Raw genomic sequence first — 52,597 nt, forward strand, 5'->3', positions numbered from 1 at the left:
CGCGCGCCAAGCCAGACGCCGCGCCCGACGGCGTTCTCACCTTCGCCGAGATCACTGCGCTCGACCCGACGCGTCCCGAACGCGACCGCGCCTCCAACGACCCACGCTCGCCGCTTACCTGCTGCAAATCGCCATGCTTGGCGGCTATCTCGCGCGCAACCATGATCCGCCACCCGGCAATATGGTCGTCTGGCGCGGCATGACCCTGCATGACATCGTCTTCGGCATCTCCATTGGATCAAGCCGATGATGTGGGTAATCGGAAGCATCACCGGATGGGTACTGTATACACGGAGATTCGTACCCATCTTCGGCGGACCATCCATTGGCGAGAACAGCATCATTTACTTCTACCGGCCCACCTACGGGTGAGCAAGTCTAGTTGTTCAGCTGAAAAAAAGCGATTCGCAATTTGGATTCTCTGGCGTCAACTCACTCATCGAAACTAGCGTAACAACTCGCTGAACAAACGCAGCGGTGAATCGAGATGGGTGTCGGCCGTGTGAACAAATCGAAATGCCATTCAGTCTCCAGCCAAGGGACAGGGTTCGTCCCAGGTTCGCTCTGATTTAGCGAGGGCGATTAAGCCCACCCTCACATTTCGCTGATTTCTTACTGAGCGTTTGCGCCGTCTATCAGCAGCCCGTCTTGGTACCGCAACGATCCCTTGGCGACAGCAGCGGCGACCGCCGTTGAAATCAATTGCCTCAATTGAGCGCTTGTGGCTTTGAAGCCCAGCATCCTCGCGATGCTCGGTCCAATTTCGTCCTCCGTCGCGCCGAGATTGGATCTCACCACCTCAATGGCTCCTTGGGCAACTTCTTCCGATGAGATCATTTCGGGCTTACGCAATCCAGGGGACATGACACCGCTGCGGTCCCGTAGCTTAACGGGGGCGCCGGGCTTAAAGCAGAAGTCGCCCCGCCGTGCCACCGCTCCCCGTGCTTCGGCGACAATAAGGCCGCGCTCAATCGCGTCCTGAATCCTACCGCCGGCCCGCTGCAGACCCCACGCAAGCCGAATACGCGATACCACCTCATCGAGATGGATTGGCGTCTCCGCAGCCACGACCTGCTCGACCAGCCCAGCCAGAAGACCGGTGGGCGTCTCGTGAAGTTCAAACTGGCCGGGCGGTCTCTGTATATGGGCTTCCGAGTAGGTCCGATCTGGTGCCGCGGTTCCGTTGGCGGTTTCCAAGCCGATTTCGGTAACATTACCTCGGTCGACGGTTACGACTCGTACGGCTGCGGCACGGCTTCTCTGGTTTCCCAACTCTGCTCGTTCAGCGAGTTCTCTTGTCGCAGCATCAATCGCCGCCACTGTCCGCTCGAGCTGTTCGCGCGGCCGTTGGAACCAATCAGCGCTCCAAATGCGATGTATGATCCAGCCATGGTCTTCCAGGACAGCCAGACGCAGCCGATCCCGATCTCTGGCAGAGCGCGACGAATGATACTCAGCGCCGTCGCATTCGATGCCTAGTAGGTAGCGCCCTGGCCGCTCCGGATCAGCAACCGCCAGATCGATGAAGAAGCCCGCGATACCGACTTGCGCATGGACCTGGTAGCCTCGTTCAATCAATGCGTTGGCTACCTGTTCTTCAAAGATTGAATCCATCTCCCGGGTCGTCGTCTGGGCGAGCGAGATACGCCCGGTCCTCGCGTAGTGCAAAAAGAGCTTGAAGGCGAACACCCCCTTGCCCTTTCCGCGCTCAAGGTCGATGTCCTCATCTGTTATCGACGCGTACACCTCACAGGCACGCTTGGCCCGGCTTATGAGAACGTTGAGGCGACGCTCACCGCCTTCCGAACCGAGTGGGCCGAAGCGCATGGCCATATGGCCCTGGGCATTCTTCGCGTACCCTACCGAGATAATGATTACATCCCGCTCGTCGCCTTGAACGTTCTCCAGGTTCTTGACGAAAAACGGCTCACTCGGATGGGCGTGGAAGAAGTCTTCCGTGTCGGTATTCAATCGCCGCAGCGCTTCAAGCTCATCTTGAATTGCACGACGCTGGCTAACAGAGAAAGTCGCAACGCCCAGAGACTCCTGCGGATTCGACTTCGCATGACGGATGATCGCTTCTGCTACAGCTCGCGCCTCGATCGGGTTCGTTCCGGTCCCTCCTGAATCGAACACCCCGTCCGGCACGTGATGGAATCGCAGCCCCATGCCTGCCTCCTGGGTGTAGGGGCTCGGCACAATGAATAGCCGGTTCTCGTAGAACTGGCTATTCGACACGGCGATCAGCGATTGATGGCGACTGCGGTAGTGCCAGCGAAGCATCCGCTGCGGCAAACCACGAGCCGTGAAAAGCCCGAGGATGCTCTCGATATCAGCGACCTGTGCACCCTCTCCGTCGTCATCTTCAGACTGCGAACCCGTCATCTTCGCGAAAAATGTGGTCGGCGGCAGTTGCCGTTCATCGCCAACGACAACCACCTGGTTCGCCCTGGCAATTGCGCCGAGCGCATCCACCGGCTGGATCTGAGACGCTTCGTCCATAACCAGGAGGTCGAACGACATCCGACCGGGCGACAAAAACTGTGCCACCGAAAGCGGGCTCATCATGAATACCGGCTTCAACGCTTGGACAGCAGGCCCTGCCTTGAGCATCAACTGCCGGACAGGCATATGGCCCCTCTTGCGAGCCATCTCAGATCGAAGCAATCCGACAGGCCCAGCTCCGCCATCTCTTGGAGGTATCTTCCGATGATGTGCGGTCACGACCTCGATGGCGCTAGCCTTGATCCTTTGTCGGTCCAAATCAGCAAAATCGCGGACAGCTCTGGAATGAAGCTCGCCGTCGAACCTCCCTAGCTCCGGCTCTCTATAAGCCATCGCCGTCAGCATTTTCTCGTAATAGGCCATATCGAAAACCGACCGCGCAAATGCGGTTGGAATCTGGCCGTTGGCCAGGCCGTCTATCAACTGCCCTAATCCGGCCTTTCGGGCAGTGTCGGATCGTTCTTCGTACCCAACCCATTTCGAGAGCTGTTCGTGATGCTCGACCCAGCCCTGCAATCGAGCAATCAACTCGGATATCACGACCTCGGAGAAATCGCCTACTCCAAACAACGACGAAGCGTCTGCTTTCAAATCCGTTGCAACCGCCCTGAATTGCAGCGCCGCGGCTTGGGTCGCTTCTCGCGTTGCACGAGCTGATTTCGCTATCTCGGCCCTGTCAGGCAAACGGGCGACAAGGTGTCGAAGTGTGCTATTATTTTTCAGCCAGAGCTCGGCCTGCGTAAGCGCGGCCCAGTTGGATCCTCGCCCGAGCCAAGACGAACCGAATGCTGACGTGCCAAGGGCGTGAGCCGCATCGATCTCTTGAGCAAGCGTCTGTAGGGCGCCCAGGCGTCTTACGAGCTCCAGCCGATGCGACAACTGATCGGGCACGATGGCCAGAAGCTCTCTAGACGCTTCGTCCGCTCGTGCCACGGAGCGCGCCTTCACTTCCATCAGCTGCAGTGAAGCTCTTTCTGCGGAAGCCACGTCACCCAGCATGGACGGCGCGAGGTGACCGAGATCATTCCAGAAGCCCTCGATCATCGGCCGGCCGATATCGATCACCTTGCGAACCCGGAGCGCCCGCGCGCCCGCTTCGGAGCGTTCGGCCATCCGCCCAGCGATAAGACGCGGTTCCGAGCCAAGACCCCTCAGCGTGCGCATCCATTCCACTAGCGCCAGGAGCGGTGCCGACGACGATTTCTCCCGGCGCCAATCTGCTCCGAAGGCGGAACGACCAAAGGTGTCGCCATCACGGACCCTCGAGGCCGCCGCTTGTCCCTTCATCAATACGTCTAGAAGACGCACGATCTCGGTCGACGGCGCGTTGGAATCAACCAGAAGGGATTGCACAAGTGCTTTGGCGCGGCGGTAGTCGCCGCTCAATGCCTTCAGCAGTCCGGTTTGGGTTGCGAGGGCCTGCCTTGTCGGTGCTACGTCCGTGTTCCAGGCAGCGTCGACAACCTTGCCCTTCAGTTCTGCTTGAACCGCCTCAAGCGTTGCGACGCTCTCGGCAAGATCTGCTGCTTGCTCAAGTCCAGAGTCCCACACGGTCGCAGCAAACGCTTCTGGACTTGCGTCAGGGGCGGCCGCAACTCTCTCCCCCGTCACGATTAGTCTAACGAGCCCTGCCAGCGTGTCCGGTACAACCGTTGACCCCAGCTCCTGATTCAACCGCTCCGCTTCATCCCGCAATCGCGGGAGCAGAACGGCCAGATGGTGCGCGCGGACAAAGCCTTCTTTCGGAAATTCAGATGGCAGTTTCGCAAGCTCTGTCTCGAGATCGTCAATTGGGGTGTCGATCGCTGTCGCCGCCAAATGCCGAGAAACGTCTTCGAATTTGCGGGCGAAATCCGATCCTGTCCAAAGGACCGACGCGATTTCCTTCGGCTGGTCGTCCCACGCCGGCGAGACCAACGCGTCGGCGGGCAGCTCTGGTGCGGAAGCAAGAAGTTCCCCGCGATCTTCTATCTCGCCGCTGTCGCTCAGAATTCGCGGAGGCTCGGCCTCGATCCGCGCGGCAATGTTAATCAGTTTGGCCTGTACGGCCTTCGCTTGATCCAGCAAGGATGATATCCGTGGGATAAACCGTTCGACGGTGGTCGGCAGTACGACATCCAGGCCAACCCCTCTCCAGGGATGGTGGATGGGTAGCCCGATTTCGTTGATCCGCTGAGAGACCTCGTCGAGCAGCTTCCGGCGTGACGAGACGCCCTCACTCGTCCAATCGGTGGCACCCGCGAGTTCGATATCAACGGGTTTTTGCCCGCTCTGCCTGAGCCGGGTTAACTGGCCGAACACCTGGTACGGCGTCAGGGCGGATGCGCCAAACGGTACATGCATCCGGTCGGCATGCGCATTGAGTCTATCTCGCGCCTGCAACAACTGGTCGGTGAGCGCGGACGGAAATTGGCCTCGGGGCGATCCGAGCTGCCAGGTGCGGCGCAGCTCCTCCAGCATCATGCGCTTGTTCGCCTTGTTGCTGTGGAGTTCCAGGCAAGCGTCACCTACCCCGGCATTGTCGAGGCGACGCTTAACGACCTCCAGCGCAGCCATTTTTTCGGCTACGAAAAGGACGGTTTTTCCGTCGGCCACGGCCGACGCGATAACGTTTGCAATCGTTTGCGATTTGCCTGTGCCGGGAGGACCTTGGATCACAAGGTCGCGCCCCTTCCTGACATCATGGATCGCGAGCGTCTGGGAACTGTCGCTGTCGACAATATGCAACATCTCCGCAGGCGCAATGTGCGGATCGATCGCGATATCATCAGACATCAGCGGCTCGCGTGCTTCAAAGCCGTCTGAAAGGAGCGAGCGGATCTTCGGCTGTTCGATAATCTTGGTGCCATCGGGCCAGATTTCGGGATCAAGGTCCCGGTACATCAAAAACTTCGCGAACGAGAAGAACCCCAGCACCATGTCGTCCCGGAGCACCTCCCAACCTTCTTTGGTTGAGATCGCTGCGGCCACGGCATCGAGGTACTTTGAGGCGTCGAAGTCGTCTCCAGCATCGAAGCTCGGCATGGCGAGCTTGTGCATCCGATCGAGATAGAGTTCGAGAGAGAGATTCGCGCTCTGATCCTCAGGCCTCGCGCGTAACCGGAACTTCTCTCCGGCCGTTCCTCGCTCGAGACGAACCGGTACCAAAATGAGCGGTGCTTGACGGATGTTTTCCTTGTTGTTCGGGTCAACCCACTTCAGCATTCCGAGCGCCAGAAAGAGGACGTTAACGCCCTGCTCCTCTTCTAGCGTCCTGGCATCGTGGTAGAGATCAAGAAGCCGGCGTTGCAAGCCGGTGGGAGTCATCCGCGTTTGCAGCTTGGTGTCTGAATGTCGCGTCGAGATCCCCCGATCGTCGACCCCATCGTCCTCTGGCTGAGCCAGGGAAATGGGCGAGTAGTCAATCTCGTCATCCGCGGCGGCTTCTTGGCCTGCCTTCGGTCTATCGGGCTTGCCGGCGAGGAAGGTAAAGGCCTTGCCTTCGTTCACCAGCAACCGATAAATCTCGGACGACTTCTCATCGACGATGTCGATCGTCTTCGCGCTCTTGGAAAACCGCGGCACATTCAAAAGCCGATTGCGCGCGGAAAGGTCGAGCAGCTCCATCCTGGCACGCTCGAGTTTCTCCCTCAGAGGCAGATCGCTCTGGAAGACCGATTTTTCGACGTCAGACAACTACACCCCCATGCAGAACGAAACACATAGAACCTACGCAATGGCAGTCGCAATAAAAAAACCAGTCGCTTTTGAAATTTGTGAATAAAAGGTTTCATGCCGGCTAGGCCTCAATATTTGTGAAAGCCGACTGCGCCAAACAGCACACTGGGTTGGATGCGCCGGAAGGTGGCATATGGCGTCACCGATCGCTTGGGGTTAACGCTAGAGAGCGACGCAAGAGGATCTCGTAGACGGCTCGGTGTCGCATACCAGCTCTGATGGCCCTGGGGTCACCTCGGTCTATTTCTCCAGAGCTAAAAAATCCCTGATGTTAGCAAATGTATCTGGATCGTGGATTGCAGCCCTTAGATGCTCCCGTAGCGACTCATCATCTTGGAACAACTTCAACATGTCGTGAATGAGGAATTCGGCCAGCTTTCCAGTCCTACCGCTGAATTGGCTATCAAGGTAGGTGGCGCAAGCTACTTCCAGATCGTTTAGGAGGTCGCGAAAGGCACCGGCCCATTCAGGGTTTTCGCTATCGCCGAGAGTCGGATCTAAGCGGGACAACATGTCGATCCGTACGCGAATATTCTCGTGTAGTGTAGCCACGGCTCCTGCAGAGGCTGACAATTTGTCGGTTCGCATTTGGTATAAAACTAGCAGGCTGTTGAAAAAGGGGCTCGCGGTTGGGGTAGCTCCGTGATTCACTCATTTCGCGAGAATGCGGAGGGTGAATCGTGCGCGGCGGCGACAATCGAACTGGCGAGTTGTTCAGCTACGTTGATCTCGAGGCGCGGGTTCGGCGCGATCATCCACTGCGCGCGATCCGTCGGATAGTGAATGAGGCGCTGGCAGCGTTAGAGCGGGACTTCGCGGCGCTGTATTCGCCGATCGGGCGACCTTCGATCCCGCCGGAGAAGCTGCTCAGGGCAATGCTGTTGCAGGCGTTCTATTCGATCCGCTCTGAACGGCTTTTGATGGAGCGGCTGGAATACGATCTTCTGTTCCGCTGGTTCGTCGGCATCGGCGTTGACGACGCGGCCTGGGATCACTCGGTCTTCTCGAAGAACCGCGACCGGCTGCTGGAGGGCGACATCGCGGCGAAGTTCTTGAACGCTGTCCTGGCGCAGCCAAAGGTGAAGAAGCTTCTCTCCACGGATCACTTCTCAGTCGACGGCACCTTGATCGAGGCCTGGGCGTCGATGAAGAGCTTCAAGCGGAAGGACGGCTTGGATGAGCCACCGTCGGGTGGCGGGCGCAATGAGGAGGCGGACTTCCATGGCCAGAAGCGCTCGAACGAGACGCATGCCTCGACCACTGATCGTGATGCTCGGCTGTTCCGCAAGGGGAAAGGCAAGGAGGCCAAGCTCAGCTTCATGGGGCACGGGCTGATGGAGAACCGGCATGGTCTTCTGGTTGATGCCTGCCTGACGCTGGCCGACGGGCATGCCGAACGAGTGGCGGCTCTGCACATGATCGAACCCCGCGCCGAGCGACCGCAAGCCATCACCCTCGGCGCCGACAAGGCCTATGACGCGGAGGACTTCATTAACGAGTTGCGCTCGATGAAGGTGACGCCACACGTGGCGCAGAACACGAACGGGCGCCGTTCCGCTATAGATCGTCGCACGACCCGGCAAGTCGGCTATGTCGTCAGCCAGCGCATCCGCAAACGCATCGAGGAGGCGTTCGGCTGGATCAAGGTCATCGCAGGTCAAGAGAAGACGAAGTTCCGCGGTCGCGACCGCGTCGGATGGGCCTTCACCATCGCGGCTGCCGCCTACAATCTGGTGCGGCTGCCCAAGTTGATCGCGGTGCCGACATGAGCGCGCCGGCGGACTGCAAGCTGATTGACCGCTGGCATATCGTCGAGGCCGATCTGTGGGATTGCGGCTATCTCAGCCTCTGCGGTCCCGCCATGGTCACCATCGGGGCCGACAACACCGGTGAGATCGCCTTTGGCGCTCTGCAAGCCAGCCTCGATCTCAACTACGGTCCCTCGATGGTATTCTTCACATGGGCCGGCTTCGACGAAATGGACGAAGCCACTGGTGATGGCTCCGCCGAACTACTCGACGACGGCTCCATCGAGATCACATTCGCCTATCACAATGGCGATGAGGCCATCCTCAAAGCCAAACGGGACACTTCTTCAACAGCCTGCTAGTCCGACGCCAACCAAGCCAAGAGGAAAGCCGATCACTGTGAAGAGATCGGCCAAATTGCTGAGGCTCAAGACTTCTTCCCGCCGCTTTTCACGCCCAGCCGCGCTTTGTAGTGATCGGTACTCAGAGATTTTGTTTCGTTGGTTGCGCCAGTGCGAGTCTTCCCGTCACCTGCAGGCCTTTTAACAACTTCAATCTTCTTAACCATTTCGTCCCTCCGCTAATCGTGAAACCGGCGGGCCGAAGCCCGCCGTCATTTTATTTTCCGTGCTTGGTCGGATCCACAAGCTTGTAAGTGGATCCCTTTGACGGAGTCGGCGGTAGTGGCTCATTGCGAGTCACTGTTCTTTCCGGTCCCTTGCCGCCACGTGGGCCAGTAATTTCGTACTGACCTGACCGTGGAGCGGGTTGACCAGGCCGAAGGGGAGGATTCTTCGCCATTAGTCTTTACTCCTGTGGCTTGCCAATGAAGCCTCAGGACGCTAGCTACCGACCTGCTAGGGAGCGGACTCGCGGTCTTTGTTCGTCCACTCGGCGCCACATTGACCGCGAGTACGCGTAAAGACAGAGGCAGGCTACCGAATCGGCGCCTGCCTCTTTTTTATGCAGAACTTGTTTGGCAAGTAAACAGAGATTCCCGTCCTGTGAGCAGGGAAGCACAAGCAAATAAGTCAGTATTGCTGTCCTTCTAGTGCGTCCTTTGACCTGGAAGAGCTAGAGGTACGGCACAACATCGTAGAAACTCGGGCGTGGGGAGGTGGCTCGCCAGTTCGCATCCCGAAAGCACTCCCGAACGGAGTCATGCGGAGAGGCGGCCATTCGGGCCTGCAAATTGCCCGTGTGCACTCGGTTTGTGGGCGCTGCAAGCGGCGAGAGTCGACGTGGACATTTTGCTGCCTAGTCTAGTTTCCGTCCACAAACGTCAAACTGTTGATTTTATTGCCTAAATCGTGACTTTGCGCAGGCAAGGCCCGGCGGTTTCAGGTACACTTTGGTCTCATGCCACTGATTCCAAAGCACAATCTGCAACCGCCGGAGCCGACAATGCGCCAAGAACGCACCGTCCAAGCCAGTATATTCGATCTCTTCGCGACACACGAGATCGGCCACGAACTGAAGGCGATGTCGCAGTGGCTGGACGAGCACCACGATCTGCTTGGATTGGTGGCGCGAGACTTGGTTCGGCGCAGCGTCAGGGCCACCGGACGGCAAGGCCTACCTGCCGAAGCGGTCTTACGTTGCGCGCTTCTCAAGCAATACCGGCAGTTGACCTATCAGGAGCTGGCATTCCATCTTGAGGATTCAGCATCATTTCGAGCCTTTGCGCGGCTGCCGTGGTCCTGGAGCCCGCAGAAGTCGGTGCTGCAAAAGACGATCAGTGCGATCCGGCCCGAGGTCTGGGAAGAGATCAATCGGGCACTGCTGTCGAGTGCCCGGCAGGCAAAACTGGAAGATGGCGGTGTCGTGCGGCTGGACAGCACTGTGACCTCAGCGCTCATGCACGAACCGAGCGACAGCAGTCTGTTGTGGGACGCCGTCCGGATCATGGTGCGCCTGTTGAAGCAGGCTGGTGCCTTGGCCGGCGGCGCAGGTTTGGCATGGCGCGATCATTGCCGCGCGGCCAAGAAGCGTGCCCGCAAGATCCAGTTCACACGTGGTCGACCCAACCGTGTCCAACTCTACCGTGAACTGATTGCGATCACCCGCGCGACCTTGGCCTATCTGCGGCAGGCAGCCGCGCAATTGGCCGTGGCGCGCAGTCCGCTCGTCGAACTGTGGCAAGCCCAACTCTGTCACTATCGGCCGCTGATCGAACGCATCATCACACAGAGTGAGCGGCGGGTGTTGGCCGGCGAGTTGGTGCCGGCCAGCGATAAGCTGGTCAGCCTGTTCGAACCCCATGCCGATATCATCGTCAAAGGCAGCCGCGATACCGAATACGGCCACAAGCTCAACCTGACCACAGGAAGGAGCGGCATGATCCTCGATCTGGTGATCGAGGCGGGTAATCCACGCGACAGCGATCGATTGCTGCCGATGCTGGAACGCCACATCGCCTTCTATGGTCACGCGCCGCGGCAAGCGGCGGCCGACGGCGGCTTTGCCAGTCGCGGCAATCTGGTTACAGCCAAGGCCTTGGGCGTTCGCGACATGGCATTCCACAAGAAAGCCGGCCTCAGGATCGAGGACATGGTCAGAAGCAATTGGGTCTATCGCAAGCTACGCAACTTCCGTGCCGGCATCGAGGCCGACATCTCATGCCTCAAGCGCGCTTACGGATTGGCGCGCTGCACCTGGCGCGGTCTTGATCACTTCAAGAGCTACGTCTGGTCCTCGGTCGTGGCTTACAATCTCGTCGTCTTCACGCGCCTCAAGCCGACCTGATGCCAGCCGCTATTGGAATTGCGTCGCACCGGCCAAGGCCGGCCTCGTGGCGTGCGCGTGATCGCGCCCACAACGCCTTTCTGCTCAATTAGCCAACCCCTCGATCCTGTCCATGACGCTCAAAGCCGTTCCAGTTAAGGACAAGTGATTGTAAACAAAACAGAATACGTGCGTTTGTGGACGGAAACTAGTCTAGTGCTACCCCGGCTCAGGGGGCTTGTTGGCGTCCGTATGGTGCGGAGGACGAGCTGGCGACATGGCGATGAAGATTCCAGACCTCGCTATCATGATGCCTCCAAAGCTCGCCTGCTGGTCAAAGGAGACGGTGGGATCGTAGTTGAGAGCTATACCTGGATTGGAGCAGACGCACGATCTTTGATCCGACGGAGCCCTTCGGTAAGCACATGGTCAAACGGCAGAAGCCAACTCAATGCGAAAGCTGCCAAGGCATAGGGGGCGCGCCAGCGGATAGCTCGCTTCCGGTTCTACCGCACATTGAGACGCGACAGGTCGTGCGAACCGTTCGCCGATCGCAATTGCGAGAAATCGTCCCGTTATCGGACACGACCATTTATGAAATGGAACAACGAGGCGAGTTCCCCCGACGGTTCAATCTGACCCCCCGCTGCGTCGTTTGGGACCTGGGAGAAGTCGAAGCCTGGATTCAGGAACGCCGGAACGCGTCCTTTGCTGGTTCGATCGAACTGGCCCCGGGACCAGACGTGCGGTCGCGGAAGACGAAGCCCGTCAAATCGGATCGAGGATGACGGCTGCCCCGGAAATCGGCTGCAGTGTGGGTGCGTGTTTGTTGCCAGCCGCCCACGCTTCAATCATGTCGGCCCATTCCTGCAGCATGTGGCGCCGCTGCGGTTCGTATTCAGCCTTGTTATAGACGCCGCGGGAGGAGCGACTGTCTTCGTGTGCAAGGCATTTTTCGATCCAGTCGCGATTGAATCCGATCTCGTTTAGCAGCGTGGAGCCGGTCCGCCGTAGATCGTGCACCGTAAAGGGAGCAAGCGGCAGATTTTGTTGTTTTGCGCGGTCCACAATCGTCATCGTAATCCGATTGAAGGTCGCGCGCGACATGGGTTCGTCGGCGTCATAGCGAGATGGAAGCACGTATCGAGAGTTCGCAGCGCAAGTCTTGAGCGCAATCATGATGTCGAGGGACTGGCGGGATAGGTAGACGTTATGTGGCTTCTTCCGCTTCATTCGCTCTTTGGGAATGCTCCATACCGCGTTCTCGAAGTCGACCTCATCCCACGTCGCGTCCAGAAGCTCACTCTTCCGAACCATCGTGAGCAGGATCAGCTTTAGGCCCAGCCGAATGGTCGGCAAAGTAGGCACATTCTCCAACTCTTTCAGCATGATTCGAATTTCTACGGGTGACAACGCCCGGTCTTTCGCCTCGAAGGTGGCTATCGAAGATGGCCCTACCTTGTCCGCCGGATTAGCGATCTTCTCGCCGTGCAGAATGGCATAACCATAGACCTGCTTAACAATATCCCGGACATGAATGGCGGTTGCTGGTGCGCCACGGTCCCGGACCTTTGCGCACAGCGCCCGCAAATCGTCCGATGTTATTTCTGTGAGGAGCCTTTTGTCCCAAATCGGCAAGATGTCTCGATCGAAGACGGCTTTGCGCATGGAGCGCGTGCTGTCCGCCATCTTCGCCTCTTTAAACCATCTTCTGCCGGCATCGCCGAACGTCCCCGTCTCAGACAAGCGCCTCTTGTCACGCTGCTTTTCCTGGGCTGGTGATTTTCCGGCTGCCACCATTTTTCGTGCTGCAAGACAGCGGTCACGCGCCTCTGCTAGCGAGATGCCTCCCTCACCATAGCGGCCCAGCGTCACTGTCTCTCTCCGACCATTCACGCGGTAGTCGTATCGGAACGATATCTGCCCTGTAGGAGCAACGGTCGCGTACATACCGTCACGATCAGTGACTTTGTATATTTTATCTTTTGATTTCAGCTTCTTAAGTGCGATGTCTGTGAGCATAGGAGGAGACAAATGGGCGCATCTAGGATTGTGAAATGCCTAATTTTACCGTCATTCGTTTTACCGTCAAGGCTCTGGGAGAGCCCATTGGATTCAATGCCTTACGTCGAAAGATGCCAACAGGCTTGAGTCCGGCGCAGTGACGGCATCACTCTGCAGCGAAGATGACGCGAAAAGGAATGCCGTCAGATCTACCGTCAAATGGTTCCGCTTGGGGGCGATAGTCAGCGATAGACGTAGAGACGAAAGCAGATAAAATTCAGACGTTTAATGAAGTTTCCTCGATAGTCCCCGAATGCTGGCGAACGACCGACGTTTATTCCCACTCGATTGTACCCGGGGGCTTGCTCGTCACATCATAGACCACGCGGTTGATGCCGCGCACTTCGTTGATGATGCGCGTGGCGGCGGCGCCGAGGAAGGCCATGTCGTAGTGGTAGAAATCCGCGGTCATGCCGTCGACCGAGGTGACGGCGCGCAGCGCGCAGACGAATTCATAGGTGCGGCCGTCGCCCATCACGCCAACGGTCTGCACCGGCAACAGCACGGCGAAGGCCTGCCAGATGGCGTCGTAGAGGCCGGCCTTGCGGATCTCGTCGAGATAGATGGCGTCGGCCTCGCGCAGGATCTCCAGCTTCTCGCGGGTGATGCCGCCCGGGCAGCGTATGGCAAGGCCGGGGCCTGGAAACGGATGCCGGCCAATGAAGCTGTCGGGCAGGCCGAGTTCCTTGCCGAGCGCCCTGACCTCGTCCTTGAACAGTTCGCGCAGCGGCTCGACCAGCTGCATGTTCATGCGCTCGGGCAGGCCGCCGACATTGTGGTGCGACTTGATGGTCACCGACGGGCCGCCGGTGAAGGAGACGCTTTCGATGACGTCGGGATAGAGCGTGCCCTGCGCCAGGAAATCGGCGCCGCCGAGTTTTTTGGCCTCCTCCTCGAACACCTCGATGAACAGCCGGCCGATGGTCTTGCGCTTCTTCTCGGGGTCGGCCTCGCCCTCCAGCGCCGAGATGAAGCGGTCCGAGGCGTCGACCAGGATCAGCGGCAGATTGTAGTGCTGGCGGAACATCGCCACCACGCCCGCGGCCTCGTCCTTGCGCATCAGGCCATGGTCGACGAGGATGCAGGTGAGCTGCTCGCCGACCGCCTCGTGGATCAGCAGTGCCGCCACCGAGGAATCGACGCCGCCCGACAGCGCGCAGATCACCTTGCCCTTGCCAACCTGCTTGCGGATCGTCTCGACGGCGTGCTCGCGGTAGGCGCGCATCGTCCAGTCGCCCTCGATACCGGCGATGTCGTGGACGAAATTCCTGAGCAGCCTGGCTCCATCCGGCGTGTGCACCACCTCGGGGTGGAACATGATGCCGTACATCTTGCGCTCGACATTGCCGAAGATGGCGAAGGGCGAGCCCTCCGATTTGCCAAGCACCTCGAATCCCTTGGGCAAGGAGATGACGCGGTCGCCATGGCTCATCCAGACCTGATGGCGCTGGCCGGGCGCCCACAGGCCCTCGAACAGCGGGCTGTCCTTCTCGATCTCGACGAAGGCGCGGCCGAATTCGCGATGGTCGGAGCTTTCGGCGACACCGCCCATCTGCACGCACATGGCCATCTGGCCATAGCAGATGCCAAGCACCGGCACGCCGGCGTCGAAGACGATCTGCGGCGCGCGCGGGCTGCCAATGTCCGACGTCGAGGCCGGGCCGCCCGACAGGATTACCGCTTTCGGCTTGATGCGCTTGAAGGCCGCTTCGGCCGACTGGAAGGGCACGATCTCGGAAAAGACGCCGGCTTCGCGGATGCGGCGGGCGATGAGCTGCGTAAACTGGCTGCCGAAATCGACAATCAGGACGGTGTCGGGGTGATTGGCTGTCTTCATGGCGAGCGTTTAGAGAAAGAAATGAGTCGGCGCAATGGGTTGCGAGGCGTCTCTCTCAATCCGATTCAGCGTCTTCGCGCGATGAATCAAATTGCAGCGCGCCGGATGCGATCGCCTGGTCGAGCCGCATGACGGCGTCGGCCAGCTTCTCGTCGATGACGTGGAGGTATTCCTTCCAGTCGCCGACATGCCTCAGGTCGGCGGCGCCGTCGGAAATGCCGCGCAGCCCGATCAGCGGCACGCCGAACAATTGGCAGGCGCGCAGGCAGGCAAAGGTCTCCATGTCGACCATGTCCGCGGCAATCGCATCATAAGCACTGCCGGAGATGATCGCGCCACCGGTCGAAAGCGTCGCCTCCCTGATGCCTGGAATCCTGAACGGCAGCGGCACCGTCACCGGCAGGTCGAGAAACGGCGTCGCGCCCTTCTCGAAGCCCAAGGGCGAGGCATCGATATCGCGGTAGGCGACCGATGCGGCCTGGTAGATCTCCGTCTGTTCGAGCGTGCGGCTGCCAGCCGAGCCGAGCGAGACGACGAGGTCCGGCAGCGCCTTCTCGGACTTCAGCCAGGACAGTTCGGCGCCAAGCCTGACAGCCGCCTCGACCGGTCCCACCCCTGTCATAACAGGCGTGAACAGCCGCTTGAGATGCGGACCGTATTCGGCTTCGGCGGCCATGACGAAGAGGACGTCCCTACCCGCGATCCGAACGGCGTTGCCCACCGGATCACCCTGCAATGCCATCACGCCCGACCACAGTCATCATCGTTCCGGTCATGGTGGCGATCAGCTTGGCCTCGCCGTCGGCGGCAAAGGCATAGGCCTGACCATCGGCGACTATGATGGTGCGGCCGGGCTTTGTCACCGAGCCGCGGAACAGGAATCGTTCGCCCCGGCCCGGCGCCAGCAGGTTGACCTTGAACTCGATGGTCAGCACGCTGGAATTCTCCGGCATCAGCGAGAACGCCGCGTAGCCGCAGGCCGAATCCAGCGCCGTCGAAATGACGCCGGCATGGAGGAAGCCGTGCTGCTGGGTCAGCGCCGCCGAATATGGCATCTCGATCTCGATGATGCCAGGCGTTACCAGCGTCAGCTCGGCGCCGATGGTCGTCATGGCCTTCTGGCGCGCGAAGGACGTCCTGACGCGGTCCTCATAGTCGGGGGCGGGTACGATCTTTGCTGCCATGGCCATTGCTTTCACACCTCAGGCACATCTCAGGGAAAGCTTATTGCAGAGGCGCGTACGACAGGCAATCGCTTTTGCTGCACTGCAACAAAGGCATATCAATTCGACCAAAGGATAGACGCGTTGAGCAAGGTCGCGAAAGCGACCCATGCCGCATATGGCACGAATAACCAGCCGGCAAGTGGCTCACGATCCCAGACCCGGATGATGAAGGCAATGATGCTGACCAGAAGCAGGACAATGACGACAAGAGCCGGCCCCATCAATTTGGCGCCGAAGAAGGTCGGGGACCAGAGAAAATTCAAGGCCAGTTGGGCACCCCAGATCTTCATCGCCGGGCTGGCCGGATTCCACCGCCATGCTCGCCAGCCGGCTATGGCGATCATTACATAGAGCAGCGACCAGACCGGCGCGAAAATCCAGTTGGGTGGATTGAAGGGCGGCTTCACCAGGGACGCGTACCATTCGCCCGGTAAGGTCGCGTAGCCGATCAGCAAGCCCCCGCCCAGCGCCAGAACAAGGAAAAGAAAAAGCGACAGGTATTTTTGCAAGCAAGGCCCCTTAGCGGCTCCAGCGCCGCCACCTCCGAACTGGAGCACTGGCGTGGAATGTCAACCGCGGCGTCAGCCAGCCTTACGCAGCGCGCAGAGATAGAACCCGTCGGTGCCGCTGAGCAGCGGCGACAGCGAGATACCGCCTGCGGCGCCAATGCGCGCGGCAGCCGCGTGGCCGGGAAAGCGGCTGTCCCAGAACTTCCGGTGGTCGACCGGGACAAAGCCGTCATGACGCTCCAGGAAGGCCGCGACCTGGTCGCCATTCTCCTCGTCGAAGACCGAGCAGGTGATGTAGACAAGCAGGCCGCCGGGTTTGACGAAGGCCCTGGCATCGTCGAGGATCGCCGATTGCTCGGCCTTGCGGGCATCGAGTTGTCTCTGCGTCAACCGCCATTTGGCGTCGGGTCGGCGCCGCCAGGTGCCGCTGCCGGTGCAGGGCGCATCGACCAGGACGATGTCCATATGGTTCTCGAGAGGAGCGAGTTCCGCCGGCCTGCTGACGATCTGGACGTTGCGGTTTTCCGAGCGGCGAATGCGGTCGAAGATCGGCGCCAGCCGCGCCTTCTCGGCGTCATGCGCAAAGACCTGGCCCTTATTGTCCATCGCCGCCGACAGCGCCAGCGTCTTGCCGCCGGCTCCGGCGCAAAAATCGAGAACCTGCATGCCGGCCTCGGCGCCGGCAAGTGCCGCCACGATCTGCGAGCCCTCGTCCTGGACTTCGAACCAGCCTTTCTGGAAGGCCGGTTCGGCCTGCACGTTCGGGTGCCTGCCATCGCCGTCGATGGGCGGGATACGGATGCCATGCGGCGCGATGTCGGCGGCTTTCGCGCCGGTCTGCGTCAACTCCGCCAGCACCTTGGCGCGATCGGCCTGCAAGGTGTTGACCCTGATGTCCAGCGGCGGACGGGTGGCAAGTGCGGCGCCCTCACCGACCCAATTCGCGCCGAAAGCGCGTTCGAAAAGCGGTTCGCACCAATCGGGAATATCGGCCCGCACCGCGGCCGGCGCATCGGCAAGCCGGCGGTCGGCTACTGTTTTCAGTTCGCCGTCGCTCAGCAAGGGCGGCGCGAACTTGTCGCCGTCGAGCGCCCCGTTCAGCGACTGCGCCGTCTGGTCCCATTCGAGCAGCAGCGCGCCGAAGCCGATGGCGCGTGGCGTGTCCTCGCCGAGCAGCCAGCCGGCGGAGCGCTTGCGGCGCAGCGCATCATAGACGATGTTGCCGATCGCCGCGCGGTCACCACCGCCGGCGAAGCGGTGCGACAGGCCCCAGTCCTTCAGCGCGTCGGCCACCGGACGGTGGCGCCGGCTAATGTCCTCCAGCACTTCGATGGCCGCCGCCAGCCGTCCTCCCAATCGCATTTTCTTGTTCCGTCGTTTGGCCTTGTCGGCAAATTGCGTTCGGCCCTGCTCTATCGCATCGGCCCGGAAATCGGAACGATTTTTCGGAAAGGCACGGCGCGAGGCGTGGAGTGTTCCTTGCGCGCTCTACAGCGTGCGACTGGAGCGCACAAGCGCGTCGGCTGGCGCAATGCTCGCGCTTTCAAACTTTTCAGGTTGCGATACTCTTCCGCTGCGTGATTCGCCAAGAACAGCAAGCGGATTGACGGGAAATTACGAGGAGAGGGCAATGAAGACTTATCTGGCGGAAGTTTTGGGTACATTTCTACTGGTTTTCATCGGTACCGCTTCGGTGGTGACGGGTGGCTTCGGCGGCGCGCTGCCGCTTGGCCAGGAAGGCATCGGTCTGGCGTTCGGCATCGGCCTTATTGCGGCGGCCTATGCGATCGGCCCGATCTCGGGCGCGCATCTCAACCCGGCGGTGACGCTCGGCGTGTTCCTTGCCGGCCGGATGCCGGCCAAGGACGTCATCCCTTACTGGATCGCGCAGATCATCGGCGCCATCATAGCGTCGCTGGCGCTGTGGATCATCGTTTCCGGCCAGGTCGGCGGACACACCGGCGGTTTTGGCGCCAATGGCTGGGATACGACGAAATGGGGCGTCAGCTCGGCGTTCCTGTGGGAGCTGATCGGGACCTTCACCTTCGTGACGGTGATCCTCGGCGTCACGGCGGGAAGCCACAGCACGGCTTTCGCCGGTCTGGTCATCGGCCTGACGCTGGCCGGGCTGCATTTTGCCATCATCCCGGTCACCGGCACGTCGCTCAACCCGGCCCGCTCGATCGGCCCGGCACTGTTTTCGGGAAGTGCCGCGATCAGCCAGCTCTGGCTGTTCATCGTCGCACCGCTGATCGGCGGCGCCATTGCCGGCGTCGTCGCCAAGACGCGCATCTTCGAGAAGGACTGATTTTCGAAGCCTGAATACCAAAGAGGCGCGGACCACGGTCCGCGCCTCTTTTGTTACATCAAGTGCCTAAATCAGGCCGCCAGGTCGAAGCGGTCGGCGTTCATCACCTTGGTCCACGCCGCCACGAAATCCCTGGTGAATTTCTCCTTCGCGTCCGCCGTCGCATAGACTTCGGCGAGGGCGCGCAGTTGCGAATGCGAGCCGAAGATGAGATCGGCGCGGGTGCCGGTCCATTTGACTTCGCCGGTCTTGCGGTCGCGGCCCTCGAACACGTCCTTGGCGTCCGACGTCGCCTTCCACTCCGTGCCCATGTCGAGCAGATTGACGAAGAAGTCGTTGCTGAGCGTTGCGGGCCGCCTGGTGAAGACGCCGTGCTTGGACTGCCCAACATTGGCGCCGAGCACGCGCAGGCCGCCGACCAGAACCGTCATTTCCGGCGCCGTCAGCGTCAGCAATTGCGCCCGGTCGACCAGCGCTTCCTCGACAGTCAGCCGCAGCTTGCCGCTGACATAGTTGCGGAAGCCGTCGACGGTCGGCTCCAGCGGCGCAAAGGAGTGGATGTCGGTCTGCTCCTGCGAAGCGTCCATGCGCCCCGGCGTGAAGGGAACCTTGACGTCGTTTCCGCCGTCCTTCGCGGCCTTCTCGACGGCGGCACTGCCACCGAGAACAATCAGGTCGGCAAGCGAAACCTTCTTGTCGCCGGACTGCGAGGCATTGAAAGCGTTCCGGATCGCTTCGAGCTTGTCGAGGACCTTGGCCAGATCGGCTGGCTGGTTGACGGCCCAATCCTTCTGCGGCGCCAGGCGAACACGCGCGCCGTTGGCCCCGCCGCGCTTGTCGGAACCACGGAAGGTCGAGGCCGAAGCCCAGGCTGCCGCGACCAGTTGCGGCACCGTGAGGCCGGATGCCAGGATCTCGGCCTTGAGCGCTGCAGCGTCCTGCTCGTCGATCAGGACATGGTCGACCGCCGGGATGACGTCCTGCCAGGGCAGTTCTTCCTTGGGAACGAGCGGGCCGAGATAGCGCACACGCGGGCCCATGTCGCGGTGGGTCAGCTTGTACCAGGCGCGCGCGAACGCGTCGGCGAACTGATCCGGGTTCTCGTGGAAGCGCTTCGAGATCGTCGCGTAGGAAGGATCGAACCGCAGGGCGAGGTCGGTGGTCAGCATGGATGGTGCGTGACGCTTGGCCTGGCTGTGGGCATCCGGAACGGTACCGGCTCCGGCGCCGCCCTTCGGCGTCCACTGATGGGCGCCGGCCGGGCTCTTGGTCAGCTCCCATTCGAAGCCGAACAGATTGTCGAAGAAATTGTTGCTCCACTTCGTCGGCGTCGTCGTCCAGGTCACTTCCAGGCCGCTGCCGATCGCATCGCCACCCTTGCCGGTGCCGAATGTGCTTGCCCAGCCGAGACCCTGCTGCTCGATGTCGGCGCCTTCCGGCTCGACGCCGACCAGCGACGCGTCGCCGGCACCGTGGGTCTTGCCGAAAGTGTGTCCACCGGCGATGAGCGCGACTGTCTCCTCATCGTTCATGGCCATGCGCGCGAAGGTGTCCCTGATATCGCGCGCCGCGGCGAGCGGATCCGGATTGCCGTTCGGGCCTTCCGGATTGACGTAGATCAGACCCATCTGCACGGCGGCAAGCGGGTTCTGCAGGTCGCGATCGCCGCTGTAGCGCTCGTCGGCCAGCCACTTGCCTTCCGGACCCCAGTAGATGTCCTGTTCGGGCTCCCACACATCGGCGCGGCCGCCGGCAAAACCGAAAGTCTTGAAGCCCATCGATTCCAGCGCCACGTTACCGGTGAGGATCATCAGATCGGCCCAGGAGATCCTGCGGCCGTATTTCTGCTTGATCGGCCAAAGCAACCGGCGGGCCTTGTCGAGATTGACATTGTCCGGCCAGCTGTTCAGCGGCGCAAAACGCTGCTGGCCGGCTCCGGCGCCGCCACGGCCGTCGCCGATGCGGTAGGTGCCGGCGCTGTGCCAGGCCATGCGGATGAACAGCGGCCCGTAATGGCCGAAGTCGGCCGGCCACCACTCCTGCGAGTCCGTCATCAGCGCATGCAAATCCTTGATCACCGCGTTCAGGTCGAGGCTTTTGAACTCCTCGGCATAGTCGAACGCCTCGCCCATCGGATCGGACAGCGAGGACTGCTGGTGCAAAACCTGGACATTGAGTTGGTTCGGCCACCAGTCGCGGTTGGCCCTGGCGATGGTTGTGTGCACGACCGGGCATTTGCCCGTGCTGGGATCGTCGGTTTGAGCGTCCATTTTCGTCTCCGATTTCATGAGTTTTCCGAGCGGGCCCAGCGGCCGCACCATTCTGGAATGATTCCAGACTAGGCCGCATCGGCGATAAAAACAAATTGCCTTTCCTGTTTTTTCCGATAGGTTTTTCTTATGATAGGCCTCACTGTCCGGCAGATGCGGTATTTCGAGGCGCTGGCGCAGACGCTGCATTTCGGCCGCGCCGCCAAGCTTGCCGGCGTCAGCCAGCCGGCGCTGTCCGCGCAGATCGCCGAGATGGAGCAGCGGCTGAACTGCCAGCTGTTCGAGCGCGGCGGCAAGCTGGTGCGGATGACCGACGAAGCGCTGGCCTTGCAGCCCCGCATCGAGCGCATTCTCGCCGATATCCGTGACGTCGAGACGACGGCCCGGCGCGGTCGCCCGGCCATGGAAGGGCGCTTCCGGCTTGGCATCATCCCGACGGTCGCGCCCTATTTGTTGCCGCATGCGCTGCCGGAACTGAGACGGCATTTCCCTGCCCTGCAACTCGAACTGCGCGAAGCCGTGACCGCCTCGCTGATCGAGGACAGTGCGACGGGCAGGCTCGACGCCTTCATCGCCGCCCTGCCCCTCGATCAACCCGGACTGGTCAGCGAAGAACTGTTCCGCGACCGGTTTTTCCTCGCCGTGCCGGCCGGCGATCCCGCCTTCGCCTCGCCGCCGGTGCCGCCGGAAAGCCCGGCGCTGGAAAGGCTGATGCTCTTGGAGGAAGGCCACTGCCTGCGCGAACAGGCGCTCGCCGTCTGCGGCAGCGTGCGTCCGGTGGCGATGGCAAGCTACGGCGCCACCAGCCTGACGACGCTCTTGCAGATGGTGGCGCACGGACTCGGCGTCACGCTGATCCCGGAAATGGCAACAAGGCCGGCCAGCACCATGCCGGATCTCAAGATCGTGCCGTTCCAGGAGCCGATGCCGCAACGCACGATTTGTCTCGCATGGCGACGCAACAAGGCGCGGCACGACGAGTGCGTGGAACTGGCGAAGATCATTCGCGGGCTGGATGCGGCGGTGCTGGCGGCTTGAGGGCATCGCACTATCCGACGGATGTCAGGTCCCGGTGACCTCCACTGATGCACGCCACCCTCCCTGCTGATGGATGTCCTGCGTCACCGAGGCGGTTGATCACGCCGCGCCAGCGTAGCCGTCCAGGATCCTGAGGCTCCAGAGTGGCCTGCGGCACTGAGCAGGGCAGCCTTTTGGAAGTTTCAGACAGCTCCCGGAGTAAATGACGGAAATTTCGTTCGTTCGAATGACGAAAAATAGGAACCAGGCGATAACTTCCAGGTGCGTGGCGTCCAACGCCGCGGCGTACAGTAATGGAGAATACAATAGCGGCGAAGGCTGCGGTCAGTGAGCTTCAATGATGGGTCATATGCAGGGTACCAAGCCAAAATGTCTCCGCTGTGACTTAACCTTTGTTGAACGGCGGCCTATGATTTTATTTCACAAGGTACATGGCAGGGCGTGTAACGCCGTGCTGTCCCTCGTTCCGCTAATCCTCATTCTGGTGTTGGCATCTCCGGCAAATAGCCAGTTGGCGCCGGAAGCGTCATCGGTTGCCACAGCGAACGACAGCGCGTCGGTCGTGGCTTCGAACCGCACCGATATCGAGAAAGAGCCGGACAAAGCGCAACCGGGCGCGCTCGAATCCGAGGAAGCCTTGCGCCGCGAATTGGCTGCGGCACGAGCGGAGCTGGCCAAGCAGGCAGAGGCCCTGGAAGCACAGCAGCGAAGAGACGAAGCGCTCGCGCATAGTCTGGAGACGGCGCATCGTGTTATCGAAAATCTGAAGACGACAGCCAGTCTCTGGGACAGCACGAAAGGCGCCGTGCCTGAAGCGCAAACCCCAATGGAGGCCTCTCAAGCTTCCGCCAAGCAAACGCTTGATGACGAGCGCCGGAAGGTCGAAGTCCTCCAACAGGAACTCACCACGGCGCGTCAAGCCATCGACGCCCTCAAGACAGGCGCAAATCAGGATGCCGCGCAGGCTTCCGCCAAGCAAACGCTTGATGACGAGCGCCGGAAGGTCGAGGTCCTGCAACAGGAACTCACCACGGCGCGTCAAACCATCGATGCCCTCAAGACAGGCGCAAATCAGGAAGCCGCGCAGGCTCCCGCCAAGCAAGCGCTTGACCACCAGAAAGTTGAGTCCCTCGAACAGGAACTCACCACGGCGCGGCAAACCATCGATGCCCTCAAGACAGGCGCAAATCAGGAAGCCGCGCAGGCTCCCGCCAAGCAAGCGCTTGATGACGAGCGCCGGAAGATCGAAGTCCTGCAACAGGAACTCACCACGGCGCGTCAGACCATCGATGCTCTCAAGACAAGCGCAAATCAGGAAGCCGCTCAGGCTTCCGCCAAGCAAGCGCTTGAGCGCCGGAAGGTTGAGTCCCTCGAACAGGAGCTCACCACGGCGCGTCAGACCATCGATGCTCTCAAGACAAGCGTAAATATGGCCGCGGGCGAGCGGGCCAACGCCGTAAAGGACCGCCAGGCGGCCGAGACCGCTGCAAGGCTAGCGGGAGAAACACTCGCACTGGAGCGCGAACGGGCAGATTCAGCCGAACGTGACCTCGACACTGTTCGCCGGGACCGCGATGCCTTGAAGCAGAACTCAATGGAATTGAGCGCGGCGCTGGACCAGGAGCGTGAAAGGGCTAAAGATTTGGCCCGCAGCCTCAGCGCCGCGCGTAAGTCGATCGTCAAGGAAAAGCGTCGAGCCGCTGCGGAGCGCTCGCTGAAAGCACCGACCGCCGCGGGCGCTATTGCAAGTGCATTATCGGATTCGGGCGTGCAGCCAGTCCGTAAACCGCGCTCGCAGAAAAAACAGAAAGTGAAGTACCGGAAGTCGCCGCAACTTGAGGTGCTGGCCATCGAACTTCCCGCACCATTGCTCCCAACGCGCCCACTGAACTAGCTCGAGCTGCGCCGGTGCCGACGAAGGAGCTGAATGCATGCCGCACGGGAGTATCAAAATGAAAAGATATGTGGCTGCCGCGTTGACGATCGGGATTGCGATCGGCCCTGCCTCGGCTCTTGGCGCAGGTCTCGGGATCAGTGCCGGAGTGAGCGGTGGTGGGATCGGTGCCGGAGTGAGCGTTGGCGGTATAGGCGTCAGCGCTGGCGTGAGCGCCGGCCCGCAAGGCACATCCGTGGGAGCGGGTGCGAGCGTCGGCAGTGTAGGCGGAGCAAACGTTGGCGCTTCGGTCGGCGCAGGATCAGTCGACGCAGACGTTAGTGGCAACGTCGGCAGCACAAGCGGAAGCGTTTCGACAGGCAGCGGCGTGGGCTCCAATGCCAGCAACAATCCAAGCAACACCAGCGGAAGCGTTTCAGCGGGAATTGGTGTGGGCGCCGATCCGTCCGCCAACGCCAAATCGGTTGCCGCTAGTCCGCCCGCCGTCACGAAATCCATTGTCCCCGCCAAGACCACCAGGCAATCGATTTCCCTGCCATCCGTTCTCACGCCTTCCAGAACAGGCCGGGGTAACTCGACCCTGGGCTATCCGTTTGGATCCGTGGGGCCACTGAAAATAATACCCGGTACGCCGGCCGCGGTCGTGCAAGCCTGCCGCGCGGCAATCATTTCCGCCGCGAAGCCGCTTGGCGCCGTCCGTGTCCGTGCGGTAAGCGCGGGTGCGTTGCGCCAGGGTCGGAGTGCACTCACGGCGCCGATCCACGTGCGAATAGACTACGCAAGAAAAGGCGGCATCGAAATCCGGCAGGCGAAGGTCGGTTGTCGCCTCACGGCGGGCAGGGTCACCGCAATCATATAGCTCCAGGCTGGCAAGAGGAACACACGGCGCTCGGCCGAGGCTCGAGCCGCCAGACGGCGTATGGGAATCGGACATACACCGATTATTGGTCGACGACGGAGCCGTCCTTGTGAAGGCGGGTATGGATCTTCCTGGCCCGATACGGGAATTTCTCGGCTGCGTCCGGGCGGAGCGAGACGCCGATACCCGGCTCGTCGCTGATCGTCAAAAAGCCCTCGCCGTCGTGCCGTGCGGCGCCGACGAGGAAACTGTCGGAGTCCGGACGCTTATCGGTGACGTCCCAGGTGTCGTTCGGAAATTCCTGAAGGACGAAATTCGGGGCCGTCGCCGCGATCTGCAGGCATGCCGCCGTCGACACGGCGCTGAGCGGGTTGTGCGGCACGACCCCGGCATGCGAGGCCTCGGCGAGTGCTGCGATCTTGCGGGCTCCCGAGATGCCGCCGACGATGCAGACATCGGGCCGCACGAGCTGGACCGCGTTGCGGGCGAGCAGCATCTGGAATTCCCAGAGCGAGGTCATCCGCTCGCCGGTGGCGATCGGAATGGCGATCTTGTCGGCGACATAGGCCATTTCGTCGAGATTGTCCGGCAGGATCGGATCCTCGATGAACAGGGGATAGAAAGGCTCGATCGCACGCCCGAGCTGGACCGCCTCGTAGGGTGTCATCTGGCGGTGGATCTCGATGCAAAGATCCATGCCGCGCCCGGCGATCTGTCGATACTGCTGGACGGTGTCGACCGCGTCGGCGATCTTCTCGGCATGCGTCTGGAAGTACGGCACGTCCCGGCGGCTGTCCACGAACGGCGTCAGGTGGCCGACGGCCGTGAAGCCCATCTTCTTGGCGTCTTCGATGCCGGAAAACAGCTCCTCCTTGGTCTGCCCGAACACGTGGTAGTAGGCGCGCGCCTTTTCCCTCACCTTGCCGCCGAGAAGAGCGTGCACCGGCGCGTCGAAATGCTTGCCGGTGATGTCCCAAAGGGCGATGTCGATGGCGCTGATCGCCGCCATCACGGCCGAGCCGCGGAAATGCGCCCAGCGGTACATGTACTGCCAGTGATGCTCGATGCGCAGCGGGTCCTGGCCGAGCAGGTAATCCTTGAAGCGCAGGACCGCGCCGGCGGTCGCCTCGTGGAAGCCCCAGGCGCCGCCTTCGCCGAGCCCGACGAGACCGTTGTCCGTGCGGATCTCGACGAACAGGTACCTGTCCACGAAAATGCTCTCAATGCTGTCGATGCGCATATGTCTGTCCTTCAGGAGGGGTTGATCTGGCGGGCCGGCCCGGAGTTCGCAATGAGGGGGCTCGCAATGAGAATGACGGCGTCCGGCTCGATCCGGATACGGATCGTCTCGCCGGCGGATGGCGCGTTTCTGGCCGGCAGCTCGGCACGAAGCGCGAGGCCTCCGATGCTCAGCAGGCAGGTGACGACCGGCCCGAGGAAGCTGACGGATGTCACCTCGGCGTCGAAACCATTGGCGCCGTCCTGCGCATCGCGCACCCGCGCGATGCTCTCGGAGCGGATGCAGACCAGAATAGGCCCCGACGGCCGGGCGGCCTCCGGCGAGGAGAAGCGCCCCTCGATAGTCAGCCCGTCGCCGAGGGAGACGAGTGCGCCGCCATCGCCCGCCGAGCGGACGATGTCGCCCTCCAGTATATTGGCGTTGCCGATGAATTCGGCGGCGAAGCGGGTCGCCGGCCGGTCGTAGAGGTCGCGCGGGCTGCCGGATTGAACCATCTCGCCATCCTTCATCAGGATGATCCGGTCGCTCATCAGCATCGCTTCCGACTGGTCGTGCGTGACGTAGAGCGAGGTCTGCCCGAGCCGCCGCTGCAGTTCGACCAGTTCGAAGCGCATGCGGTCGCGCAGGCCGGCGTCGAGATTGCTGAGCGGCTCGTCGAAAAGCAGCAGGCGCGGCGAGGTGACGATGGCGCGCGCCAACGCCACACGCTGCTGCTGGCCGCCGCTGAGCTCGGTGCCGTAGCGAGCCGCAAACCCGTCGAGGCCGACGATCTTCAAGGTCTCGCCGACCTTCGATTCGATGGTCGCGGCAGGCTCTCGGCGCGTGCGCAGGCCATAGGCGACATTCTCGAAGACGGTCATGTGGGGCCAGACGGCATAGGATTGAAACACCATGTTGATGCCGCGCTTCTCGGCCGGCACGTCCCGGCCGTCCGCCGACACGATTTCGCCACCGATGCGGATCGTTCCGGCGCGGGCGTCTTCAAGGCCGGCAATACAGCGCAGCGTCGTCGTCTTGCCGCAGCCGCTCGGCCCCAGAAGAGAGACAAATTCGCCGTCCTCGACCACGAAGGAAAGGTTTTTAACCACCGTGAGGCTGCCATAGGCGACGACGAGATCTTCCACGCTGAGCTTAGCCATGATCACCCTTTTAGAATCCCGGTCGCCGTTCAGACCGCCTGGGACAGCTTCACCCGCAGGACGTATCGGCCGACGACGATGCCCGCGACCAGGATTGCCGTCTGCAGGAGGCCGATGATGGCGGCGTTCTGCACGTTTCCAAATTCGAGATAATCCCACGACATCACCGACAGGACCTTGTTGCTCGGCGATGCCAGCAGGATCGCCGCGCTGATCTCGCGGACCGAGAAGATGAAGACGAGGGTCCATGCCGCCAGAACGCCGGGGCGGATCAGCTTGAAGGTCACCTGCCGGGCGGTTCGCCAGTGCGAGGCGCCGCAAACCGCCGACGCTTCCTCGAGCGACTTGTCGATCTGGATGATGGAGGTGTCGATCATGCGATAGGCGAAGGGAATGTAGGACGCCACGAAGGCGATCACCAGAATCCAGATCGTCCCGTAGGCCGGCGTCATCAGATAGGTCCAGAAGATGCCGGTGCCGAAGACGATGCCGGGAACGGCGATCGGGAACATGGCGATGTAGTCAAGCACGCCGCCGCCCCGCACATGCAGGCGTCGCACGGCATAGGCGATGACGGTGCCGAGCAGCACGCAGAGCGTCGGCGAAAGGATCCCGACCAGCAGCGTGTTGCCGATCGACTGCCGCACGGCCACCGAATCGACCACCGACCAGAAATTCGCGAGCGTGAAGGTCGCGTCGAGAATGGAAGACGAGGTGAAGCTTGTGAAGGCGACGTAGAGGAGCGCGAGATAGGGTAGGACGATCGCCAGCGTGACGTAAACGAGGATCATCAGGATCGACGGCAGTCGCCAGCCGCGAAGCTTGACCAGGCGCGTGCGGTAGCCGCGGGCGGTCACCGTGACGAAGCGGGTCGCGACCTTGGACGCGAAGCGATAGAAGAAGACGCCGATCAGGGAGATCCAGAACAGCAGTGTACCGATCGCGGCCGCCCGGGCGTAATCGAGCGGGAACGTCGCGACGGCCCGGTAGATGTCGACGGCCAGGAACGGCATCGTCTGCGTGCCGCCGAGGGCGGCAGGGATCGAGAACGTGCCGCAGGTGAGCACGAACACGAAGAAGAAGGCCGAGACGATCGACGGGCGGATGACCGGGAAGGTCACCTTCATGGCCGTCGTCAGCGTGCCCGCCCCGTTGAGGTAGGACGCCTCCTCCATCGACGGGTCCATGCCCTTCAGCGCAGCCGAAACGGTCATGTAGGCGTAAGGCACGTTGTAGAGCGCCATGACCAGGATCACCCCGCTGGCGGTCATGACGTTAATCACCGGACCGGTGGCGCCGAAGAGATCGCGGGCGAGCACATTCAGGAGGCCGGCATTCGGCGATGCGAGGATGAGCCACGCCAGCGCGCCGACGAAGGGCGACAGATAGAGCGGCGCGATGACCGCGTTCTCCATTGTTCCCTTGGCAGGCAGGTCGGTCCTGGCGAGCAGCCAGGCCAGGGCGATGCCGACGATGCAGGCGACCAGGGACACCAGAAGCGATGCCCCGACGGTGACCGCGAGGCTCTTGAGGTACGGCAGCGTGGTATAGACTGCCGCCAGGCTGCGCAGCGAGAACTCGGCCCTCGGGTCCACAAAGGTTCCGGTCCGCACCGCGCCGACAAACATCAGCGCGATCGGAACCACGACCAGCGCGGTGAGCAGGAGGCCGAGGGCAACCGGAAGCGCCACGCCGCGTCGACGCCGGCGCATCAAGGCATAGCCGGCCGCGCGATCGTCGGTGTTCGGCGTGCGCGCGGCCATGACGACGGTCATCGCGCGCGCCTCAGCGGCCGAAGATCCCGTTCCACTCGGCGATGATCGGCTTTGCCGGGTCGACGTAGCCGGGGTCCTTCAGATAGTTGATATAGAGTTCCTCGGGGTCCGCGTACCAGTCTTCCTTGTACCAGTCGGCCTTTGCCGCCTTGCGTGGGTCGACCGTGTCTTCACGCGCAGAGGCCACGCCCGCGACCTTGAACCAGGCGGCCTGACCTTCGGCGCTCGTGGCCCATTCCTGGAACAGCCGGGCAGCATTCGGGTGCGGCGCCTTTGCCGAGATCGTCTGCACGGTGAGATTGGCGGGGGTCGGCTTGGGGAACACCCACCGGATCGGCGCGCCCTTGAGGTAGAAGCCGCCCATGTCGCTTTGCGAGGCCTGGTCGACGATCGCATGCTCACCCGCGGCGAGGCGGTCGTACATCGGCGACTTGCTGTCGTAGACCTGTGGTTTCAGGGCCGCCATCTTGGCAAGAAATTCCGGGCCGAACTGGTCGCGCTTGCCACCCAGGAACATGTAGACGTAGGAATAGCTGCTGCCACCGGATGCTGGAGTGCCGGTCGCGATGCGCCCCGCCCAGCGCGGGTCGGTCAGGGTCGCCCAGCCACCTTCCCGGATCAGCTTGTCTTCCTCCGGCGAGACCTTCGTGGAATTCCAGGCGATCCCCATGGCGTTCACGAAAACCGTGTACCAGACCCCGTCCTTCTTCATTTCCGGGCGAATACCCGCCCCCGAAGCAGGGGCGTAGTCCGCGATCATCCCCTCGGCATGGGCAGATTCGATCAGGACTGTATCGGTGATCTGCACGAGATCGGCGATGTGCTGCCCGACACGCTCTTCCGTCAGCCAGCGCTCGAACAGGGGATAGCTTGGACCACGGACGTTCTGCGTCGTTATCCCGTATTTGTCGGTGAATACCTTTGTCCAGACCGCGGTCGGGTCTATCGCGGTCGTGTGATAGTAAGTGAGGGTGCCTTCGGCCTTGGCCGCCGCGACCAGTTCGGCATCCGCCTGAGCGGCCTGAACGAAACCCGGCCTGCCCAACGCAGTCAGGCCGATGGCGCTCAGCCCGGCCAGCGCGCCACCGCGCAGAACCCGGCGGCGCGACCATGCGCCATGCAAACCGGGGCGCCGGTTGTCGTCGAAATTGGCCATATCGCTCCTCCCAGAATGTTCGCTTGAGGTGACGGGCACCTCACTTCGCGACGGATCGTATATTTGCGCAAATATATTTGCGCGTCAATGCCTGCCTGCGTTACAGTGCCGAGACGAGAATCAGGAGCTTGGCAAATGAACGCGCAGGAGAAGACTGCGGACCCGTGGACGAACCCGGTTCGCGAAGCACCGCTCAACGAGCCGACCTACCTGCGGGTCAAGCGCGCCATCATCGGAGATCTGATATCAGGGCAGTTCATCCCCGGAACACATCTGACGATCGACGCGCTGACGTCGCGCTATGGCGTCAGCCACATGCCGATCCGTGAGGCACTCCGCCAACTTGAGGGTGAAGGGATCCTGATCTCGATGGCCCACAGGGGGTTCAGGATCGAGTCCATCACGGAAGGCTATATCCATAACATCTACGACATCCGGGTCGGGATCGAGTCGATGCTCGCCCATCGGGCCGTCGAATTGGCGACGGACGCGGACATCGCTGCACTCCGCCAACTACATGAAGATCTGAGTCTGCTGATCCGGTCCGGGAAGCCGTTGGTGGCATCCAGGGAAAACATCGTCTTCCACAAGCGGATTTACGAGATCGCGAGGAATCCGGAGGCTGAGCTCATCCTGGAAGGGCGCACACGGGTAGTGCGAACGGTGGCCGACAGTCTCGGCGGCTACACTCCGGACGTGTACGATGCCGTCGTCGCCGAGCACGAGAAAATGATCCTGGCGTTCGAGGATCGCAATTCGAAGGAAGCGGGACAGGCGGTATTCGACCATGTCACCGCAGCCCGCGACAGGCTGCTCAGCCGCATGTCGGAGAAGCAGGTGTTCTCTGACAGACCGGACAGTTAGACAGGCTCGGCATGCCGGCGTCTGCGGCGGGGTCGCCAGCGGAATCACCGATTGCCAAGCCGCACCAAGACCTTCACGGAACAAAGATCAAAAGCACATAGGTGAAAAAGACGACAAGGTGGACCAGGCCGGTCAGGAACGTCGTTCTTTCGTTGCTGAAGCTGACACTGCTTATGAAAAGCGCCAGGACCAAAAGTACGGTGTCAGCCGCGGGAATGCCCAACGTCAGGCCCCTCCCCGTCAGCAGGCTGGCGGCTGCAACCGCCGGGATGGTCAAACCGATCGTGGCGCAGGCCGAACCCATCGCGACATTCAAACCGCGCTGCAGCTCATTGTTGAGGGCGGCACGAATCGCCGAAACGGACTCTGGCATTAAGACCAGCCCGGCGATCAAGGCCCCCACAATGGCGTCGGCCTGGCTCACCTGATAGGCAACGAGCGTATCCTCGATGCTTGCGGCGACTTGCTCTGCGAGCATGACGATGCCGATCAGGCCGATTGCCAGCAGCAGAACACCCGTGAGGATGCTCTCGTGAGCGTCGGCTCGCGTCGAAACGCCGTGTGTCTCTCCTCCGATGAAATCGTCGCGGTGGCGGACGGTCTGCGCGAACAGGAAACCCGCATAAAGCAGCACCGAAAGCACGCTTACAAAACCAAGCTGAGCCGCCGAAAATGTGCCTGGATCCGAAGTTTGCGTGTAGGTCGGCAAGACAAGCGTCATGACGGTCAGCGCGACCAGAACCGCCAGATAGGCGCTGGTCCCTTGTCGGACAATCGCCTGCGTGCGGTGCCGCCAGCCGCCAAATGTCAGACACACACCGACAACGCCGGTCGATGTGATCATCACCGTCGAGAAGACGGATTCGCGCGCAAGTGTGGGGTTGTTGGCTCCATGCAACATCATGGAAACGATGATCGACACTTCGATGGCGGTCACGGCTATGGTCAGCACCAGAGTGCCGTAGGGCTCCCCTACCCGACGCGCCACCGCCTCGGCGTGGTCGAGCACCACAAAGATGGTGGTGAACATGATCGCGCTCGAAATCGCTCCGACAAGGATCCTCATGTTGATGGACCCCTGGTCTACCGAGAGCCCGCTGGCCCTGACCGCGATGGCGACAATGAGGGCGGCCAGCGGCATCGCATAGGAAACCGCCGATCTTGTGAAACCAGTCATTGCGGCCTTTTACGCTTGATGCTCGTGCTGAAAACTTATTTGGAGCACATCTGGCGCGCTGCGACCACTCCCTGCGCCCGCAGCCTCGCCCGAGGCGTCCGACAGTCTCGAAACATAAAGTCACCCGCGGCCCGGAAAGATCGTGTCGGTCCTATCCGGGCGTATTCGCCTTGACGACCTTTTGGCATTCGGGTGTCAGCTCGCTCATATGGCCGGACAGGCATGCGATGATGCGGCCGCCGCCCTGCTGCACGCCGCTGCAGAACTTCTTGTAATCCGCCTCGCAGGCCTCGCGCTCGGAGGCCGTCTGCGCCAGCGCCACGGTGGCCGCCATCTGGGTCGCTAGGAAAAGCACGCTTAACGCAATCCGCATGACAACCTCCCCTGAAATATGTAAATTAGCTCACTTTCATATAATGCGATATACATCGGGAAGTATCCAGAGGGGGAAAATGCTTTTCGTATCAGGTAGAATCGCGCCGGCGGCAGGCCTGGTCGCCGTCACAATACTGTTGTCCGCATGCAACGAGCAGAATGCTTACGTAGCACCGCCTCCGCCCAAGGTCGACGTGGCGCTTCCATTGAAGCAGAGCGTGACCCCCTATCTCGAGGCCACGGGCAACACTGCGGCGGTAAACACGACACCGCTGGTTGCGCGCGTCTCGGGCTTCATCCAGGAAATCGACTACAAGGATGGCGACGAGGTGAAGGCCGGCGCCCGGCTGTTCCTGATCGAGCCCGACACCTACCAGCTGGCGCTCGAGCAAGCCGAGGCCGGCCAGGGTTCGGCCGATGCCGCCGCCAAGCAGTCCGGCGCCGACCTGAAGCGGCAGCAGGAGCTGCTGTCCCAGAAGATCATCTCGCAATCCACCTTGGATCAGTCCTCCGCGGCGGCCCAAGTCGACATCGCCAAGCAGAAGCAGAGCGCAGTCGACGTCAAGCAGGCTCAACTCAATCTGAGCTACACCGAGGTCAAGGCGCCGTTCGCTGGCACCGTCACTTCCCGGGAGGTTTCGATGGGGCAGCTGGTCGGCGCCGGCGGCGCCACCACGCTGGCGACCATCGTTCAGCTCGCTCCCATCTACGTCAATTTCAACATCTCGGAACAGGATGTGCTGCGCATTCGCGCCGCCATGGCCAAGCGTGGAATGACCGCGCAGGACCTCAAGAAAATACCGGTCGAGGTCGGCCTGCAGGACGAGACGGGTTATCCCCATGCGGGAATGCTGGACTATGCCGCGCCAGAGGTTACGGCCACCACGGGCACGCTGGCGGTCCGTGCCGTATTGCCCAATGAAGACCGGGCATTGCTGCCGGGCTATTTCGTGCGCGTGCGCGTGCCGCTGGGGGAGGAGCCGAACATGCTGCTCGTTCCCGACCGGGCGATCGGCAGCGACCAGAAAGGCCGCTACCTGCTCGTCGCCGGAAAGGATGACGTGGTCGAGCAGCGGCCGGTTGAGATCGGCCAGCTGGTCGGAACGTTGCGCGTCATCACCAAGGGTATTACCGCGGACGACCATGTCCTTGTCTCGGGCCTGCTGACCGCCGTGCCTGGCCAGAAGATCGAGCCGCAAGAGAAGAAACTGGAAGCGGCTGCCACGGGCGCAGCGCAATGATCTCCAAATTCTTCATCGAGCGGCCGGTCCTGGCCAACGCCATCGCCATCCTCATGGTCGTCATCGGCGTCATCTCGCTCTTTGCCCTGCCGGTGGCGCAGTATCCCGACGTGGTTCCGCCCACGGTTTCGGTAACGACGCGCTATCCAGGCGCCAGTGCGCGCTCGGTGATCGACACTGTGGCGCTGCCGATCGAGCAGCAGGTCAACGGTGTCGAGGGCATGATCTACATGCAGTCCTATGCTGCATCGGACGGCACCTACAATCTCACCGTCACCTTCGCGATCGGCACCGATCTCGATCAGGCGCAGGTGCTTGTGCAGAACCGGGTGTCCTCCGCGCTCGCCGGGCTGCCGCAGGCGGTGCAGGTGCAGGGCGTCACCGTTCAGAAGAAGTCGACCTCGATCCTCGAAATCGTCACGCTGACTTCGCCTGATAGGCAATATGACAGCCTTTATCTCGCCAATTACGCAACCATCCGGCTGAAGGACGAGCTCTCCCGGATACCGGGAGTCGGCAATGTCAATGTGTTCGGCGCCGGCCAGTATTCCATGCGCGTCTGGCTCGATCCCGAGAAGATGCAGGCGCGCGGCCTTACCACGCAGGACGTCGTCCAGGCGCTGGGGCAGCAGAGCGAGCAGGTCACCGCGGGCCAGATGGGCGCGCCGCCGGCGCCGGAAGGCCAGTCCTTCCAGTACACGGTCGAGGTGTCCAGCCGCCTTGACGACCCCGACCAGTTCGGCGCCGTGATCGTCAAGACCGGCGCCAATGGCGACATGACGCGCGTGCGCGATGTCGGCCGGGTCGAACTCGGCGCCCAGACCTACGGGCAGTTCTTCAATCTCGACGGCCAGCCGGCCGCCGGCATGGCCGTCTTCCTGTCGCCGGGCGCAAACGCGCTCGATGTGGCCGGCAAGGTCGAGGCCAGGATGAAGGCACTGTCGGGCGAGTTCCCGAAAGGGCTGGCATATTCGATCCCCTTCAACACCACGATCTTCGTCAGCCAGGCGATCCACGAGGTCTACAAGACGCTGATCGAAGCCGCCGTCCTGGTGCTCATCGTCATCCTGCTTTTCCTGCAGGACTGGCGGGCCATGCTGGTGCCGGCAACGACCGTTCCGGTGACGATCATCGGGGCGTTCGCGGCGATGGCCGCGCTCGGCTTCTCGGTCAACCTGTCGACGCTGTTCGCCATCGTGCTTGCAATCGGCATCGTCGTCGACGACGCCATCGTCGTGGTCGAGGGAGCCGCGCACAATATGGAGCGCGGCATGTCGGGCCACGATGCGGCGATTGCCGCCATGAACGCGCTGTTCGGGCCGATCATCGGCATCACGCTGGTGCTGATGGCAGTGTTCCTGCCGGCTGCGTTCCTGCCCGGCCTGACGGGGCAGATGTATGCGCAATTCGCACTGGTGATTGCGGCAACCGCCATAATCAGCGCCATCAACGCGGCAACGCTCAAGCCGACGCAATGCGCGACCTGGCTGAGGCGGCCGGTGCCGCCGGAGCAGCGCAATTTCTTCTTTCGCGGCTTCAACGCGGTCTACCAGCGCATGGAGAACCGTTATGCCGGCTTGATCGGCTCCATGGTGCGTCACAGCACGGTGATGGGCATCATTGCGCTGCTGATCATCGGTGCGGCCGGCTACGGCATAGCGAGGGTGGCCACCGGCTTCATCCCGATCGAGGACCAGGGCTACATGCTCGCCGCGGTTCAGCTGCCCGATGGCGCCGCGCTTGGCCGTACGCAGGAGACGCTGCAACAGGTTTCGAAGATCGCCAAGGCAACGCCTGGCGTCGATCAGGTGGTGACGATCGCCGGCATATCGGCGCTCGACAACAACTCGACGCTGGCGAACGCGGGCGTGGCCTACATCATCCTCAAGGACTGGAGCCTGCGCGGCAAGGGCGAGGATCTTGCCTCGCTCTACGCCACGCTCAACAAGAATATGTCCGGCATGGCTGACGGCACCGTGCTGGTGCTGCCGCCTCCACCGATCCAGGGCATCGGCAACGCCGCCGGCTTCACCATGCAGGTCGAGCTGCGTGACGGCAGTTTCGACCTCGCCAAGCTGCAGGGCGCGGTCGAGGCGGTGACCAGGGCTGCCCAGACGCAGTCTGGCATCCAGCGCGTATCGGCGCCGTTCCGCGCCAACGTCCCGCAATACACGGTCGAGATCGACCGCGAGAAGGTGCAAACCCTGGGGCTGACCACGGACCAGGTCTTCCAGACGCTCGCCGGCTATCTCGGCTCGACTTATGTCAGCCAGTTCAACAAGTTCGGGCGGGTGTTCCAGATCTATGTGCAGGGCGACGCGCAATTCCGCCTGACGCCCGAGAATATCGCCCGCCTGAGCGTGCGCAACCAGAACGGCGACATGATTCCGCTCGGCACGTTGCTGACGATCACGCCAAGCGTCGGGCCTTCGCTGATCAGCCTCTACAACCTCTATCCCTCGGCATCGATCATCGGCGTGCAGGCGCAGGGCTTCTCGTCGGGCGACGCGATCAAGCTGATGGAAGGGGTCGCGGCCGACACATTGCCGCCCGGCACAGGCTACGACTGGACGGCGCTCTCCTATCAGGAGAAGCTCGTCGGCAGCCAGATCTATCTGGTGTTCGGCCTGGCGCTGCTCCTGGTCTATCTGGTGCTGGCAGGCCAATACGAGAGCTGGCTGGCGCCGATCTCGATCCTGCTGGCCGCGCCGCTGTCGCTGGTCGGCCCGGTCCTGGTGCTCAACGGCCTCGGCATCGACAACAATCTCTATGTCCAGATCGGCCTGATCCTGCTGATCGCACTGTCGGCCAAGAACGCCATCCTGATCGTCGAGGTCGCGCGAGAGCTGCGCGCCGCCGGCAGACCGATCGTCGAAGCCGCGATCGAGGCCGCACGTGCTCGTTTCCGCCCGATCCTGATGACATCCTTCGCCTTTATCCTAGGTGTCGCGCCGCTGGTGGTGGCGACGGGCGCCGGGGCCAGCGCACGCAAGTCGATCGGCATCACGGTCTTTTCCGGCATGATCGCCTCGACCTGCCTCGCCGTTCTCTTCGTACCGTCCTTCTTCGTCATCCTGCAACGGTTCGAGGAATGGCGCGCCGCGCGCAAGACGAAGCGGGAGGTCACATCCACGCTTCCCGGCTAGGCAAGGCAAAATCGCCGCGCCGGCCGGGGGGAACCACCTTTTATCGACGCATCAGTTTCGCAACCTCAATCAGGGAAAATCCGACATGCTTTTCCACTCCGTCTTCCGCATCTTCGCGCTTGCGGGCGCGTCATTTCTGTTTATCGCGACCGCGCCGGCCTGGGCGGTGAACGCCCAGGTCGGCATCCTGAAATGCGACACCTCGACCGGCATCGGCGAGATCATTGAGCGCAAACAGACAATGACCTGCGTATTCACCAGGAATGACGGCACGACGGAAAATTACACCGGCTCGATCCACGAATTCGGCATCGAACTCGGCGAGGTGAAAGAAGGCCATCTCATATGGGCCGTCGTCAGCGGCTCGACGGCAAAGGACAATGGCCTGCTGACCGGCAAATATGATGGCGTCGACGCGGAAGCGGCCGTGGGTCTTGGAGTTGGCGCCGATGCCCTGCTAGGCGGAACCGAGAAAGCCTTTGCGCTTCAACCGCTCGCAGTCGAGGGCGAAACGGGCATCAACATCGCGGCGGGGGTCGAGCAGGTTGAACTCACGGCGGCAAACTAGATTCGTCGTTCGAAATCGATGACCTGACTGTTCAGGGGCAGTTCGTTCTCGTGCTGGCCACAATGTCCGTGGTCGCTGATTTCAGCCGGCGCGCCGCGCTCGATCGCGTCGCCGGTCAGCGAACGGCGCCTCAGTCACGCAGGACGTATGGAATAGGTGGCATCGCAATTTTGGCCGCTTTCAGCGCAACATCTTTAAATGCGAAGCTTTCCCGTTTGCCAATGGGTTGGCCCATCCCAAACCTCATCGGGATGAGCGGAAAGTCTAATTAGAACGGATCAGGGCCGATCGCGGTGGAAGTCGGCAGCGAGCCATCCTATGTGCGTTGCCGTGAAATTGCGACCGGGTTCCGAATGAATGTATCCACCAAAAGACGCGCATTGCTCGTGCTCAATCCCAAGGCGCGGCGCGGCCAGGAGTCGATCGCGCCCGTTGTCCAGCGGCTGGAGGCCGGCGGCCTTTCCGTCACCGTCGAGACGTTCGAAGCGCTGCCAGAAATCGCACGCGATATCGTCCGGCTGCACCACATCGCCAACCTTGTGATTGTGTGCGGCGGCGACGGGTCGGTGTCTTCAGCGGCGGTCGCGGTAATGGAAAGCGGTTTGCCGATGGGCATCATTCCGATGGGAACGGCGAACGACCTCGCTCGCACACTTAACATTCCGACCGACTTGCTGCGGGCCGCCGACGTGATCGTGCGAGGCGGAACACGCCTGATCGACGTCGGCACGGTTAATGGCCATGCCTTTTTCAACGTTGCGAGCATCGGCCTCAGCAGCAAGCTTGCGCATGGGCTTGACCCGGCGCTGAAGAAGCGTTTCGGCAGGCTGGGCTATGCTTTGGCCGCCCTCAAGGTGCTGACCGGTGCCGCCCCGTTCGAAGCGAGAATCACAGAAAAAGGTGCGACGATCGAAGCCAAGACCTACCAGATCGCCGTAGGGAACGGCCGACACTATGGCGGAGGCGTCATCGTGGAGGAGACGGCGGAGATCGATGACGGGCATCTCGACCTCTACAGCCTCGAAATGACGAATCTCTGGAAGCTTGCGCTGATGCTGCGCTCGTTCCGCTCGGGAACACATGGCGCCTGGAGCGAGGTCCGGACGGCCCGATGTGTTGAGTTCGACATCGAGACGAACGAGCCGATGCCGGTGAACACCGATGGCGAGATCGTCACCTCGACCCCGGCGCATTTCAAGGTCCACCCAAAGGCGATCTCGGTCTTCGCGCCTGTCGCGCCGTAGAATGACGTCGTCCTCATGCTCCGCAGACACGATGCCCCGGCATGGGCGGTTGGCGTAGCGCCCGCCGCTTACGCCGTCTTCTGCGCCACCAGCCCGAGTTCCTCGGCCATCGCCTCACGCATCAAAAACTTCTGCGGCTTGCCGGTCACCGTCATCGGCAGTTCCGTGCGGAAGCGGATGTAGCGCGGGATCTTGTAGTGGGCGATCTGGCCGGTGCAGAAGGCCTTGATCTCCTCAGCGGTGGCGACCTGGCCGGGCTTGAGCACGATCCAGGCGCAGAGCTCCTCGCCATATTTCGGATCTGGAATGCCGAACACCTGCACTTCCTTCACCTTGGGATGGCGATAGAGGAATTCCTCGACCTCGCGCGGATAGACGTTCTCGCCGCCGCGGATGACCATGTCCTTGACCCGGCCGACGATGTTGCAGTAGCCCTCGGCGTCGATGGTGGCGAGGTCGCCGGTATGCATCCAGCCGTCGCTGTCGATCGCCTCATGGGTTTTCTCAGTGTCGTCCCAATAGCCTTTCATCACGGAATAACCGCGCGTGCAGAGCTCGCCCGGCGCGCCGACCGCGACGGTTGCGCCCTCGGCGTCGATGGCCTTGACCTCGACATGGGGATGGATGCGCCCGACCGTCGAGACGCGCTTTTCCAGCGGATCGTCGACGCCGCTCTGGAACGACACCGGGCTTGTCTCGGTCATGCCGTAGGCGATGGTCACCTCCGCCATATGCATCAGCGACACCACCTTCTTCATCACCTCGATCGGACAGGGCGAGCCGGCCATGATGCCGGTCCTGAGGCTGGTGAGATCGAACGAGGCGAAATCCGGATGGTCGAGCAGACCGACGAACATCGTCGGTACGCCATAGAGGCCGGTGCAGCGCTCCTGCGCCACCGCCTTCAGCGTGGCGCCGGCGTCGAAGCCCTCGCCTGGGAACACCATGGTCGCGCCCTTGGTGACACAGCCCATCGTTCCCATCGACATGCCGAAGCAATGGTAGAGCGGCACCGGAATACACAGCCTGTCATCGGCGGTGAGCCTGATCGCCGAGGTGACGAAATTGCCGTTGTTGACGATGTTGGCATGGGTTAGCGTGGCACCCTTGGGCGCGCCCGTCGTGCCTGAGGTGAACTGGATGTTGATGGCCTCGCCGGGCTTCAGTCCCTCGGAGATGCGGTCGAGGCTGTCATGCTCGTCGCGCCCGGCCATCGCCAGCACGTCGGCGAAATTGAACATGCCGGGCGAATTCTCCTCGCCCATGCGGATGACGATTTCCAGCGCCGGCAATCTTTGCGCCTTGAGCTTGCCCGGCGTGGCTTTGGCGATCTCCGGCGCCAGCGTCTCGATCATGCCGAGATAATCGGACGTCTTGAATTGGGCAGCCGTGACCAGCGCCTTGCAAGCGACCTTGTTCAGCGCATAGTCCAGCTCGGTCAGCCGGTAGGCCGGGTTGATGTTGACCAGGATCAGGCCGATGCGGGCGGTGGCGAACTGCGTCACCAGCCACTCCCAGCGGTTGGGCGACCAGATGCCGACGCGGTCGCCTTTCTCCAGGCCGAGCGCCAGGAAACCGGCGGCCAGCGCGTCCACCGTGTCCGACAGCTCGCTCCAGGTGAAACGCTTGTCCTGGGCGACGAAAACGGCGGCATCGAGCGTGCCGTATTTGCTGACAGTGTCGGAAAACAGCGCCGGAATCGTCTGGTTGAGCAGCGGCACCGCGCGCTCGCCCGAAACATGCGCCCTGCCGTCGAGCGGCGCGACGAAAGTTGCGCCATTGCGCGGGCCGCGACCGCGCAGGTTGGTGGCATTCTTCAACTCGTCGAGATTGATCGGCATCGCCGTCTCCTCCGCAGACGGCCGAACCTATCAGCCCGGCAAGGTGGTGGAAATCCCATCGATGGTAGTGGGCAGGGTTTCGAACTCAAGTCGCGCAGGCAACCGCCGGGACCTGAAATAAAAAAACCGCCTCGGCGGGCGGATCCTCGGGCGCAAATCAGCACCATGCCGAAATCTCTACCATAACTGCCGGCACAAAGCAAGAACAACATGCTATGGTTCAGGCCAACCTATCTCTCCACCGATGCCATTTTGGCCGCGATGTCGCGCAAGACCGCCTCGTCGGCGGCCGCACGCGTCTTCCTCGAAGCCACGAGACAGGCCTCGGACCGCAGGACGAAGCCGTCACCCAGCACCTTCAGATGATTGGCGCGCAGCGTCGAGCCGGTCGTGGTGATGTCGACGATGACATCGGCCAGGCCCGCCGCCGGCGCACCCTCGGTGGCGCCAAGGCTCTCGACGATGCGGTAGACCTGGATGCCGTGCTTTTGCGAAAAGAATTGCTGGGTCAGCCGCCAGTATTTGGTGGCGATCCTGAGTCGCCTGCCGTGGCGCTGGCGGAAATCGGCGGCGACGTCGTCGAGATCGGCCATGCTGTCGACATCGAGCCAGATATCGGGCACCGCCACCACCACATCGGCATTGCCGAAGCCGAGGCGGGCAACGATCTCGGCACGCGTCTCCCAGTCGGCAAGGGTCTCGCGCAACAGGTCCTCGCCGGTGATGCCGAGATCGACCGTCCCCTGCCCGATTTCGCCGGCGATTTCGGACGCCGACAGGAACGCCACCTCGATGCTCTCGACGCCTTCGATGCGGGCGCGGTATTTGCGCTCGTCGCCGGGCAGGTTGACCGCAAGCCCGGCTCTGGCCAGCACCTCCAGCGCCTGCTCCTTGAGCCGGCCTTTCGACGGGATCGCCAGCGTGATCATGGCGCCCTCTTCCGCAGCGCCTCGATGCGGTCGAGCCAGACGGAAAAGCCGACGCCGGGGATCGGCGTCTTCGCGCCGAGCAGCGTCAGCAGGCGATCGTAACGGCCGCCGCCGGCCAGTGGCCGCTCGCCACCCTCAGCCGCGATCTCGAAGACGAGGCCGGTGTAGTAATCGAGCGGACGGCCGAAGGCGGCGTCGTAGCGGATTTTTTCGGCCGGCAGGCCGTGTGCTGCGATCGCGCCGGCGCGGGCGGCGAAATTCTCCAGCGCCGCGCCGAGTGAAAGGCCGGCATCCGATGCAAAGGCTTCGAGCGCCTGGGCCGCACTGTCAAGCGGCACGTCGATCGCCAGAAAGGTTTTCAGCGCCGAAAACGCCTCGTTCGACAGCCTGACGCTGCGCAGTTCCGCCTTCTCGATCAGCCGCCGGGCAATATCGGTGGGCGAACGCCCGGCCGATGCCGACAGCCCGGCCTCCTCCATGCCGCCGGCGATATGCGCCGACAGGCCTTCCAGGTCACCGTCCAGCACAAGCGACGCGACCGCGCCCGAGAGCTGGCCATTGCGCGGCGGATTGGCGAGGTCAGCCAATGCCGCCTCCAGCATCGGCGCCGAACCGAAGGCCCGCGCCAACCGCATGCGCCAGCCACGCGGCAGGCCGAGTGCCGCCAGCACCGCCTCGAAAATGGTCTGGTCGCCCAGCGTGATCGTCAGGGCCTGGTCCGGCAGCACCAGCGACAGCAAAGCATGCGCATCGGCCAACGAGCGGGCGTCGGCGGCGGCCGTGTCGCGGTCGCCGAGATCCTCGATGCCGGCCTGGAAAAACTCGTTGCCGCCTTCGCGGCGCTGGCGGAAGACCTCGCCGAGATAGGAATAGCGGCGCGGCGTGCCGGCCTGCGAGCTTATGTGGTCGAGGCAGACGGGAATGGTGAATTCTGGCCGCAGGCACAGCGTCTTGCCCGTCTCGCTTTCGGTGAGAAAGATGCGGCGACGCAGATCCTCGCCGGCCATGTCGAGGAATGGATCGGCCGGCTGCAGCACTGCGACCTCGACGGCATGGGTGTTGCGCGCGGCAAAGAGGCTGGCGATGTCGGCTGATATGGCAGGGTAGCGGGAGGTCATTGGAAAGCGAGGCGCGAGGCACCCCCCTCTGGCCTGCCGGCCATCTCCCCCTCAAGGGGGGAGATTAGTCTCGTCGCCGCCGTCACCCAGCTTTCAAGGTTGCAAGGGAGGTGCCGTCGGCGAAGCTGCCAATCTCCCCCCTTGAGGGGGAGATGGCCGGCAGGCCAGAGGGGGGTGTTCACGCGCCACCCTTTGCTCTGTCGGCCGCCTGCGCCGCGAGTATTTTGCGTACTTCACCGACCAGCTCGCTCTCCGCCACCGTCACCTGCGCCGGCCTTGCAGCGCGCCATTCGGCGTTGTCCGCTATCTCGGCCGACATGCGCGCGCCTTCGATCAGGTCCTTGATCTGCACCTCGCCCTTGGCGCGCTCGTCGCCGCCCTGGATGATGGCGACGGGGCTGCCGCGACGGTCGGCATATTTGAGCTGCGCCTTCATGCCGGCGCCACCGAGATACATTTCGGAGCGGATGCCGGCGGCGCGCAGCTCGCTGACCATCTTCTGGTAGCGGCCGAGGCTTTCCGTGTCCTTGTCCATGGCGAGCACGACAACCGGCGCGATGACATCCGACGTGTCGAGCTTGCCGAGGTTCTTGAGCGCAGTCATCAGCCTGGAGACGCCGATGGAAAAGCCGGTCGCCGGGACCGGCTCGCCACGGAAGCGCGAGACAAGGCCGTCATAGCGACCACCACCGCCAACGGAGCCGAAGCGAACGATCTGGCCGTCCTCATTGGGGATCTCGGCCAGCAGCTCGGCCTCGAAGACCGGGCCGGTGTAGTATTCGAGGCCGCGGACGACGGAAAAATCGATCTGAACTCGATCTTCGTAACCGGCGGCGCGGATCAACGGCACGAATTCATCAACCATGTTATTAATGGCATCATCATATGGGAGATGAGACATTCCGCCCTGGGGATCGGGCACCCCGCCAGTTTCTACGGTAATTTGATCAAGCCGATTCTTTAGATCGTTGATCGTCGAAGCCTGTGTGACTGCAATAACGTATCGAATAGCCCGATCATCCAGATTTGCCCCTTTCGTGAAATCACCGCTCTCATCTCGGCGACCAGCGCCTAGGAGAAGTTTCACTCCTTCTTCTCCGATCTTGTCCCGCTTATCGAGCGCACGAAGCACGGTAAGACGCTTCTCTTCCGGCACTCGAGCAGCATCGAGCACTCCGTCCAAGATTTTTCGATTGTTCACACGGATCATATATTGCCCGCGAGGAATTCCCAACGCCTCCATGACGTCAGCCATCATCATGGTCATCTCAGCGTCTGAAGCCATGCTTGCCGTACCTATCGTGTCGGCATCGAACTGCATGAACTGGCGGAACCGGCCGGGGCCGGGCTTCTCGTTGCGGAACACCCAGCCGGAGCGGTAGCTGCGATAGGGTTTCGGCAGGCGCTCGTAATTCTCGGCGACGAAACGCGCCGTCGGCGCCGTCAGGTCGTAGCGCAGCGACAGCCACTGGTCGTCATCGTCCTGGAAGGAGAACACGCCTTCGTTCGGCCGGTCCTGGTCGGGCAGGAATTTGCCCAGCGCGTCGGTGTATTCGATCAGCGGCTGCTCGACCGGCTCGAAGCCGTAAAGCTCGTAGACCGAGCGGATCGTCGCCATCATCTTCTCGACGGCGCGGATATCGTCGGCGCTGCGGTCGGCAAAGCCGCGCGGCAGCCGCGCTTTGGTCTTTTCCGATTTGTCGGCCATGGGATGGGTCTTTTTGCTGGGTAAAAACTGACTTGTTGTGAGCGCGCGTTTCCTAACCGATGCGGCTTGGTGCGGCAAGGGTTGGCAACTCTTCTGGCAGACGGGAATAGTCCAGTGGTCCTGCAAACGCCCCGCCGAGCGGCTGAAGACGTAAAGGCCAGTAGCTACGATTAGTAATTTCGAAACACTTAGGCATTCCGAAACAAACCACGCCGAAAATGAAACAATTCCGCCACCAACGCGGCATCGTGCCGACACAATCAGAGCCGATAAGCACGCCGAAACAAGGGGTTCGGGGCCATGACCACGGCACAAGGAACAGACATCGACAGCTCTGCCCGCGCGTTGCCCGCGGGTCCGTTCGACGCCGATGCTGAACGTAAGGGCCCGACCATGCGCGATGCGCTGATGACCGGCCTGCTGGTGATCTATCCGGCCCTTGCCACGGTGGCGGCGATCGTCGCCGGGCTCTTTCTCGCGGGCGCCAGCGGCGTTTGACTGTGCGACCTGACTTTCTCCGCTTTGGGAGAAAGCAAAGGAAGCTTATTTCGGCCGCTTGAACGCCTTGCGCTCCTTCTCCACCGGCGCCCGGCAGGCGCAGCCCTCGAGATGGTCGTTGACCAGCCCCATCGCCTGCATGAAGGCGTAGACGGTGGTCGGGCCGACAAAGCTCCAGCCGCGTTTTTTCAACTCCTTCGAAATGCGCACCGAGACCGCCGTGGTCGGGTTGGCGCGCAGATGGGCGAGGTCGACGATTGCCGGCCGCTCGTCGGGGCCCGGTTCGAACTTCCAGAACCAGGCGGCGAGCGAGCCGAATTCATCGACCATTTCGCGGGCGCGTTTGGCGTTGTTTATGGTCGAGACGATCTTGCCGCGGTGGCGGACGATGCCGGCATCGCCGAGCAGGCGCTCGACATCCTTGTCGGTGAAGGCGGCGATCTTGTCGAAATCGAACCCGGCGAAGGCCGCGCGGAAATTCTCGCGCTTGCGCAATATGGTCAGCCAAGACAGGCCCGACTGAAAGCCTTCGAGGCAGATCTTTTCGAACAGCCTGCGGTCATCGGTGACAGGACGGCCCCATTCATGGTCGTGGTAGTGCAGATAGTCCGGCAGATTGCCGTGCCAGAAGCAGCGTGTCACGCCGTCGGGGCCGGCGAGCAGGCCTGTGTTTTCATTTTCCATCGCTAAGAATCCGTTCGTTAATGGGCTTTGCATGGCTTTTACCGCGGCTTTACCAGATTCCTGAACCGGCCGGTAACCACACCGAAAGGTTTACTGACAAAGCGGCATTTTACGCATTCCGATTCATGTTTCGGTTGCGGCTTCGCGCCAATGCTCGCGCCATCGGGGGCTTTCCCCGCGTGTTCGACGATCAAGGTGCGTTCCGATGAAGTCAGTGTTGTTTTCCCTGTTCGGCGCCGCGGCCATGCTTGCCGCCGGCGTCACCGCCTCCAGCGCCAATGACCGCTATGCCGACCGGCCGCCGGTGGTGGTGAGCCCAGACCTTTCGGCGCCCTGGGTGCTGCAGCTCGGCCACGCCCCGGGCATCGTGCGGCAAAGCCGGCAAGAGGTGCAGCCGCAGCGGCGCTATCAGCGGCAAGCGCAACCCGATCGGCTGCGCACGGCGGCCGTGCAGGCGCCGGCCAGGCGCATGGTCGCGCGGCCGCAGATCAACCCGCTCTACCTGCCGCAGGAAGTCGCCTATGACGGCGGGCAGAAGCCGGGCACGATCGTCATCGATACGACGCAGAATTTCCTCTATCTGGTCGAGAAGGGGGGCAAGGCGCGGCGCTATGGCGTCGGCACCGGCAAGCCGGGCTTCGAATGGGCCGGCAAGCACAAGATCTCGCAGAAGAAGGTCTGGCCCGAATGGCGGCCGCCGGCGGAGATGATCACGCGCGAGGCCGCCAAGGGCCGTTATCTGCCGACCTATGTCGCCGGCGGCGTCGAGAACCCGCTCGGCGCACGCGCGCTTTATCTCGGCTCGACGCTCTACCGCATCCACGGGACCAACCAGCCCTGGACGATCGGCGGCGCGGTGTCATCGGGCTGCATCCGCATGCGCAACGAGGACGTCGTCGACCTTTATGAGCGGGTCAATGTTGGCACCACGGTTGTGGTGATGTAATCTCCAGTTGCTTTTACTGGTGATTCTGTCCAGAAGATTTCTGGAATAGGGATAACGGGGGACGGGCCGTGTGGGGATACGGTCAGTCACGAAAGGGCAGCACGGGAAACCGCGCTGCCCTTTTCGTTTCTGGATGATGGTGAAGCAAGGCGCGCCGGCAGGTCGCACGCGAGGCATAGCGGTTCGCTTTTCCCGCTGCCTTTTGCCCGCTCCTTTGCTATGTCGGCGGCAACGCTCTCAGACAAAGGCCAGACATTCATGTCCCTGCCCGACGACAGCCGCTATCTCAAGGGCGGCCCGGTCGCCCAACGCATCATCGCCGCCGTGCGCGAGGACGCGGCGATTGCGACCGCCGAAGGTTTTCCGCCCAAACTTGTGTCGATCACCGTCGGCGACACTGCCGCTGTGGACGTCTATGTCCGCAACCAGCGCGCCAAGGCGGCGCTGGCCGGCATCGCCTTTGAGGAGCGGCGGTTTCCCGCCGACATCACCGCCGGCGAACTGGAAGCGGCGATCCATGGGCTGAACGCCGATCCGCGCGTCACCGGCATCATCATCCAGCGGCCGGTGCCGGCGCATATCCCGATCAGGACGTTGCAGGCGGCGGTGCATCCGCTGAAGGATGTCGAGGGCATGCATCCGGCCTCGATCGGCAACATCGTCTACAACCAGCTCGATCTTGCCCCCTGCACGGCGGCCGCTTCGGTGGAACTGCTGAAGGAGACCGGCCTCGATCTCAAAGGGCTCGAGGTCGTCATCGTCGGCCATTCCGAAATCGTCGGCAAGCCGATCGCCTTCCTGCTGATGAGCGAGGGCGCGACCGTAACCGTCTGCCATCACATGACGCGCTCGGTGGCAGCGCATGCGCGCCGCGCCGACGCGCTGTTCGTCGCTGTCGGCCGGCCCCGATTGATCAAGGCCGACATGGTCAAGCCGGGCGCGGCCGTCATCGATATCGGCATCAATTCGGAAATCGGGCCGGACGGCGAAAGCCGCATCGTCGGCGATGTCGATACCGACAGCGTCAAGGAAGTGGCCTCCTGGATCACGCCGGTGCCGGGCGGCGTCGGCCCGCTCACCGTGGCGATCCTGCTGCGCAACACGATGGTGGCGCTCAGCCGCCAGCGCGCGCTTTACCAGGCGACCTACGGTGTGGTGGACAAGCTCGCGGCGGAGTAGGCGCAGGGCGGCGCCAGCCCCCTCACCCAGCCTCCGCTTCGCTCGGCTGACCTCTCCCCGAGGGGAGAGGAGACTTTCGGCGCCGGCGTCAACTTCTTCTCCCCAGCGGGGAGAAGGTGGCCGCGAAGCGGCCGGATGAGGGGGCTGGCGCCCACGACTGTCTGGTCACTCCGCAGCGACCAACCTTTCCTCCGGCACGCCTTCCGGCTTCGGGCCGCCATAGGCCCAGTCGAGCAATTTTATCGTGTGTACCACCGGAAGCTTAGCGGCCGAGGCGATCTGGGTGATGCAGCCGATATTGCCGGTGGCGACGATTTGCGCGCCCGTGGCTTCGATGTTTTTCACCTTGCGGTCGCGCAGCTTTGCCGAAATCTCGGATTGCAGGATGTTGTACGTGCCGGCCGAGCCGCAGCACAGATGCCCCTCGCGCGGCTCGCGCACGACGAAGCCGGCCCTGGCCAGCAACTCTTTCGGCTGGCGGGTGATCTTCTGGCCGTGCTGCATCGAGCAGGCGGAATGATAGGCAACGATGGTGCCGGGCTTGCGCACCGGTTCCGGCAGATCGAGGCTTGCCAGATACTCCGTGATGTCCTTGGCGAGCGTTGAGACTCGCGCCGCCTTTTGCGCATAGGCCGGGTCGAGGCGCAGCATGAAGCCGTAATCCTTGATGGTGGTGCCGCAGCCCGATGCGGTGATGACGATGGCATCCAGCCCACCGTTCTCGATGGCGCGCGTCCAGGCATCGACATTGCGCCTCGCCGAGGCAAGGGCCGCTTCCTCCCGCCCCATGTGATGCACCAGCGCGCCGCAGCAGGCCTCGCCTTGGGGCACGACCACCTCGACGCCGAGCCGCATCAGCAGCGCAATCGTCGTGTCGTTGATGGCGGGATCGAGCACGGATTGTGCACAGCCGGTGAGGATCGCGACCCGGCCTTTTTTTGTCCCCTTCCCGGCATGGATGCCCGGAGAAGCCATCGGCGAGGCGGCCGGGATCGAAGCCGGCGCGAGCTTGAGCATCGCGCCCAGCGGCTTCAGCGCCGGAATCTTTCCGAACAGGCCGATGAATGGCTTGCCCAGCTTCGCCAGTTTCAGCGCGGCGCGGAAGCGCGAGGGATAAGGCAGCACGAAGGCCAGCACGGCGCGCGTCAGGCGGTCGAGCAGCGGGCGCCTGTAGGTCTCCTCGATATGGGCGCGAGCGTGGTCGACCAGATGCATGTAGTTGACGCCCGACGGGCAGGTGGTCATGCAGGCGAGGCAGGACAGGCAGCGGTCGATATGGGTGACGATCTCCTTGTCGGCCGGCCGGCCGTTCTCCAGCATGTCCTTGATCAGGTAGATGCGTCCGCGCGGCGAATCCAGCTCGTTGCCGAGCGTCACATAGGTCGGGCAGGTGGCGGTGCAGAAGCCGCAATGCACGCATTTGCGCAGGATTTTTTCCGATTCCGCGACATGCGGATCGGCAAGCTGGGCGGGGGAGAAATTGGTCTGCACGCAAAAATCCTATTGCCCGAGAAACCAGCTTTCCGGGTTCTTGACCGGCTCGCCGCGCTGCAGTGCTTGGATGCCGAGAATGCAGCGGGCGATGAACCAGACGCCGACGGCGAACATCAGCACGATGCCGACCACCGCCATCATCAGCACCACCGAGATCAGCGCATAGAGCAGGCCGATCCAGAAGGTGCGGATCAGGAAGGTGTAGTGGCTCTCGACGAAGCCGCCTGATTTGCCGCGGTTGATATAGGCCAGCACGATGCCGACAATACCGGTGATGCCGATGACCAGGCTGGCGAGGTAGAGGATGTAGATGACCAGCGCATTGGTCGGGCCGGGCTCCAGCCAGCGGTCGGTCTGGCGCGGTGTGGGCTTGTCGCCCTGGCCGGAATTGATGTCGCTCATGATGAACCTCCCTCGGTTAAAGGACCGAGAGTAGCAGAGCCGGCACCCGGCGCCATACGGCCGGGGTTGAGGATCGCCTTCGGGTCGAACTCCTGCTTCAGCCTTGCAGCCAGAGCCGCCAGATGCGGCGCCTGCGGTTCGAACACCGGCACGGAGGCACGATGCGACGGGGCAGCCCGCACCAGCGTCGCGTGGCCGCCGCCATGTTTTCTGATCAACCCGCGCAGCAGGCCGGCCTCGGGGTCGCCATGCTCCATGCGCAACCAGATCAGCCCGCCCTGCCAGTCGTAGAAGGCGTCGACCGCCGCCTGCATGCGCAGCGCCAGCACCATCTGGTGGCCTTGTGACGGCGCCATGGAGACGCGCCACACCGGTTTTTCCGTACCATCGGCGAATGGGGCGCAATCCCTGACATCACGCCAGATGGAATGCGAGGCTTCGCCCGCAATCTCCTCCAGCGGGCCGGCATTGCGGAGCAGGTCCTTCAGCGAGGCGATGCGGTAGGCAACCGACGGCCCGAAACCCTCGACGCGCAGCAGCGTCGCCGCATCGCTGCCGAGATTGCCGCCAGCAACCCGCGCCGCGACGCGTTCGGGAAGGTGCGCGGCGCTCGATACTTCGGCGCTGGAACCAAGCGCCAGCGCCATCGCGGCTGCTGCATGGTCGTCGAGCAAGCCGCGGATGGCGAGCGTGACTTCGGTCTCGGCCGCCGGCAGCACCTTGAAGGTGACGTCGGTGAACACGGCCAGCGTGCCCCAGCTGTTGGCCATCAGCTTGGACAAATCGTAGCCGGTGACGTTCTTGACGACGCGGCCGCCGGATTTGAAGGCTTCGCCACGGCCGGCAACCGCCGAGATGCCGAGGATGTGGTCGCGCGCGGCGCCCGCCTTCAGCCGGCGCGGGCCGGAAAGGTTCGCGGCAAGCACACCGCCGATGGTGCCTTTTCCCTTGATACCGCCGAGCAGTGGGCCATAGTCCATTGGTTCGAACGCAAGCTGCTGGCCGTTTTCGGCAAGCAGGCTTTCGATCTCGGCCAGCGGCGTGCCCGCCTTGGCCGACAGCACCAGCTCGGCGGGTTCGTAGAGCGTGACGCCGGAGAGTTTGGAGACATCGAGCGTATGCTCGCTCTGCTGCGGACGGCCGATGCCGCGCTTGGAGCCATGGCCGAGGATTTCCAGCGGGGATTCTTCGGCTGCCGCCCAGGCGACGGTGGACAGGGTTTCGGCTGCGGTGGAGGGGGTGAAGGTGGTCATGGCGATACGTCGCGTTCCTTCGCGCCCCCCTCTGTCCTGCCGGACATCTCCCCCTCTAGGGGGGAGATCGAATGTCGCATTGGGTATCGCCAATCTTCAACCTCGAGGAATGAGCGAGGCGCGCAAGCTGCCAATCTCCCCCCTTGAGGGGGAGATGTCCGGCAGGACAGAGGGGGGTGTTCAAGCGCCAGCGTACCCACTCAAAACCTCGGAATATCCGGAAACGCCACCTGACCCCGATGCACGTGCATCCGCCCGAGTTCGGCGCATCGCCTCAATTGCGGAAACACCTTGCCGGGATTCAAAAGATGGTTGGGATCGAAGGCGCATTTGACGCGCATCTGCTGGTCGAGGTCGATCTGGTTGAACATTTCCGGCATCAGGTCGCGCTTTTCGACTCCGACCCCGTGCTCGCCCGTCAGCACGCCGCCGACCTTGACGCAAAGCCGCAAGATGTCGGCGCCGAAGCTCTCGGCCTTGTCGAGTTCGCCCGGCACGTTGGCGTCGTAGAGGATCAGCGGATGCAGATTGCCGTCGCCGGCATGGAAGACATTGGCGACGCCCAGGCCATATTTCTCCGAGAGTTCGCGCATGCCGGCGAGCACGCGCGGCAGTTCCTTGCGCGGGATGGTGCCGTCCATGCAGTAATAGTCGGGCGAGATGCGGCCGACCGCCGGGAAGGCGGCCTTGCGGCCGGCCCAGAAGCTCAGCCGCTCCTGCTCCGACTGCGAGATGCGGCAGGTGGTCGAGCCGTTCCGGTAGGCGATGGCCTCGACAAGGCCGATCAGATGATCGACCTCGACGCCCGGCCCGTCGAGCTCGACAATCAGCAGCGCCTCGACATCCAGGGGATAGCCGGCATGGACGAAATCCTCCGCCGCGTGGATCGCCGGGCGGTCCATCATCTCCATGCCGCCCGGGATGATGCCGGCGCCGATGATGTCGGCGACGCATTGGCCACCCTGTTCGCTGGTCGGGAAGCCGATCAGCAGCGCGCGCGCCGTCTCCGGCTTCTTCAGGATGCGCACGGTGACCTCGGTGACGACGCCGAGCAGGCCTTCGGAACCGGTCATCACGCCGAGCAGGTCGTAGCCTTCGCAGTCGAGATGGCTGCCGCCGAGGCGCACCACTTCGCCATTCATCAGCACCATCTCGATGCCGAGAACATTGTTGGCGGTGAGGCCGTATTTCAGGCAGTGCACGCCGCCGGAATTTTCCGCGACATTGCCGCCGATCGAGCAGGCGATCTGGGAGGATGGATCGGGGGCGTAGTAGAAGCCCTCCTGCTCGACGGCGGTGGTGATGCCGAGATTGGTGACGCCCGGCTGGGCAACGACGATGCGATTGGGAAAGTCGATCTCGAGGATACGATTGAACCGGCTCATGACCAGAAGCACCGCATCCTCGAGCGGCAGCGCGCCACCGGACAGGGACGTGCCGGAACCGCGCGGCACGACGCGGATATTGCGGTCGTTGCAGTATTTCAGCACGCGCGAGACCTGCGCCACCGTTTCCGGCAGCACCACGACCAGCGGCAATTGCCGATAGGCGGTAAGCCCGTCGCTCTCGAAGGCGCGCATTGAATTGGCGGCATCGACGACGCCCTCGCCCGGCACGATGATGCGCATGTCGGCGACGATCTCGCCGCGCCGGCGCATCGTGGCATCGTCTGGCTTCGGCATGGCAAGGCCGGACATCAGCAGCCTCCTTCGCTCGACTGGTAAAAATGTTTTACCAGCGACAAGCGTCTGTTGCAAATCCTGCTTTGGACGAAAAACGGGAACCAGTGCCGGGGCAGCTTCCGCAGCGGCAATCTGCCGCTGCTGCGATTTCTCCCCCCTTGAGGGCAGGGCAATCGCAGATGGATTTTTTGTGAAGAGGACCCCCACCCTAACCCTCCCCACAAGGGGGAGGGAACGCT

40 protein-coding genes are annotated in these 52,597 nt (G+C 62.4%); 16 read left to right on the plus strand and 24 right to left on the minus strand.

Features of this window, described 5'->3' with window-relative positions:
- Window positions 1-203: hypothetical protein (locus AC0L2H_RS30240; RefSeq protein ID WP_473593437.1), on the plus strand; the 203-nt coding region annotated here is incomplete at its 5' end.
- 409 nt (window positions 204-612) lie between these two features.
- Here the strand turns inward: AC0L2H_RS30240 and AC0L2H_RS30245 are convergent.
- Window positions 613-6,180, minus strand: coding sequence for a DUF3320 domain-containing protein (locus AC0L2H_RS30245; protein WP_019859989.1), 5,568 nt, complete (start codon window positions 6,178-6,180; stop codon window positions 613-615).
- Window positions 6,181-6,902: 722 nt separating this feature from the next.
- Between AC0L2H_RS30245 and AC0L2H_RS30250 the strand changes: the two genes are divergently transcribed.
- Together AC0L2H_RS30250 and AC0L2H_RS30255 are read left to right on the plus strand one after the other, a co-directional pair.
- A complete protein-coding gene (locus tag AC0L2H_RS30250) occupies window positions 6,903-7,991 on the plus strand; it encodes an IS5 family transposase (protein WP_019859991.1) in 1,089 nt (362 codons plus the stop codon).
- The gene (locus tag AC0L2H_RS30255) at window positions 7,988-8,332 is read left to right on the plus strand and encodes a hypothetical protein (protein WP_019859992.1); all 345 of its coding nucleotides are present in this window, start codon (window positions 7,988-7,990) and stop codon (window positions 8,330-8,332) included. Before AC0L2H_RS30250 ends, AC0L2H_RS30255 begins: the two co-directional genes overlap by 4 nt.
- A 65-nt stretch (window positions 8,333-8,397) precedes the next feature.
- Here AC0L2H_RS30255 and AC0L2H_RS30260 read toward each other — a convergent pair whose 3' ends face one another.
- Entirely contained in the window at window positions 8,398-8,538 is a 141-nt protein-coding gene (locus tag AC0L2H_RS30260) for a hypothetical protein (RefSeq protein ID WP_155249130.1), read from the minus strand.
- An 836-nt stretch (window positions 8,539-9,374) separates the two neighbouring features.
- On the opposite strand from AC0L2H_RS30260, the gene AC0L2H_RS30265 reads away from it, so the two are divergent.
- Complete coding sequence (locus tag AC0L2H_RS30265) at window positions 9,375-10,715, plus strand: ISNCY family transposase (RefSeq protein WP_027047176.1); 1,341 nt, start codon at window positions 9,375-9,377, stop codon at window positions 10,713-10,715.
- Between the two features lie 404 nt (window positions 10,716-11,119).
- Entirely contained in the window at window positions 11,120-11,482 is a 363-nt protein-coding gene (locus tag AC0L2H_RS30270; RefSeq protein WP_019859994.1) for a helix-turn-helix transcriptional regulator, read from the plus strand.
- Here AC0L2H_RS30270 and AC0L2H_RS30275 read toward each other — a convergent pair.
- From AC0L2H_RS30275 to AC0L2H_RS30300, 6 genes are all read right to left on the minus strand, one after another.
- Window positions 11,463-12,716, minus strand: a complete 1,254-nt coding sequence (locus tag AC0L2H_RS30275; protein ID WP_019859995.1) for a tyrosine-type recombinase/integrase — start codon at window positions 12,714-12,716, stop codon at window positions 11,463-11,465. The genes AC0L2H_RS30270 and AC0L2H_RS30275 overlap by 20 nt on opposite strands.
- Window positions 12,717-13,032: 316 nt before the next feature.
- The gene (gene guaA, locus AC0L2H_RS30280; protein ID WP_473593438.1) at window positions 13,033-14,595 is read right to left on the minus strand and encodes a glutamine-hydrolyzing GMP synthase; all 1,563 of its coding nucleotides are present in this window, start codon (window positions 14,593-14,595) and stop codon (window positions 13,033-13,035) included.
- 55 nt (window positions 14,596-14,650) lie between these two features.
- Complete coding sequence (locus AC0L2H_RS30285; protein WP_473593439.1) at window positions 14,651-15,316, minus strand: 5'-methylthioadenosine/S-adenosylhomocysteine nucleosidase; 666 nt, start codon at window positions 15,314-15,316, stop codon at window positions 14,651-14,653.
- Window positions 15,317-15,320: 4 nt separating this feature from the next.
- Window positions 15,321-15,779, minus strand: coding sequence for a PaaI family thioesterase (locus AC0L2H_RS30290; protein ID WP_473593467.1), 459 nt, complete (start codon window positions 15,777-15,779; stop codon window positions 15,321-15,323).
- Window positions 15,780-15,877: 98 nt separating this feature from the next.
- Window positions 15,878-16,330, minus strand: coding sequence for a TspO/MBR family protein (locus AC0L2H_RS30295; protein ID WP_473593440.1), 453 nt, complete (start codon window positions 16,328-16,330; stop codon window positions 15,878-15,880).
- Window positions 16,331-16,402: 72 nt separating this feature from the next.
- The gene (locus AC0L2H_RS30300) at window positions 16,403-17,692 is read right to left on the minus strand and encodes an RsmB/NOP family class I SAM-dependent RNA methyltransferase (RefSeq protein WP_473593441.1); all 1,290 of its coding nucleotides are present in this window, start codon (window positions 17,690-17,692) and stop codon (window positions 16,403-16,405) included.
- 268 nt (window positions 17,693-17,960) lie between these two features.
- On the opposite strand from AC0L2H_RS30300, the gene AC0L2H_RS30305 reads away from it, so the two are divergent.
- The gene (locus AC0L2H_RS30305; protein WP_473593442.1) at window positions 17,961-18,638 is read left to right on the plus strand and encodes an MIP family channel protein; all 678 of its coding nucleotides are present in this window, start codon (window positions 17,961-17,963) and stop codon (window positions 18,636-18,638) included.
- A gap of 71 nt (window positions 18,639-18,709) precedes the next feature.
- Here AC0L2H_RS30305 and katG read toward each other — a convergent pair whose 3' ends face one another.
- Window positions 18,710-20,908 carry a catalase/peroxidase HPI gene (katG, locus tag AC0L2H_RS30310; protein ID WP_473593443.1) on the minus strand — a complete coding sequence of 733 codons (2,199 nt, stop codon included), beginning with the start codon at window positions 20,906-20,908 and terminating at the stop codon, window positions 18,710-18,712.
- A gap of 129 nt (window positions 20,909-21,037) precedes the next feature.
- Between katG and AC0L2H_RS30315 the strand changes: the two genes are divergently transcribed.
- On the plus strand, window positions 21,038-21,946 hold the full coding sequence (locus AC0L2H_RS30315; protein WP_473593444.1) for a hydrogen peroxide-inducible genes activator: 909 nt from the start codon (window positions 21,038-21,040) through the stop codon (window positions 21,944-21,946).
- A gap of 451 nt (window positions 21,947-22,397) precedes the next feature.
- The gene (locus tag AC0L2H_RS30320; RefSeq protein ID WP_473593445.1) at window positions 22,398-23,840 is read left to right on the plus strand and encodes a coiled-coil domain-containing protein; all 1,443 of its coding nucleotides are present in this window, start codon (window positions 22,398-22,400) and stop codon (window positions 23,838-23,840) included.
- A 941-nt stretch (window positions 23,841-24,781) separates the two neighbouring features.
- On the opposite strand, the gene AC0L2H_RS30325 is transcribed toward AC0L2H_RS30320, so the two are convergent.
- Genes AC0L2H_RS30325 through AC0L2H_RS30340 form a run of 4 tightly spaced genes read right to left on the minus strand, consistent with a single transcriptional unit; the run spans window position 24,782 to window position 30,009 of the window.
- A complete protein-coding gene (locus AC0L2H_RS30325; RefSeq protein WP_473593446.1) occupies window positions 24,782-25,939 on the minus strand; it encodes an enolase C-terminal domain-like protein in 1,158 nt (385 codons plus the stop codon).
- Between the two features lie 11 nt (window positions 25,940-25,950).
- Window positions 25,951-27,078, minus strand: a complete 1,128-nt coding sequence (locus tag AC0L2H_RS30330; protein WP_473593447.1) for an ABC transporter ATP-binding protein — start codon at window positions 27,076-27,078, stop codon at window positions 25,951-25,953.
- Between the two features lie 29 nt (window positions 27,079-27,107).
- The gene (locus tag AC0L2H_RS30335; protein WP_473593448.1) at window positions 27,108-28,853 is read right to left on the minus strand and encodes an ABC transporter permease; all 1,746 of its coding nucleotides are present in this window, start codon (window positions 28,851-28,853) and stop codon (window positions 27,108-27,110) included.
- Window positions 28,854-28,863: 10 nt separating this feature from the next.
- On the minus strand, window positions 28,864-30,009 hold the full coding sequence (locus AC0L2H_RS30340; protein ID WP_473593449.1) for an ABC transporter substrate-binding protein: 1,146 nt from the start codon (window positions 30,007-30,009) through the stop codon (window positions 28,864-28,866).
- 135 nt (window positions 30,010-30,144) lie between these two features.
- Here AC0L2H_RS30340 and AC0L2H_RS30345 point away from each other — a divergent pair, with 135 nt between their 5' ends.
- Window positions 30,145-30,873 carry a GntR family transcriptional regulator gene (locus AC0L2H_RS30345; RefSeq protein ID WP_473593450.1) on the plus strand — a complete coding sequence of 243 codons (729 nt, stop codon included), beginning with the start codon at window positions 30,145-30,147 and terminating at the stop codon, window positions 30,871-30,873.
- Window positions 30,874-30,946: 73 nt separating this feature from the next.
- Here the strand turns inward: AC0L2H_RS30345 and AC0L2H_RS30350 are convergent, their stop codons facing one another.
- The gene (locus AC0L2H_RS30350; RefSeq protein ID WP_473593451.1) at window positions 30,947-32,050 is read right to left on the minus strand and encodes a calcium:cation antiporter; all 1,104 of its coding nucleotides are present in this window, start codon (window positions 32,048-32,050) and stop codon (window positions 30,947-30,949) included.
- Between the two features lie 151 nt (window positions 32,051-32,201).
- The gene (locus AC0L2H_RS30355) at window positions 32,202-32,423 is read right to left on the minus strand and encodes a cysteine rich repeat-containing protein (protein ID WP_473593452.1); all 222 of its coding nucleotides are present in this window, start codon (window positions 32,421-32,423) and stop codon (window positions 32,202-32,204) included.
- A gap of 79 nt (window positions 32,424-32,502) precedes the next feature.
- Between AC0L2H_RS30355 and AC0L2H_RS30360 the strand changes: the two genes are divergently transcribed.
- From AC0L2H_RS30360 to AC0L2H_RS30375, 4 genes are all read left to right on the plus strand, one after another.
- Window positions 32,503-33,666: an efflux RND transporter periplasmic adaptor subunit gene (locus AC0L2H_RS30360; protein WP_473593453.1), complete on the plus strand. Its 1,164-nt coding sequence runs from the start codon at window positions 32,503-32,505 to the stop codon at window positions 33,664-33,666.
- Window positions 33,663-36,812, plus strand: a complete 3,150-nt coding sequence (locus AC0L2H_RS30365; RefSeq protein ID WP_473593454.1) for an efflux RND transporter permease subunit — start codon at window positions 33,663-33,665, stop codon at window positions 36,810-36,812. Before AC0L2H_RS30360 ends, AC0L2H_RS30365 begins: the two co-directional genes overlap by 4 nt.
- Window positions 36,813-36,897: 85 nt before the next feature.
- Window positions 36,898-37,380 (plus strand): DUF992 domain-containing protein, encoded by a 483-nt coding sequence (locus AC0L2H_RS30370; protein WP_107648428.1) that lies wholly within the window; start codon window positions 36,898-36,900, stop codon window positions 37,378-37,380.
- 353 nt (window positions 37,381-37,733) lie between these two features.
- The gene (locus AC0L2H_RS30375; RefSeq protein WP_473593455.1) at window positions 37,734-38,624 is read left to right on the plus strand and encodes a lipid kinase; all 891 of its coding nucleotides are present in this window, start codon (window positions 37,734-37,736) and stop codon (window positions 38,622-38,624) included.
- A gap of 68 nt (window positions 38,625-38,692) precedes the next feature.
- Here the strand turns inward: AC0L2H_RS30375 and AC0L2H_RS30380 are convergent, their stop codons facing one another.
- From AC0L2H_RS30380 to hisS, 4 genes are all read right to left on the minus strand, one after another.
- Window positions 38,693-40,465 (minus strand): AMP-binding protein, encoded by a 1,773-nt coding sequence (locus AC0L2H_RS30380; protein ID WP_473593456.1) that lies wholly within the window; start codon window positions 40,463-40,465, stop codon window positions 38,693-38,695.
- Between the two features lie 230 nt (window positions 40,466-40,695).
- The gene (hisG, locus tag AC0L2H_RS30385) at window positions 40,696-41,394 is read right to left on the minus strand and encodes an ATP phosphoribosyltransferase (protein ID WP_473593457.1); all 699 of its coding nucleotides are present in this window, start codon (window positions 41,392-41,394) and stop codon (window positions 40,696-40,698) included.
- The gene (locus tag AC0L2H_RS30390) at window positions 41,391-42,512 is read right to left on the minus strand and encodes an ATP phosphoribosyltransferase regulatory subunit (RefSeq protein ID WP_473593458.1); all 1,122 of its coding nucleotides are present in this window, start codon (window positions 42,510-42,512) and stop codon (window positions 41,391-41,393) included. Before AC0L2H_RS30390 ends, hisG begins: the two co-directional genes overlap by 4 nt.
- Window positions 42,513-42,690: 178 nt before the next feature.
- Entirely contained in the window at window positions 42,691-44,220 is a 1,530-nt protein-coding gene (gene hisS, locus AC0L2H_RS30395) for a histidine--tRNA ligase (RefSeq protein WP_473593468.1), read from the minus strand.
- A gap of 300 nt (window positions 44,221-44,520) precedes the next feature.
- Between hisS and AC0L2H_RS30400 the strand changes: the two genes are divergently transcribed.
- A complete protein-coding gene (locus tag AC0L2H_RS30400) occupies window positions 44,521-44,718 on the plus strand; it encodes a hypothetical protein (protein ID WP_473593459.1) in 198 nt (65 codons plus the stop codon).
- Window positions 44,719-44,763: 45 nt separating this feature from the next.
- On the opposite strand, the gene AC0L2H_RS30405 is transcribed toward AC0L2H_RS30400, so the two are convergent.
- Window positions 44,764-45,402, minus strand: coding sequence for a DNA-3-methyladenine glycosylase I (locus tag AC0L2H_RS30405; RefSeq protein ID WP_473593460.1), 639 nt, complete (start codon window positions 45,400-45,402; stop codon window positions 44,764-44,766).
- A gap of 205 nt (window positions 45,403-45,607) precedes the next feature.
- On the opposite strand from AC0L2H_RS30405, the gene AC0L2H_RS30410 reads away from it, so the two are divergent.
- Together AC0L2H_RS30410 and AC0L2H_RS30415 are read left to right on the plus strand one after the other, a co-directional pair.
- A complete protein-coding gene (locus tag AC0L2H_RS30410) occupies window positions 45,608-46,348 on the plus strand; it encodes a L,D-transpeptidase (protein ID WP_473593461.1) in 741 nt (246 codons plus the stop codon).
- 258 nt (window positions 46,349-46,606) lie between these two features.
- Window positions 46,607-47,527, plus strand: coding sequence for a bifunctional 5,10-methylenetetrahydrofolate dehydrogenase/5,10-methenyltetrahydrofolate cyclohydrolase (locus AC0L2H_RS30415; RefSeq protein ID WP_473593462.1), 921 nt, complete (start codon window positions 46,607-46,609; stop codon window positions 47,525-47,527).
- Between the two features lie 165 nt (window positions 47,528-47,692).
- Here AC0L2H_RS30415 and glcF read toward each other — a convergent pair whose 3' ends face one another.
- From glcF to AC0L2H_RS30435, 4 genes are all read right to left on the minus strand, one after another.
- A complete protein-coding gene (gene glcF / locus AC0L2H_RS30420) occupies window positions 47,693-49,018 on the minus strand; it encodes a glycolate oxidase subunit GlcF (RefSeq protein WP_473593463.1) in 1,326 nt (441 codons plus the stop codon).
- A gap of 9 nt (window positions 49,019-49,027) precedes the next feature.
- A complete protein-coding gene (locus AC0L2H_RS30425; protein WP_473593464.1) occupies window positions 49,028-49,423 on the minus strand; it encodes a DUF4870 family protein in 396 nt (131 codons plus the stop codon).
- Entirely contained in the window at window positions 49,420-50,676 is a 1,257-nt protein-coding gene (locus AC0L2H_RS30430) for an FAD-binding protein (RefSeq protein WP_473593465.1), read from the minus strand. The genes AC0L2H_RS30425 and AC0L2H_RS30430 overlap by 4 nt, the downstream gene beginning before the upstream one ends.
- A 200-nt stretch (window positions 50,677-50,876) precedes the next feature.
- Window positions 50,877-52,373 carry an FAD-linked oxidase C-terminal domain-containing protein gene (locus AC0L2H_RS30435; RefSeq protein ID WP_473593466.1) on the minus strand — a complete coding sequence of 499 codons (1,497 nt, stop codon included), beginning with the start codon at window positions 52,371-52,373 and terminating at the stop codon, window positions 50,877-50,879.
- Window positions 52,374-52,597 lie beyond the last annotated feature (224 nt).

Source organism: Mesorhizobium sp. WSM4871, from assembly GCF_055811295.1.

Coding starts and splice junctions, on each gene's coding strand:
- AC0L2H_RS30255 (WP_019859992.1), top strand. CDS start 7,988: ATGAGCGCGCCGGCGGACTGCAAGCTGATTGACCGCTGGCATATCGTC.
- AC0L2H_RS30260 (WP_155249130.1), bottom strand. CDS start 8,538: ATGGTTAAGAAGATTGAAGTTGTTAAAAGGCCTGCAGGTGACGGGAAG.
- AC0L2H_RS30265 (WP_027047176.1), top strand. CDS start 9,375: ATGCGCCAAGAACGCACCGTCCAAGCCAGTATATTCGATCTCTTCGCG.
- AC0L2H_RS30270 (WP_019859994.1), top strand. CDS start 11,120: ATGGTCAAACGGCAGAAGCCAACTCAATGCGAAAGCTGCCAAGGCATA.
- AC0L2H_RS30275 (WP_019859995.1), bottom strand. CDS start 12,716: ATGCTCACAGACATCGCACTTAAGAAGCTGAAATCAAAAGATAAAATA.
- guaA (WP_473593438.1), bottom strand. CDS start 14,595: ATGAAGACAGCCAATCACCCCGACACCGTCCTGATTGTCGATTTCGGC.
- AC0L2H_RS30290 (WP_473593467.1), bottom strand. CDS start 15,779: ATGGCAGCAAAGATCGTACCCGCCCCCGACTATGAGGACCGCGTCAGG.
- AC0L2H_RS30300 (WP_473593441.1), bottom strand. CDS start 17,692: ATGCGATTGGGAGGACGGCTGGCGGCGGCCATCGAAGTGCTGGAGGAC.
- AC0L2H_RS30305 (WP_473593442.1), top strand. CDS start 17,961: ATGAAGACTTATCTGGCGGAAGTTTTGGGTACATTTCTACTGGTTTTC.
- katG (WP_473593443.1), bottom strand. CDS start 20,908: ATGGACGCTCAAACCGACGATCCCAGCACGGGCAAATGCCCGGTCGTG.
- AC0L2H_RS30315 (WP_473593444.1), top strand. CDS start 21,038: ATGATAGGCCTCACTGTCCGGCAGATGCGGTATTTCGAGGCGCTGGCG.
- AC0L2H_RS30325 (WP_473593446.1), bottom strand. CDS start 25,939: ATGCGCATCGACAGCATTGAGAGCATTTTCGTGGACAGGTACCTGTTC.
- AC0L2H_RS30330 (WP_473593447.1), bottom strand. CDS start 27,078: ATGGCTAAGCTCAGCGTGGAAGATCTCGTCGTCGCCTATGGCAGCCTC.
- AC0L2H_RS30335 (WP_473593448.1), bottom strand. CDS start 28,853: ATGACCGTCGTCATGGCCGCGCGCACGCCGAACACCGACGATCGCGCG.
- AC0L2H_RS30340 (WP_473593449.1), bottom strand. CDS start 30,009: ATGGCCAATTTCGACGACAACCGGCGCCCCGGTTTGCATGGCGCATGG.
- AC0L2H_RS30345 (WP_473593450.1), top strand. CDS start 30,145: ATGAACGCGCAGGAGAAGACTGCGGACCCGTGGACGAACCCGGTTCGC.
- AC0L2H_RS30350 (WP_473593451.1), bottom strand. CDS start 32,050: ATGACTGGTTTCACAAGATCGGCGGTTTCCTATGCGATGCCGCTGGCC.
- AC0L2H_RS30355 (WP_473593452.1), bottom strand. CDS start 32,423: ATGCGGATTGCGTTAAGCGTGCTTTTCCTAGCGACCCAGATGGCGGCC.
- AC0L2H_RS30360 (WP_473593453.1), top strand. CDS start 32,503: ATGCTTTTCGTATCAGGTAGAATCGCGCCGGCGGCAGGCCTGGTCGCC.
- AC0L2H_RS30365 (WP_473593454.1), top strand. CDS start 33,663: ATGATCTCCAAATTCTTCATCGAGCGGCCGGTCCTGGCCAACGCCATC.
- AC0L2H_RS30370 (WP_107648428.1), top strand. CDS start 36,898: ATGCTTTTCCACTCCGTCTTCCGCATCTTCGCGCTTGCGGGCGCGTCA.
- AC0L2H_RS30375 (WP_473593455.1), top strand. CDS start 37,734: ATGAATGTATCCACCAAAAGACGCGCATTGCTCGTGCTCAATCCCAAG.
- AC0L2H_RS30380 (WP_473593456.1), bottom strand. CDS start 40,465: ATGCCGATCAATCTCGACGAGTTGAAGAATGCCACCAACCTGCGCGGT.
- hisG (WP_473593457.1), bottom strand. CDS start 41,394: ATGATCACGCTGGCGATCCCGTCGAAAGGCCGGCTCAAGGAGCAGGCG.
- AC0L2H_RS30390 (WP_473593458.1), bottom strand. CDS start 42,512: ATGACCTCCCGCTACCCTGCCATATCAGCCGACATCGCCAGCCTCTTT.
- hisS (WP_473593468.1), bottom strand. CDS start 44,220: ATGGCCGACAAATCGGAAAAGACCAAAGCGCGGCTGCCGCGCGGCTTT.
- AC0L2H_RS30400 (WP_473593459.1), top strand. CDS start 44,521: ATGACCACGGCACAAGGAACAGACATCGACAGCTCTGCCCGCGCGTTG.
- AC0L2H_RS30405 (WP_473593460.1), bottom strand. CDS start 45,402: ATGGAAAATGAAAACACAGGCCTGCTCGCCGGCCCCGACGGCGTGACA.
- AC0L2H_RS30410 (WP_473593461.1), top strand. CDS start 45,608: ATGAAGTCAGTGTTGTTTTCCCTGTTCGGCGCCGCGGCCATGCTTGCC.
- AC0L2H_RS30415 (WP_473593462.1), top strand. CDS start 46,607: ATGTCCCTGCCCGACGACAGCCGCTATCTCAAGGGCGGCCCGGTCGCC.
- AC0L2H_RS30425 (WP_473593464.1), bottom strand. CDS start 49,423: ATGAGCGACATCAATTCCGGCCAGGGCGACAAGCCCACACCGCGCCAG.
- AC0L2H_RS30430 (WP_473593465.1), bottom strand. CDS start 50,676: ATGACCACCTTCACCCCCTCCACCGCAGCCGAAACCCTGTCCACCGTC.
- AC0L2H_RS30435 (WP_473593466.1), bottom strand. CDS start 52,373: ATGTCCGGCCTTGCCATGCCGAAGCCAGACGATGCCACGATGCGCCGG.